This window comes from Streptomyces sp. NPDC126503, from assembly GCF_040302405.1.
In the GTDB taxonomy this organism is placed as follows: Bacteria; Actinomycetota; Actinomycetes; order Streptomycetales; family Streptomycetaceae; genus Streptomyces; species Streptomyces gulbargensis.
Window position 1 is genome coordinate 1 of sequence record NZ_JBEORS010000014.1, and the last position, 55,748, is coordinate 55,748.

Here is a 55,748-nt window from a genome sequence, read left to right on the forward strand (position 1 = left end):
CCGGTCCTCCGCGTCCACGGCGTCGACGTGGCCCTCGCGATCTGCGAGGACCTGTGGCAGGAGGGGGGCAGGGTCCCGGCGGCGCGCCCGCGACGGCGAGGGCGGCGGCCGCGAGCGCCAGGAGCGCCGCCGGAAGCACCCGCCCCCGGCGCGGCCCGGCCCGCCCCCCGCCACCGCGCCCGAACCGTGGCCGGCCCCGCCTCCCGCCCCGTACCCGCAGCGGCGCGAAGGCCGGCACCGCGCACGGCGGCGGAACGGACGACGACGAGACGAAGAAGGCGGAGGAGGACCGCGAGGGAGAGGAGGGAGATGAGGGCGGCGGGGGAGCCGAGGACGGCAAGGGCGCGAAGGGTGGGAGGGGAGGGAAGCCGGAGTGGCCGGGGGGAAGAAGCCCGGGCTCCACAGCACGTACGGACATCACGGGGCGCACCGCCTGTTCGGTCGGAGAAGTCGGGACGTGACCGACGCACCGCCCCACACGGGCGGTCCGTCGTCGCCCCTCACTCTCCTTGCCGTGTCCCGCCCCCGCTCCGGCCTGTGGACCGGCCCGCGCCTGTGGAAAACCCCTTCACCCGCACGGGTGAAGGGGGAGCACGCCGAGGGCCCCGTCGCAGGTCGCGACGGGGCCCTCGGCAGGACGGGATCGGCTCAGGCGGCCGAGGTGGAGCTGCTCGCACCGGACGACGACGTCGACGCGGCCGGCTTCGCGTCCGAGGAGGACGAGGCCGACGGGGTCGAGGACGCCGAGCCCGTGGAGGACTTCGACGCGCCGGACGCGGCCGGCGAGCTGCTGGACGAGGCACCACGGCTGTCGTTCCGGTAGAAGCCGGAACCCTTGAAGACGATGCCGACGGCCGAGAACACCTTCTTCAGGCGGCCCTGGCAGCTGGGGCATTCGGTCAGCGCGTCATCGGTGAACTTCTGCACCGCCTCGAGGCCCTCGCCGCACTCGGTGCACTGGTACTGGTAGGTCGGCACGTGTCTTCCTCCTGGCACTCACACTCATCGAGTGCTAACGACGATCCATAGTGACGTATTCCGCCGGTTCAGTCCACCGTCACCGGGACTCGGTGACCGACACCACGTGCCGCGACCCGGCTCGCCTCGCGCGGCCTGAGCCGCGAGCGGAGCGCCAGCAGCGTCACCAGGGCGAGCGCCGTGCCCGCCATCGGCACCAGGAAACCGGTGCTCGCGCCGTGGGCGTCGGCCAGGCGGCCGGCGACCGTGACGGCCGCGGCCTGGCCGAGCGCGACCGCGCCGGTGAGCCAGGTGAAGGCCTCCGTACGGGCCGACGCCGGGATCAGCGTCTCGACGATGGTGTAGCCGGTGATCAGGGCCGGGGCGATGCACAGGCCGACGACCAGGCCGAGCGCGCCCAGCAGCACCACGGAGTGCGCTGTCCACAGCAGGGATGCGGCGGCCGTGAGGCCCGCGTACCCCAGGATCAGGCGGCGGCGGGGGCCCGTCTTCCAGGCGAAGGCGCCCATGGCGATGCCGGCGAGCATGTTGCCCGCGGCGAAGACGCCGTACAGGACGCCGTTGGCGCCGGGGTTGCCGATCTCCTCGGTGAAGGCGGTGAGCGAGACCTGCATGCCGCCGAAGACCGAGCCGATGCCGAGGAAGGCGACGATCAGAACGCGGACGCCGGGGATGGACAGGGCCGAGCGGTGCGGCTCGTCGCCGTGCGCGGCCGCGGCGACCGCCCCGTGGGCGGGCTGGGTGGCGCGCTGGGCGGCGAAGAACAGACCGCCGACGAGGGTGAGGCCGGCCTCGGCGATCAGGCCCGCGGCCGGGTGGACGCCGGTGCACAGGGCGGTGGCGAGGACCGGACCGACGACGAAGGTGAACTCGTCCGTCACCGATTCGAAGGCGGCGGAGGTCTGCATGAGCGGCGTGCCGTCGAGCTTGGCAGCCCAGCGCGCCCGGACCATCGGACCGACCTGCGGCACCGAGGCACCGGCGGGGACGGCGGCCAGGAACAGCGCCCACAGCGGGGCGCCGCCCAGGGCGAGGGCGACGAGCAGGGAGACGGAGGCCGCGTGGACGAGGACGCCCGGGATCAGGACGGCGCGCTGGCCGAAGCGGTCGGCGAACTTGCCGCTCTGCGGCGCGAAGACCGCCATGGAGACGCCGGTGGCGGCGGCGACGGCACCCGCGCTGCCGTACGAGCCGGTGGTGTGCTGGACGAGCAGGACGATGCCGATGGTCAGCATCGCGAACGGCTGCCGGGCGGCGAAGCCGGGGATCAGGAAGGAGAGCGCACCGGGGGTGCGCAGCAGCTGCCCGTAGCCGGGCCGCTTCCCGGAGGAGTTGACCGTGGACGCCACGGTCCTTGCCTTTCTGCCGCCTGGTAGCGCGCCTGGCACGGTGGTGCCGATGTCGCCGAGAGCTGTCCTCTTGCGCGGAACTGCGGTAGATACCGGGCCGGCCCCACTGCGGGGAGGGGCGCCACGGCCGCCATACGGTCGCGCCAGCTCTGCGTCAGGCAGAGTTGGTTCGATCAGGTGTGCCTTCATGGTACAGGGAAGGAGCGTCTTCCCGCCTGCGAAACGCTCCCGCCCCTCTTCCCACGCCTGGTTTTCGTGCCCGAATCCGGGGATGTGCGCCGCTCCCGCCGTGGCGCACATCACGCGCGCCGGAAGGCCCGGCTACCGCGGGCCCCGGGCGTTCCGCTTGCCCTGCCCCGCCTGCGGCGGCTTTCCGCGTCCCGCCTTCGACGGCTTCCTCCGGCGGGTGCCCGGCAGGCGGAAGCGGGTCGGGGTGGTCGTGACCTCGGTCCTGCCGTCGCCGGTGCCGAGCCAGCCGGCCAGCTTGCCGCCCTGTCCGACCGCCCGCAGCCGCCGCTCGGTCGCGTCCCGCACCGGGTCGGTGGCGACCACGAGGAGTTCGTCGCCGTGCCGCAGGACGGTGGTCGGCCCCGGGACGAAGCTGGCCTCCTCCCGTACGACGAGGGTGACGGCGGCCCCGGGCGGGAGGCGCAGTTCGCCGACCTCCACGCCGTGCATGCGCGAGCCGTCCGGGATCGCGACGGAGAGCAGGTGTCCGCGCAGCCGCTCCAGCGGGGCGGACTCGACGCCCAGGTCGGAGGCCCCGGCGTTGTCGCCGAGCTTGAGGGCCTTGGCGAGCCACGGCAGGGTCGGTCCCTGGACGAGGGTGTAGACGACGACGAGGACGAAGACGATGTTGAAGATCCGTTCGCTGCCCTCGATCTGCGCCACCATCGGGATGGTGGCGAGGATGATGGGCACCGCGCCGCGCAGGCCGGCCCAGGACATCAGCGCCTGCTCCTGCCAGGGGATGCGGAAGGGCAGCAGGCTGACCAGCACCTCCATGGGCCGCGCGACCATCGTCAGGACGAGGCCGATGACGACGGCCGGCCAGAAGTCGTTGATCAGCTCGTGTGGGGTGACGAGCAGGCCGAGCAGCACGAACATGCCGATCTGGGCGATCCAGCCGAGCCCCTCCGCGAACCCCCGGTTGGCGGGCGCGTGCGGCAGCTTGGCGTTGCCGAGGACCATCGAGGCGAGGTAGACGGCGAGGAAGCCGGAGCCGTGGGCCAGGGCGCCGGCCGCGTAGGCGACGACGGCGATGGCCATGACGGCGATCGGGTAGAGGCCGGAGGCGGGCAGGGCGACGTGCCGGAGCCCGAAGGCGCCGAGGAAGCCGACGGCGAGGCCGACGGCGACGCCGATGGCCAGTTCGAGGGCGATGGTGCCGACGAGGACGTACCAGTGGTCGACCGGTCCGGCGGTGGAGAAGGCGACGACGAGGATGACGACCGGGGCGTCGTTGAAGCCGGACTCGGCCTCCAGGACGCCGGTGACCCGGGAGGGCAGGGGCACCTTGCGCAGCACGGAGAAGACGGCGGCGGCGTCGGTGGAGGAGACGACGGCGCCGATGATGAGCGCCTGGCGCCACTCCAGGCCGACGAGGTAGTGGGCGCCGGCGGCGGTGATGCCGACGCTGACGGCGACGCCGAGGGTGGAGAGGACGACCGCGGTGGGCAGGGCCGGCCGGATCTCCTTCCACTTCGTGCCGAGGCCGCCCTCGGCGAGGATCACGACGAGGGCCGCGTAGCCGATGACCTGCGTCAGCTCGGCGTTGTCGAAGGCGACGTTGCCGATGCCGTCCTGGCCCATCGCGATGCCGATCCCCAGGTACAGCAGGAGGCTGGGGAGCCCGCTGCGGGAGGAGATCCGTACGGCCGCTACGGCGATGAGCAGCACGAGGGAACAGATGAGCAGGAGTTCGTTGAGCTGGTGGACAGTCAGTGCCGTTCCTTCCCCTCGCGCGCCAGCCGGATCGTTCCTCCAGCGGCCGGTACTTCGTTACCTTACCTAATCTTTAACGTTTTCTTGACGCCGTCTTTGCCTGCCCTCGCTCATCCGTACGGTTCTCTTCCTGACACCGCGTCCGAGGCGCCCGGGGGCTGCGCCTAAGGTTGCTCCCGTACTCCAGGACCACCCTGCCCCTCGAAGGACAGCGATGCCCTCCAACACGACCGCGCCCCCCGCCAAGAAGAAAGGGCGGCGTGCCCGCCTGCTCCTCCTCGTCCTGGTCCTCGCGCTGGTCGCGGGCGTCGGGGCCGGCGGCTACTGGGGTGTGAGCACCGTCCGGGGCTCGTTCCCGCAGACGACGGGCGAGATCCGGCTCGACGCCCTGTCCGGCGACGTCGAGGTCAAGCGGGACGCCAACGGGGTCCCGCAGATCTACGCCGACAACGAGGCGGACCTCTTCCGCGCCCAGGGCTACGTCCAGGCGCAGGACCGCTTCTACGAGATGGACGTCCGCCGGCACATGACCGCGGGCCGCCTCTCCGAGATGTTCGGCGAGAGCCAGGTCGACACGGACGCGTTCCTGCGGACCCTCGGCTGGCGCCGGGTCGCGCAGGAGGAGTACGACAAGCGCCTCTCGCCGGAGACGAAGAAGTATCTCCAGGCGTACGCGGAGGGCGTCAACGCCTATCTCAAGGACCGGGACCCGGCCGACGTCTCCGTCGAGTACGCGGCGCTCTCCTTCTCCCACGACTACACGATCGAACCGTGGACCCCGGTCGACTCGGTGGCCTGGCTCAAGGCGATGGCCTGGGACCTGCGCGGCAACATGCAGGACGAGATCGACCGCTCGCTGCTCACCAGCCGGCTGTCCCCGGCCCAGATCAAGCAGCTGTACCCGGAGTACCCGTACGCCCTGCACCAGCCGATCGTCGACCGGGGCGCCGTCGACGAGTCGACGGGCGCCTTCGACCCGAAGTCCGGCTCCGGCGAGAACGGCGGGTCGGCCTCCGACGGCTCCTCCGAGGACTCCGGTACGGGTACGGGCACGGATTCCGGCATCGGTACGGGCACGGGCACGGGCTCCGACATCGGCACCGGTACGGGCTCCGGCTCCGACGCGCAGTCCGCGCTCGGCGCCCAGTCCCAGCTCGGCGCGCTCTCCGAGGTCCTCGACTCCGTCCCGGCCCTCCTCGGCCCGAACGGCAACGGCATCGGCTCGAACTCCTGGGTCGTCGCCGGGCGCTACACCACCTCCGGCAAGCCGCTCCTCGCCAACGACCCGCACCTCGCGCCCCAGCTCCCGTCCCTCTGGTACCAGATGGGCCTGCACTGCCGCTCCGTCTCGGCCACCTGCCGCTACGACGTCGCCGGCTACACCTTCTCCGGCATGCCCGGCGTGGTCATCGGCCACAACGACTCCATCGCCTGGGGCCTGACCAACCTCGGCGCCGACGTCACCGACCTCTACCTGGAGAAGATCGGCCCGAGCGGCTACCTCGTCGACGGCAAGGTCCGCCCCTTCACCACCCGCGAGGAGACGATCAGGATCGCGGGCGGCGGCAGCCGTACGATCACGGTCCGCTCCACCGGCAACGGACCGCTCGTCTCCGACCGTTCCACCGAGCTGGAGAAGGTCGGCCAGACGGCCCCCGTCGGCAACTCCGCCCCGGACCGCGCCACCGGCTACGGCGTCTCCCTCCGGTGGACCGCGCTGCAGCCCGGCCGCTCCATGGACGCCATCTTCGCGCTCAACCGGGCGAAGGACTTCCCCGAGTTCCGGGCCGCCGCCAAGTTCTTCGAGGTCCCCTCCCAGAACCTGATCTACGCCGACACCGAGGGCAACATCGGCTACCAGGCCCCGGGCCGGATCCCGCAGCGCGCCAAGGGCGACGGCACCCTCCCGGCGCCCGGCTGGGACTCCTCGTACCGCTGGAAGGGCTACATCCCCTTCGAGAAGCTGCCCTACGAGTTCAACCCGGACCGCGGCTACATCGTCACCGCCAACCAGGCCGTGATCGACCCGAAGGCCTATCCGGACCTGCTCACCAAGGACTGGGGCTACGGCGCGCGCAGCCAGCGGATCAACGACCTCATCGAGTCGAAGATCAAGGACGGCGGCAAGATCTCGCCGGACGACATGCGGACCATGCAGACCGACAACCGCAGCCAGATCGCGGCCCTGCTGAACCCGCTCCTGCTGAAGATCGACATCTCCGACCCGTACGTCCGCGAGGCGCAGAAGCTCCTGGAGGGCTGGGACTACACGCAGGAGCCGGACTCGGCCGCCGCCGCCTACTTCAACGCGGTCTGGCGCAACGTCCTCAAGCTGGCCTTCGGCAACAAGCTGCCCAGGGAGGTGCGCGCCGAGGGCGACTGCATCAACGTGATCCCGGCCGACGCCACCGGCCCGGTCGACGAGCAGCGCGAGCCGGTCCGCGAGTGCGGCGAGCGCGACGCGGACTCGGCCCAGCCGGACGGCGGCGACCGCTGGTACGAGGTGGTCCGCCCGCTCCTGAAGCAGGAGAAGAACGACTGGTGGAAGACGCCCGGCAGCCGGACCGACGCGGCCACCGAGACCCGTGACCAGCTGCTCGCCCGGGCCATGAAGGACGCCCGCTGGGAGCTGACCGCCAAGCTCGGCAAGGACGTCTCCACCTGGAGCTGGGGCCGGCTGCACCAGCTCACGCTGGAGAACCAGACCCTCGGCACCGCCGGACCCGGCGTCGTGCGCAAGCTCCTCAACCGCGGCCCGTGGAACCTGGGCGGCGGCGAGGCGGCGGTCGACGCCACCGGATGGAACGCGGCCGGCGGCTACGAGGTCGTCTGGGTGCCGTCGATGCGGATGGTCGTCAACGTCGGCGACTGGGACAAGTCCCGCTGGGTCAACCTGACCGGCGCCTCCGGGCACGCCTTCCACGACCACTACACCGACCAGACGGACACGTGGGCGAGGGGCGAGCTGTACGACTGGCCCTTCGGCAAGGAGGCGGTCGCCGCGGCGGCCAAGGACACGCTGACGCTGAAGCCGTAGGCGCGGCCGGGCGGTCCGGGCCGGGAACCACCGGCCCGGCCGGCCCGGGTCTCGGCCGGCGAGCAGTCAGGCCGCCGGGCCCGCCGGCCGGAAGCGCGTCACCCCTTCGGGGGTGACCACCGCGTGCACGGGGTGGTCGTGGGGTTCCTCCGGGACCCGGACGACCACCTCGTTCGCGTACAGGAGCACCACGAGGGCCGGGTCGGCGCCCGCCCGGGCCAGCCGCGCGAGGACCCGGTCGTACGAGCCGCCGCCCCGGCCGAGCCGCATGCCCCGCCCGTCCACGGCGAGCCCCGGCAGCAGCACGGCGTCGGCGGCGCACACCGCCTCGGGACCGAGCCGGGGGCCGACCGGTTCGAGCAGCCCGCGGCCCGCCTTCGCCAGCGCCCCGGGACCCTCGTACACCGCCCAGTCCAGGTCGTTGTCGGGCAGCAGGACCGGCAGCAGAACCCGGACCCCGCGCTCGCGCAGCGCGTCGAGCAGGGCGCGCGTGCCGGGTTCGCGGCCCACCGACACATAGGCGGCGACGGTGGACGCCCCGGCCAGCTCGGCCAGTTCGAGGCCGTGCTCGGCGAGCGCCGCCGCCGTCCGTCCGAGGGACTCGGGGGGCAGCGCGGCGCGCGCGTCGAGCAGGCGGCGGCGCAACTGGGTCTTCTCGGTCAACTCTGCGGTCATGTCGGCCTCACGTGAACTTCGCGAACCTCTCGTAACTGTCTTTATGTGGAGGAAGTTAATCGGATCCACATCTTCCCCTCATTCCCAACCGTTAAGGTGCACGGCATGACTCAGTCGCTCCCCAGCCTCGGCCGGATCAGCAAGGCTGTCATCCCGGCCGCCGGCCTCGGCACCCGCTTCCTCCCGGCGACCAAGGCGACGCCGAAGGAGATGCTGCCGGTCGTCGACAAGCCGGCGATCCAGTACGTCGTCGAGGAGGCCGTCGCGGCCGGCCTCACCGACGTGCTCATGATCACCGGCCGGAACAAGCGTCCCCTGGAGGACCACTTCGACCGCAACTACGAGCTGGAGGAGGCCCTCAGCCGCAAGGGGGACGACGAACGCCTCTCCAAGGTCCAGGAGTCCAGCGACCTCGCGACCATGCACTACGTGCGCCAGGGCGCCCCGCGCGGCCTCGGCCACGCGGTGCTGTGCGCGGCCCCGCACGTCGGCGACCAGCCGTTCGCGGTGCTCCTCGGCGACGACCTGATCGATCCGCGCGATCCGCTGCTCGCGCGGATGGTGGAGGTCCAGGAGCGGGAGGGCGGCAGTGTGATCGCCCTGATGGAGGTCGAGCCGGCGCAGATCCACCAGTACGGCTGCGCGGCGGTCGAGGCGACGGTCGACTCCGACGTGGTGAAGGTGACGGACCTGGTCGAGAAGCCCGAGCCGCACGAGGCACCCAGCAACTACGCCATCATCGGCCGGTACGTGCTCGACCCGGCCGTCTTCGGGATGCTGCGGGAGACCGAGCCGGGCCGGGGCGGCGAGATCCAGCTGACCGACGCCCTGCAGAAACTGGCCACCGACGAGAAGATCGGCGGTCCGGTCCACGGCGTCGTGTTCAAGGGCCGCCGGTACGACACCGGTGACCGGGGTGACTATCTGCGTGCCATTGTCAGACTCGCGTGCGAGCGTGAAGATCTGGGACCGGACTTCCGGGCCTGGCTCCGGAGATACGTCAGCGAGGAGATGTAGGACCTTGAGCAGCAGCACGGCACCCGCCCACGACCACGGGCACGATCACGGGCACGACGACGGGCAGGGTGCCGCCGACCCGTGCGCCGGCCCGGCGCGCGGGCTGTGGTCGGTGGACGAGCACCTGGCCGACATCCTCGCGACGGTCCGCCCGCTCGAACCGATCGAGCTCCAGCTGCTCGACGCCCAGGGCTGCGTCCTCGTCGAGGACGTGACGGTGCCGGCCGCGCTGCCGCCCTTCGACAACAGCTCCATGGACGGGTACGCGGTCCGGGTCGCCGACGTCGCGGGCGCCACCGAGGAGTTCCCCGCCGTCCTCACGGTGATCGGGGACGTCGCGGCCGGCGCGGGCGGGCTGCCCACCGTCGGCCCCGGCGAGGCCGCCCGCATCATGACCGGTGCCCCGCTGCCCCCCGGCGCCGAGGCCGTCGTCCCGGTCGAGTGGACCGACGGCGGTACGGGCGGGGGCGCGGCCGCCGGGATGCGCTCCGCGCGCACCGCGCCGGAGGGCGCGGGAGGCACGGTCCGGGTGCACCGTTCCGCCGAGGCCCGCGCCCATGTGCGCGCCGCCGGCAGCGACGTGAAGGCGGGGGAGCTCGCGCTCGCGGCCGGCACGGTCCTGGGGCCGCCGCAGATCGGGCTGCTCGCCGCCATCGGCCGGGGCACCGTGAAGGTCCGGCCGCGTCCCCGGGTGGTGGTCGTCTCCACCGGCAGCGAGCTGGTCCAGCCCGGCGAGGAGCTGGGCCCGGGGCAGATCCACGACTCCAACAGCTTCGCCCTCGCGGCGGCGGCGCGGGACGCCGGCGCCCTCGCCTACCGGGTGGGCGCGGTCACCGACGACGCCGACGCGCTGCGCGACATGATCGAGGACCAGCTGATCCGGGCCGACCTGATCGTCACCACGGGGGGCGTCAGCGTCGGGGCGTACGACGTGGTGAAGGAGGCGCTGTCCGCCGACGGCCAGGTCGACTTCCGGAAGCTGGCGATGCAGCCGGGCAAGCCGCAGGGCTTCGGCGCGATCGGCCCGGAGCAGGTGCCGCTCCTCGCGCTGCCGGGCAATCCGGTCTCCTCGTACGTCTCCTTCGAGCTCTTCGTGCGGCCCGCCATCCGGGCCCTGCGGGGTCTTGAGGACCTCCACCGGCCGCGCGTGCGGGCGGAGCTCACCGCCGACGGGCCGCTGACGTCGCCCGCCGGGCGCCGCCAGTTCCTCCGGGGAACGTACGACGCCGAGGCGGGGACCGTCACCCCCATGGGCGGCGCCGGCTCCCACCTGATCGCGGCGCTGGCACGGGCGGACGCCCTGATCGTCGTACCGGAGGAGTCGGAGTCGGTGGCACCGGGCGAGGAGCTGGACGTGGTCCTCCTCGGCTGAGAAGGGGGTGGTGGGGGTACGGTGTCGTCCCACACAGCGACCGGGAGTGTCACGGCCATGAGCACGCAGCAAGGACTCACCCACATCGACGAGGCGGGTGCGGCCCGCATGGTCGACGTCTCCGCGAAGGACGTCACGGCCCGCACCGCGCGGGCCAGCGGACGGGTCCTCGTCTCGCCACGCGTGATCGAGCTGCTGCGCGGCGAGGGCGTCCCGAAGGGCGACGCGCTCGCCACCGCCCGCATCGCCGGGATCATGGGGGCCAAGAAGACCCCCGACCTCATTCCGCTCTGCCACCCGCTGGCCCTCTCGGGCGTCACCCTGGACCTGCGTGTCGCCGACGACGCGGTGGAGATCCTGGCGACGGTCAGGACCACGGACCGTACGGGCGTCGAGATGGAGGCCCTGACGGCGGTGTCGGTGGCGGCCCTGACCGTCGTCGACATGGTGAAGGCGGTCGACAAGGGCGCGGTCATCTCCGACGTGCGGGTGGAGGAGAAGACCGGCGGCAAGTCGGGCGACTGGACGCGGACCGGGACGGAGGGCCGGGCGTGACCCGCGCGGGCCGGGTGACCGGCGCGCACGAGGAGCACGAGGAACCGGCCGCCCCCGGGGAGGCTCCGGCCGCCGCCTATCGGGCCCTGGTGGTGACGGCCTCCAACCGCGCCTCGGCGGGCGTCTACGAGGACAAGGGCGGTCCGCTGATCGCCGAGGGCCTGGCCCGGATGCGGTTCGCCGTGGACGGCCCCCGCGTCGTCCCCGACGGGGCCCCGGTCGAGGCGGCCCTGCGCGAGGGTGTCGCCGCCGGGTACGACGTGATCGTGACCACCGGCGGCACGGGCATCTCGCCCACCGACGCGACCCCCGAGGCCACCCGCCGGGTCCTGGAGCGGGAGATCCCCGGCATCCCGGAGGCCATCCGCGCGTACGGCCGCGAGAAGGTCCCCACGGCCGCGCTCTCCCGGGGCCTCGCCGGTGTCGCGGGCGGCACGCTGATCGTGAACCTGCCCGGTTCGACGGGCGGGGTACGGGACGGGCTCGCCGTCCTGGAGCCGCTGCTGCGGCACGCGGTGGACCAGATCCGGGGCGGCGACCATCCCAGACCGGAGGAAGCGGGCGCGACGTCATGATCCCGTCCTGGCCCGTGGTCCTGGTCGACGGCGACGTGCGCCTGCGCCCGATAAAGATGCGGGACCAGCGGGCCTGGCGCGAGGTGAACCGCCGTAACCGCGAGTGGCTGCGGCCCTGGGAGGCGACCGTACCGCCGCCCGCGCCGGGCGCCCCGGCCGGACGCCGGCCGACGTACCGTCAGATGGTGCGCCATCTGCGGTCGGAGGCGCACGCGGGCCGGATGCTCCCCTTCGTCATCGAGTACCAGGGGCGGCTCGTCGGGCAGTTGACGGTGGCCGGGATCACCTGGGGCTCGATGTGTTCGGGTCACGTGGGCTACTGGGTCGACCGCGAGGTCGCGGGGCGCGGGGTGATGCCGACGGCGGTGGCGCTCGCCGTCGACCACTGCTTCCGTTCGGTCGGGCTGCACCGGATGGAGGTCTGCATCCGTCCGGAGAACGGGCCTTCGCGACGGGTCGTGGAGAAGCTCGGATTTCGCGAGGAGGGTCTGCGTCCGCGCTATCTCCACATCGACGGGGCGTGGCGTGACCACCTGGTCTACGCGTTGACCGCCGAGGAAGTGCCGGAGGGGCTGGTGCGGCGCTGGCACCTGGCACGACGTCAGCATCCCGCACAATAAAATAAGTGTTCGAATTCCGTCGCCAGTTGAACACCAATCGATCTGAACAATCACAAAAAAGTTCAGTGATATCAGCCAGATCGTGCGACACACCGGGCCAATTGGCCGATGCCCGTCTCCGAACCCCTCTACGGTGTGAGACGTGAGCAGCAGCGGCCTCATCTACGCAGTCATCGTCGGGGCCTGGGCCGCCTACCTGGTGCCGATGTGGCTCCGCCGGCAGGACGAGCTGAACGAAGCCCGTCCGACGGAACGCTTCAGCACCGCCATCCGGCTGCTGTCCGGACGGGCGGGCATGGAGCGCCGGTACGCCAAGGAGCTCAGGGAGCGGGACCGGACGGCGGACGGAGCGGTGCCCGACGTGGACCCGGACGCGGTGACCGAGCATCTGAGCTCGGTCGACGTCCGGGCCTTTTCCGCGCCCGCGGCCAGGACCGAAGCGCGCCTGGAACTCCCGGAACCGGCCGGGCCCCCGGAGCCCGCCGAACCCGAACCGGCCCGCGCCCGGCCCGCCCGGTCCCGCCGCGGCGCCGCCGAACGCGCCCGCCGCGGCAGGGTCCTCGCCCGCCGCCGGCGCACCATCACGGTCCTCTTCGTCGCCTTCACCCTCGGCGCGATCGTCGCCGCGGTCGGCGGCGTCACCTTCCTGTGGGCGCCGGGCATCCCGGCGGTGCTGCTGAGCGCGTACATCGTGCACCTGCGCGTCCAGGAGCGCCGCCGCTTCGTGTACGTCATGGACCGGCGCCGCGCGGAGGCCGCCGCCGCCCGCCTCCGCGAGAGCCGCAGGCCCGCGCCCGACCCCGCCCCGGAGGCCGAGGCGGCCCCGGCCCCCTCCGTCTCCCCGCAGGAGGCGGACCGCCGCGCCCTGGTGGAGCAGACGGACCACGCCGAGTGGGTGGACCAGCAGCGCGAGCGCGGCCCCGCCCGCGGCGACAGCTGGGACCCCGTCCCGGTGCCGCTGCCCACGTACGTCACGGCCCCGGTCGCCCCACGCGCGTCGAGCGGCGTGGACATCACGGACCCGGAGACCTGGAGCGCGGCCCGCTCCTCCACCGCGGCAGACCCCACTCCGCCCCCCACCCCGGCCCCGGACCACCGCCCCGCCCCGCCCCGCCGCACCCGCGACCACGGCCGGACCCCCCTCTTCGACCAGTACGCGGACGACGACCGCCCCCGCGCCGCCAACGAGTGACCCCACCCGGCGGAGGCCCCGCGACGGCCCTCCGCTGACCTGCGGCGGAAGCGATTTTTGTTCTCGCCGAGGGGGATGCTAATGTTTCACACGTCGCAAGGGCCTGTGGCGCAGTCTGGTAGCGCACCTCGTTCGCATCGAGGGGGTCTGGGGTTCAAATCCCCACAGGTCCACAGACAGACGGAATCCCGTCCGATCACACGATCGGACGGGATTCCGTCGTTTGCGGACGCGGCCCCCGCCCCTACCGCCGAGAGCGAGCAAGGCCGGGAACTCCTCCCGCGATGTGATCCACGCGGCCGCCACCTGCATGGGGTGCGGGAAGTGAGGTCGGTATGAATCATGAGTCCTACTCCGCTCCCTGGCCCTTCCCGGTCGGGGTGAACCTCGCGCTGAACCCCCGTCACTTCTCCCAGGCCCCGCACGGTTGGGACGTGTCCGTGTCGGCGGTCGAGCTGGCCGGACTGGCGCAGGGGCCCGACGCCGTGAGGGCGCTCGGGGCCCGGCGGGGTTTCCTGGGGGAGACGCCCGCGAACCTGGAGCTCCGCAGGACGCTGGCGGAGCGGCCGGAGCATTTCGGCCGGATCCATCCGATCGTTCTCGGGGCCGACGAGGTGCACGTGCCGGGCCTCGACGCGGCCCGGGGCGGGGCGAGCGCCCTGCATGTGTACGGGGTCGAGTGCATCGACGGGTTCCAGCGGCTGTGCGCCGTCGCGGACGGGCTCGACCGGTGGGGGCCGGCGCACCTGGACCGGGCGACGGTGCGTCTGGAGATCCACTGCGGCCGGGCCCGCGATGTCGCGCGGGACCTGCACGACGCCGCGTACCGGCACGTCAACGTCCCTACGGCGCAGGACGGGCAGTCCGCTCGGGGTCGTACGGGCCGTCCAGGCCTACGAAGCGGCGCGGGCGGCACTGCGGCGGCTGCCCGCGCGGTCACGGGAGCGGGCCGGTCACCTGATCTCGTACGCCCCGGATCTGGTCGCCCGGGAAGCCTGTCGGAAGATCCTGCCCGTGGCCGGGCTGCACGACGAGCAGTCACGCTTCGACTGGCAGGGCAGGATCGAGCGCGACCTGCCCGCCGAGACCGAGCGGACGGCCGCGGACCTCGTCCGGCGGTACGAAACCGTCCACGCCCGCCTCGGGGGCAAGCATTACAAGGGCGAGGTGGAGCGGCTCGACGTCTGGAGGGCGATCCTGGGCGAGGGGTGATCCCTCAGGTCAGGGGCTTCGCGAAGCAGCGGCTGTTGGGGTAGTCGCGGTAGAGGCCGAACTTGGCGCAGGGTTCGTAGCCGCTGGAGGTGTAGAGGGCGATGGCCTCCGGCTGGGCCGTGCCCGTTTCGAGGACCATGCGGGTGCGGCCGGCGGCGCGGGCGTCGGCCTCCAGGGCGGCGAGGATGCGGCGGGCGAGGCCGAGGCCGCGGGCCTCGGGGACCACGTACATGCGCTTGAGTTCGGCGTCGCCGTCCGCGTAGCCCTCGTCGTTCTTGTTCTGGGTGCGCCAGCCGCCGGTGGCGACGGGGCGGTCCAGGGGGTCGTAGGCGAGCAGGTACAGACCGTGCGGGGGAGCGAACATCGAGGGGTCCAGCGGTGTGAGATCGCCCTCGTCGCCGTAGCGGGCGACGTACTCCAGCTGCACCGCGTCGTTGAGTTTGACGGCGTCGGGGTGGTCGAAGGGCAAGGGCTGGATGTTCATACGGTGCATCGTACATGTATGCATCGTCCGGCTGTCGGTATCCTCCCGGGATGCTCACCGTCACGTCCGTGAATGTCAATGGTCTCCGCGCCGCCGCCAAGAAGGGCTTCGCCGAGTGGCTGGCCGGCAGCTCCGCCGACGCCGTCTGCCTCCAGGAGGTCCGCGCCGAGGAGGCCCAGCTGCCCGCGGAGGTCCGGGCGCCCGAGGGCTGGTTCACCGCCCACGCTCCCGCCGCCGCCAAGGGCCGGGCCGGCGTCTCCCTCTACACGCGGCGCGAGCCCGACGCCGTACGCGTCGGCTTCGGCTCGAGCGAGTTCGACGGCAGCGGCCGGTACATCGAGGCCGACCTGCCCGGTGTCACCGTCGCCAGCCTCTACCTGCCGTCCGGCGAGGTCGACACCGAGCGCCAGGACGAGAAGTACCGCTTCATGGACGCCTTCCTGCCCTACCTCAAGGAACTGAAGGAACGGGCCGCCGCCGACGGGCGCGAGGTCGTCGTCTGCGGTGACTGGAACATCGCCCACCGCGAGGCCGACCTCAAGAACTGGCGGGCCAACCGCAAGAACGCCGGCTTCCTCCCCGAGGAGCGCGCCTGGCTGAGCCGCGTCCTCGACGAGGGCGACGGCGGCTACGTGGACGTCGTCCGCGCCCTCCACCCCGACCAGGAGGGCCCCTACAGCTGGTGGTCCTACCGCGGGCGCGCCTTCGACAACGACAGCGGCTGGCGGATCGACCTGATCGTCAGTTCCCCTCGCCTGGCCGAGCGCTGCGTGAAGGCGTACGTGGAGCGGGCGGCGAGCCATGCGGAGCGCTGGAGCGACCACGCGCCCGTGACTGCCGTGTTCGAGATGTAGGAACCGGCGGCGGAAAGCCCCGCCCGGCTGTCTTGCTCGCCGTCGCCGGACGGGGCCGCGTGGGGCGCTAAGCGCGTTTCACGCTGTCGGGCGGGACCAGCCACTCACGACCTCCGCCCTCGGGGCGTAAGAACGCCGTAGGGCGCTTTGGGCGCTCGCTCGGAAGCTGGGCGGGGTCCTCGTAGTCCGGGATCACGTCCCGCAGGATGCCGACCCGTCCCGTGCTGTCCTCCACGCGCTGCCCGATGTCCGCAGGGGTGACCATCAGTGCCCCTCGGGGTGGCGCCGCATGAAGACGTTGCAGTCGCTGACGGTCGTCCAGTCGCCCATGACGCGAGCACGGCCCCGTACGGCGGCCAGCTCAGCGCAACCCGCGCACCCCTCGGCGGGGTCCGGCTCCCGCTCCAGGTCCGGCGGCAGTTCGATCGGCGGGGTGCTGTAGCGCGTGGGCTCACTCATGGCGCGATCGTCCCGCCGGTCATCAGGACGGGGGAACCTCGTACGTTTCCCACTTTGGGACGTCCCTTCGCGTGTAGAACGTCCCTCGGGATGTCCGGCAGTCGAGGAGGCGCAAGTATGCAGAACGAGCGACTTCGAGCCGTCATGGAGGCCGGCGGTTGGACACACGCCGCGCTGGCCGACGTCACGGGCGTCGACCCCAAGTCCGTGGAACGGTGGGTCAACCTCGGGCGCACTCCGCGCAGGGCAACGGCACTGGCGGCAGCGGAAGCGCTCGGAGAAGACGTGCATGCCCTGTGGCCGGCGCTCCGGCAAGCGCGTGCGGCACGCGCCGTGAGCCCCGAACTCGTCGCCTTGTACGGACAACGGGCGGATCTTCCGGTGTCGGTCTTCGTAGATCTCTTCTCCCAGGCACGGCAGCGAATCGACGTGCTGGTGTACGCGGCCGTCTTCCTGCACGAGGCGTACCCCCGCCTCAACGACCTCCTGCGCGAACGGGCCGACGACGGATGCGCGGTCCGCATCGCGGTGGGTGACGCCGACGACCCCAATGTCCAGCAGCGCGGACGGGAAGAGAGATTCGGCTATGGAATCGAATCCCGCTGCCGACTCGCGCGCCTGCACTACCGGCCCCTCGCGGACATACCGGGCATCGAACTGCGCACCCACGGAACGACCCTCTACAACAGTCTGTACCGCGCCGACGATCAGATGCTCGTCAACGCACACGTGTGGGGTGTCAACGCCTACGGTGCGCCCGTGTGGCACCTCCGGCGCCACGGCGACGGGGGCCTGTTCGACACCTATGCGGGGAGCTTCGACGCCGTATGGGAAACGGCCCGTCCCGTGGCAGGCTGAGCGCCGTGGCGCGAACCGAGTACTTCGACGACCCGAACGCCCCCCGGCCGAACAGCCTGGTCGTGGCAGCCTCTGCCGTCGTCACCGACGGGGACGGCCGCGTACTTCTCCAGCGGCGCCGGGACAACGACTTGTGGGCGCTGCCGGGCGGAGCCATGGACATGGACGATTCCCTGCCTGGCGCGGCAGTGCGAGAGGTCAAGGAGGAGACGGGTCTGGACGTCGAAATCACGGGACTCGTCGGCACGTACACCGACCCCCGCCATGTCATCGCCTACAGCGACGGAGAGGTGCGTCGGCAATTCAACGTCTGCTTCAACGCCCGGGTTGTCGGCGGCGCCCTGGCCATCTCCGAGGAGAGCACGGAGCTCCGCTTCGTGGCGCCGGAAGAACTCGACTCGCTTCCCATGCACCACACGCAGCGGCTGCGCATCCGGCACTTCCTGGAGCACCGTGCAACCCCGTACCTGGGATAGAGCCACCGGTCGCGGTGGCGTTACTGCCCCAGCCGACTACGCGCACCGGCCAGCGGTGCATCAGGAGTAGAAGCCGTGGCCGTAGTCCTCCCGCCTCAGAGTGAAGTCGTCCGGACGATCACGACGAAGCTCCTCGTATCGCTGCGCGAAGATGTCGATCGCCTCGTGAAGCGTGCAGTCCGACGCTTCGCGAATCGCCATGAGCGCGGACATGACCCGCTGCACCAGGATGTCGCGGTCTACGGTCTCGGGCAGGTGTTCCATGGGGCCGCGAGCCTACCCGGCATGGATGACCGACTTCTGTGGCACAGGACAACGCCCACAGAAGCACCCTGATCAGCCACGCGATAGATTCCGCTCCCGCACGTGCTGGTCGATGGCGGAAGGGGGGCACCGCCCACCCCTTTCCGCGCAAGCGGACGTGGTTGCGGGTCTCGTCGCCCCACTCCCACGCGAGCAGACTGCGCGCTGCTCCCCGCTCGGCGGCGCGGGGCTGCGATGGCCGGGAGAACCGTCACTCCGTCATCGCTCTGCCGCTGGGAGCGGGAGCCGCGAGCGGTGCTCAGGCTGTCTGCCGCTGCTGTTCTCTCGGCCGGGGAAAGTCGATCGACAGGCGCTCCAGTGCGCGGCCCTTCATGTCCACCGGCCGCCCCCCGCGCTGGCCCTTCGCGCACTCCAGGCGGGTTCCGGTGTCGAGCAGCATGAACCGCCGTTCCCGGGCGTCGGCGATCCTCCAGTAGTCGGCGTAGGTCTTTCCCGTGGGAACCAGTTCCGTGCGTTCCTTCTGCACCGGAGTCGCTTCGAGCACTTCGGCGCGGCCCTCCAGCGCGTCCACTTGCTCCTGCCAGATGGCGAGACCGACACGTGATCGCCTGGAATCGCGAACGGCGTACAGCTCACGGAGCTCGGTGGTGATCTCCTCCAATTCGGGGCGGGGGTCATAGCCGGGGTACGTCACCTGCTCCAGCACGGGGAAGTCTCCCCACTCCCTCAGGAACTCCCGTTCCGCGTACTCCTCCACCCAGTCGGTCTTGATGGCTGCCGGAGCCTCACAGGGAAGTCCCTTGGTGCGGGCCCGGCATACGTAGACCGAGTAGCCGTGTGCGGGGACCCGGTACATGCGACCCTTGCAGGAGGCACAGTGCAGAACACCGAGCAGGAGCGCGCCGGTGTCCTTTCGGGTCCCGGCCGCCCCCTTGGGGCGCTCCCCGAGGGCCGTCTTGATCTCTTCGAACCGGTCTCGCGTCAGGATCGGGTCGGCGGTGATGCTCACCGGCAGGCCGTTGCGGTCCCGGACGACGGAGCCCGCGTAGGTCTGGTGGCCGAGGAGTGACGGGGACAGAAGGACACGCTTGACGGTCTGGCCGACCCACTTGCGTCCCTTCGGGGTCCGCCCCTGCCGGACGTCGTTCCAGTCGCGAGGCGTCAGGATGCCCTCGCTGTTCAGATGGAACGCGATGGCGTTCGGGGCGCTGCCGTCCAGCAGCATCCGGATCATCGTCTCGATGGCTTCGACGCGCTGCGGGTCCTGGGCCAGGGTCCATCCCTCGCCGGCTGGACGCTGCACGGGCATGTATCCGTACGGAGGGAGCCCTCCGGAGTACCGCCCCATGGCCCGAAGCGCCGCATTGGCGCTCGTGACGCGCTCCTTCATGGCCTGGCTCTCCATCTGTGCGGCAAAGGCCAGCAACATGATGATCAATTCGGACATGATCGAGGTCATGTCCAGTTCCAGAGAGCTGCCTCCCGGGCCCTCCGCGAAGACCAGCCGCTTGCCGTGACGCTTCGCCCAGCGCGTCAGCTCGGCCATGTCTCCCATGGAGCGGACGGCGCGGTCGAGCCGCCACCAGATGATGACGTCGAAGTCGTCGGGCCTGGCCAACCAGTTGCCCAGTTCCGGCCGTTCGAACGGGGTCGTCCTGGTGGCGGAGACGTCCAGGTCTTCCGCGTAGCCGACGACCTCAGCGCCGAGGCGTCTGGCCTCCGCCGCGCCGGCTTCCCGCTGGCGCTTGGGTGATGTCGATTCGTCGGTCCGGACGCTCAGACGTACCGCGACGAGTGCCCGCAGCCGTGGGTGATCGTTATCCGTAAGGGTCATGCGAGTCCCCCTCCCGGAGCAAACTGTATCTTCATTTCAATGGGTTGGCAGATCGACTACCAGATCGCCACCCCGGGGCTCGCCGCCAAGGCCGTGAAGGCGTACGTCGAGCGGGCCGCCACCCATGCCGAACGGTGGAGCGACCACGCGCCGGTCACCGCCGTCTACCAGCTCTGACCGGACCGGCGGGCCGCTACGGGTTGTCGCCCCGCAGCTGCCGGTCGAGGGCCATCGACAGTTCCGCCTCGACCACGCTCTTGGCGAGGGGGCGCAGGCGCTGCATGTCGCCGTCGCGGGCGTGGGCGCGGAGGAGTTCGGTGAAGAGGCCCGCGAGGGCCTCGGCGTGTTCGCGGACGCGGGCGCCCGCCTTGAGGACCTCGGCGAGCGGGACGCCCTCGCGGACGAGGGCGGCGGAGACGTCGAGCAGCCGGCGGCTGATGTGGATGAACTCCTCGCCGTCGGTGAGGACGTACCCGAGGTCGAGGGCGGCCGCCAGGTTCTCGGGCGTGACCTCGCCGGCGAAGTGGTCGGCGAGTTCCTCGGGGGTGAGGCGGACCGGTTCCTCCTCGGTGGGCGCCGGGAGGGCGAGGACCTCGCGGACGTTGCGCCCGCTCTCGAAGGCGGCGGTGAGGTCGGCGATGCCGTTGAGGGTGTGGCCGCGTTCCAGGAGGGCGGCGATGGTGCGCAGCCGGGCGAGGTGGTGGTCGTCGTACCAGGCGATGCGGCCCTCGCGGCGGGGTGGCGGGATGAGGCCGCGTTCCCGGTAGAAGCGCAGCGTGCGGACGGTGATGCCGGCCGCGGCGGCCAGCTCCTCCATGCGGTACTCGCGTACGGGGGTGCCCGTCGCGGTCTCCGCCGCCTCGCCCGGTCGGGTGCCTGATCCTTCTGCCACGGACGCCAGCCTATGTTGTACCGCCGGTAACTTTCCCGCGCCGGACCTCTACCGCTCGGTAGGGAGCTGCTCTACAGTCCCGACTGTGCCAGTGATTGCTGGCGGAATCTTGGCCGGGCGCACGGGAGGCGGCATGGCGAAGCACGAGCACGTACGGGTGGCGGTGATCGGATCGGGATTCGGCGGACTCGGGGCCGCCGTCCGGCTGCGCCGCGAGGGGATCACCGACTTCGTCGTCCTGGAGCGGGCCGACTCCGTGGGCGGCGCCTGGCGCGACAACAGCTACCCCGGCTGCGCCTGCGACGTCCCGTCCCACCTCTACTCCTTCTCCTTCGCGCCCAACCCCGACTGGCCCCGCACCTTCTCCGGCCAGCGGCACATCCGGGCCTACCTGGAGCACGTCGCCGACACCTTCGGGCTCCGTCCGCACATCCGCCTCAACCACGAGATGCTCCGCATGGAGTGGGACGCCGGGGCGCTGCGCTGGGAGATCGAGACCAGCGCCGGCCGACTCAGCGCCGATGTCGTCGTCTCCGCCGCCGGACCGCTCTCCGACCCGCAGATCCCCGACATCCCCGGGCTCGCCGACTTCCCCGGCAAGGTCTTCCACTCCGCCCGCTGGGACCACGACTACGACCTGAGCGGCAAGCGCGTCGCCATGATCGGCACCGGCGCCTCGGCCATCCAGATCGTGCCCGAGATCCAGCGCGAGGTCGGCCGGCTGACCCTCTTCCAGCGCACGCCCCCGTGGGTCATGCCGCGCATGGACCGCGCCATCAGCGGCCCCGAGCGCTGGCTGCACCGTACGCTGCCCGCCACGGCCACCCTGCGGCGCGGCATCCTCTGGGGCATCCGCGAACTCCAGGTCGGCGCCTTCACCAAGCACCCCGGCGAACTGGGTCTGGTGGAGAAGCTCGCCAAGGCCAACATCGCCCGCTCCATCAAGGACCCGGAGCTGCGCGCCAAGCTGACCCCCTCGTACCGCATCGGCTGCAAGCGGATCCTGCTCTCCAACACGTACTACCCGGCGCTCGCCCGGCCCAACGTCGACGTCGTCGCCTCCGGGCTGCGCGAGGTCCGCGGCTCGACCGTGGTGGCCGCCGACGGCACCGAGACCGAGGTCGACGCGATCATCTTCGGCACCGGCTTCCACGTCACCGACATCCCGATCGCCGAGCGCGTGATCGGCGCCGAGGGGCACAGCCTCGCCGAGTCCTGGAAGGACGGCGTGCAGGTGCTGCGCGGCGCCACCGCGAGCGGTTTCCCCAATCTCATGATGATCATCGGCCCCAACACGGGCCTCGGGAACTCCTCGATGATCCTCATGATCGAGTCCCAGCTGAACTACATGGCCGACTACCTGCGCCGGCTCCACGGCCTCGGCGGACGCGCCGCCCTCGCCGTCCGGCCCTCCGCCGTCGGCGCCTGGAACCGCAAGGTCCAGTCCCGCATGGAGCGGACCGTGTGGAAGTCCGGCGGCTGCAACAGCTGGTACCTCGACGCGAGCGGCCGCAACACCACCCTGTGGCCCGGCACGACCGCCGAGTTCCGCCGCGAGACCCGCCGGGTCGACCTCTCCGAGTACGAGGTGGTCCGCGCGCCCGAGCCCCTGAACCCGGCCGGGACCCCGGCCGCCCGCACGAAGGAGACGGCCAAGTGACGCTCCGCCGCATGCCGGTACCCCGCGAACTGACCGCCGTCTCCGCCGACGGGGCCCGGATCCACGTCGAGGTGTACGGCCCCGAGGGCGCCCCCGCCGTCGTCCTCGCCCACGGCTGGACCTGCTCCATCGCCTTCTGGGCGGAGCAGATACGCGCGCTCGCCACCGACCACCGGGTCATCGCCTACGACCAGCGCGGCCACGGCCGCTCGCCGCTGCCCGGGCCCACCGGGCAGGGTTACTCGACCACGTTCCTCGCCGACGACCTGGAGGCGGTGCTCGCCGCCACCCTCGGCCCCGGTGAACGGGCCGTCCTCGCCGGGCACTCCATGGGCGGCATGACCCTCATGGCCGCCGCCGGGCGGCCGGGCCTGCGGCAGCACGCCGCCGCCGTGCTGCTCTGCTCGACCGGGCCCTCGCGGCTGACCGCCGAGGCCACCGTCCTCCCCCTGCGGCCGGGCGGTCTGCGGACCCGGCTGACCAAGGCGGTGCTCGGCTCCAAGGCGCCGCTCGGACCGGTCACGCCCCTCTCGAAGAAGATCCTCAAGTACGCCACGATGGGCCCCGGTTCGGCGCCCGACCGGGTGGACACCTGCGCCCGGATCGTCCACGCCTGCCCGCGCCCCGCCCGGTACGGCTGGTCGCAGGTCCTGGGCGGCCTCGATCTCCGGGCCGGACTCGCGGACCTGCGGCTTCCGGTGGCGGTGCTCGTCGGCACCGCCGACCGGCTCACCCCGGCCGCCCACTCCCGGGCGATGGCGCAGGCGCTGCCGCACTGCACGGGCCTGGTCGAACTGGCCGGCGTGGGCCACATGACGCCGGTGGAGGCACCCGAGGCCGTCACCGCGCAGATCCGTGAACTGACCCTCACCTACCTGGGGGCGAAGGAGGAGGCAGAGGCATGAGCAGGGTGAGCCTGGAAGGACAGGTGGCGGTCGTCACCGGAGGTGCCCGCGGCGTCGGCGAGCTCCTCGCCCGCAAACTCTCCGCGCGCGGCGCGAAGATCGCGCTGGTCGGCCTGGAGCCGGAGCTGCTCAAGGAGGTGGCGGGGCGGCTGCACACCGAGGCCGACTGGTGGCACGCCGACGTCACCGACCACGAGTCCATGGCCCGGGTCGCGGCCGAGGTGAAGGAACGGTTCGGGAAGGTCGACATCGTCGTCGCCAACGCCGGTGTCGCGGCGGGCGGTCCGTTCGCCGACTCCGACCCGGTCGCCTGGCGCCGGGTGATCGAGGTCAATCTCATCGGCGGCGCCGTCACGGGCCGGGCCTTCCTGCCCGTCCTGATGGAGTCCCGCGGGTACTTCCTCCAGATCGCCTCGCTCGCCGCGATCACGCCGGCCCCGATGATGACGGCGTACTGCGCCTCCAAGTCGGGCGTGGAGGCCTTCGCGCACAGCCTGCGCGCCGAAGTGGCCTACAAGGGCGTGAAGGTGGGCGTCGGGTACCTCTCCTGGACCGACACGGACATGGTGCGGGGCGCCGACCAGGACGACGTGATGAAGGAGCTGCGGCAGCGGCTGCCGTGGCCGGCGAACCGCACGTACCCCCTCGGCCCCGCCGTGGACCGGATCGTGGCGGGCATCGAGCGGCGCTCGGCCCACGTGTACGCCCAGTGGTGGCTGCGCGGGATGCAGTCGGTGCGCGGTTACCTGCCGGGCCTGATCGCCACCGTCGGCCGCCGCGAGGTGGAGCGCTTCGAGCCACGGCTCGGCACCGTCTCCAAGGGCCTGGTCGGCGCGGGCGGCGCGGCCGACGAGGCGGCACGGGCGGAACGGGCCTGAGGGGAGGGGCCCGGCCCGCGGAGGCCCGGGCCCCTGTCCGTTACGTACCGTAATGCTCCGACATGCGAAGTGTGTTCGCCCGTGCGAGGCTGGTCGTGCCCCCGGGGCCAACGGGCCCCGTCCCCCCTCACACCCTTCTAGGAGTGAACTTTCATGGGCATGGACCAGTTCAAGGACAAGGCCGAGCAGCTCAAGGAGCAGGCCAAGCAGGCCGCGGGCAAGGCGAAGAACGAGGCGTCGGAGCGCGCCACCCAGGGCCGCGAGCGTGCGGCCCAGGGCCGTGAGCGCGCCGAGGAGCAGACGCGCCGCCCGCAGCAGGACGCCCAGCAGCGGAACCGGGGCTACGAGTCCTGACCCCGCCGCCGTACGGCGCCCGAGGAGTCTGACGCCGCTCGGCGTCGGCCGTCCTTGAGGAAGGCGCACCCGGGACGCCGGGTGCGCCTTTCGCGCGTGATCTTGGCGCATAAGTCGCGCGCGTCCCGGGCCGGTTCTCCGTACGGTGGCGCCCATGGCCGTACTTGAGCGACTGCGATCCGACCACGGGCCCGCCCTGCTCGCCTTCGAGCGGGAGAACCGGGCGTTCCTCACCCTCTCCGCCCCCGACCGGGGCGACGCGTACGTGGAGGAGTTCGACGCCCGGCACCGGGAGCTGCTGGCGGCGCAGGACGCCGGCGAGATCCACTTCCACGTGCTGGTCGCGGAGGGCGGGGAGATCCTCGGCCGGGTCGATCTGCTCGGCGTCGACCCGCGCGAGGGCACCGCCGAACTCGGCTTCCGGCTGGCCGGGAAGGCGACCGGCCGGGGCCTCGCCACCCGGGGCGTACGGGAGGTGTGCCGGCTCGCCGTCGAGGAGTACGGGCTGCGCCGGCTCACCGCTGCCGCGGCCCTCGCCAACGACGCCTCCCGCGCGGTCCTCACCCGCGTCGGCTTCGGGGCCGTCGGCAGCGTCGGCCTCGGGCCCGGCGAACCCGGCATCGCCTACGAGCTGGACCTCGGCGGCAGCTTCGGGCGCGAGCGGTCCGGCACGTCCTCGTAACCCGGGGGGCTCGCGGCCGGTGTCTTCTCCAGGAGCGCGAGCGCCACGTGCACGGCGTCGTCGAGCTGGGCGTGCCGGCCCTCGGCCCAGTCCAGGGGGGTGCGCAGGACCGCGAGGTCGGGTTCGACGCCGTGGTTCTCGACCGACCAGCCGTACTCGGGGAACCAGGCCGCGTTCATGGGGACGGTGATCTGCGTGCCGTCGCCGAGCCGGTGGCGGCCGGTCATGCCGACGACCCCGCCCCAGGTGCGCTGGCCCACCACGGGGCCGAGGCCGAGCAGTTTGAACGCGGCGGTGATCATGTCGCCGTCGGAGGAGGTGGCCTCGTCGGCGAGGGCGACGACGGGGCCGCGCGGCGCGTTCGAGGCGTAACTGACGGGCTGCGCGTTCCGGGTGAGGTCCCAGCCCAGGATCTTCCGGGTGAGCTGCTCGATCACCAGCTCGCTGATGTGGCCGCCCGCGTTGCCGCGCACGTCGACGATGAGGGCGGGCCGGGAGACCTCCATGCGCAGGTCGCGGTTGAACTGCGCCCAGCCGGAGCCGCCCATGTCGGGGATGTGCAGGTAGCCGCACCGGCCGCCGCTCAGCTCCCGGACCACCGCGCGGCGCTTCGTGACCCAGTCCTGGTAGCGCAGCGGGCGCTCGTCCACGAGCGGGACGACGGCGACGCGGCGGGCGCGCCCCTCGCCCTCGGCGGGCGTGAAGGTGAGCTCGACGGTGGTGCCGCCGGTGCCGGCGAGCAGCGGGTACGGCCCCGCCACCGGGTCCACGGGCCGGCCGTCGACATGGGTGAGGATCGCGCCGGGGCGGATGCCGGTGCCGGCCAGCGGCGAACGGGCCTTGGAGTCGGAGGAGTCGCCGGGCAGGATGCGCTTCACCGTCCAGCCGCCCTCACGGGGGACGAAGTTGGCGCCCAGCAGGCCCTGGGGGCGCTGGTAGTGCGGCGGGCCCTCGTTGCGGCGGGCGGGGGTGACGTAGGCGTGGGAGGTGCCGAGTTCGCCCATGACCTCGCGCAGCAGGTCGGCGAACTCGTCGGGGGAGGCGACCCGTTCCACCAGCGGACGGTACTGGTCCAGGATCGCCGACCAGTCGACCCCGCCCATGCCGGGCTCCCAGAAGTAGGCGCGGACGATCCGCCCCGCCTCGTCGAAGGCGCCCCGCCACTCGGCGCACGGGTCGACCTCGTGCAGGATGCGCCGCAGGTCCAGGTAGACGGTGGAGTCGCCGTCGCCGGGTTCCGTGGCGGGCACGGCCCGCAGTTCGCCCTCGTCCACGATCACCAGGCGGCTGCCGTCACCGCTGACGGCGAACCAGTCCAGATCCTTGGCGAGTTCGGTGCGGCGCGCCCGGGTCACGGAGAAGTGCTCCAGGGTGGGGCGGCCCGAGGTGTCGGCCGGGTTGGCGAAGGTTTCGCCGAGCGCGCCCGAGATGGGCCAGCGCAGCCAGACCAGGCCGCCGCCGCTGACCGGATGCAGGGCCGAGTACTTGGAGGCGGCCACCGGGAAGGGCGTGACCCGGTCGGCCAGGCCCTCGACCTCGACGGTGACCGTGCCGTCGCCGGTGTCCACCGCGTCGTCGGGGTCGAGCCCGCCGGCCGCCGGCCGCCCGTCGGGGAGCAGCGCGAAGGGGGAGGGCGTGGCGGAGGAGAGCGGTACGAGATAGGGGCGGCAGCCCAGCGGGAAGGACAGGTCGCCGGTGTGGACGTCGTACACCGGGTCGAAGCCCCGCCAGGAGAGGAAGGCCAGATAGCGGCCGTCCCGGGTGAAGACCGGGTTCTCGTCCTCGAAGCGGCCGTTGGTGACGTCGACGACGGTGGGGGCGCCGGGGCCGGTGATGCGGGCCATCTTGATGGAGCGCAGGGAGCGGCCGATGCCGGGGTGGGACCAGGTCAGCCAGGCGCCGTCGGGGGAGAAGGCGAGGTCGCGGACGGGGCCGTTGACGGACCGGATGAGCTCGGTGACGCGGGTGGGCGCCGCCTGCGCGGCCGGTGCCTCGTCCACGGCCGGGTCCACTTCCGTACCTTCGGCTCCTGCCGTACCTCCGGCCCCTTCCGCGGCTCGGGCCCCTTCCGTACCTCCGGCCCCTTCCTCCGAACCGTCCGTCCCCTCGCCGGTCAGGGGGTCCTCCCCGCCCACCGCGTCCTCACTGGTGTCGACCAGCAGCAGTCTGCCGTCGTGGGAGGCGACGGCGAGGCGGTCCCCGTCCGGGTCGGCGGCCATCTCCTCGACCCGGCCGAGCAGGCCCTGCGCGAGGCGGCGGGGCGGCCGGTCGCCGGTGGCGCGCGGCAGGTACGCCACCTCGATGGCGTCCTCGCCCTCGGCGTCGGTGACGTACGCGATCCGCCCGCCGCTGCCGAGCATCTCGGGCAACCGGACCCGCACCCCGGGGGTGTCGGTGAGCGCGCGGGCCGGGCCGTCGCGGTGGGTGAGCCAGTAGAGGCTGCCGCGCACGCCGACGGCGCTGGCCCGGCCGGTCTCGTCGACGGAGAGCGCGTCGACGTGGTGGGCGGCGGGCACCTGGTAGGCGCGGCGGCCCGCGCGCTGGCCGCCGAGCCGTACCTCCAGCTTGCGCGGGCGGGAGTCCGGGGTCAGCTCGTCCACGATCCACAGTTCGCCCGCGCACTGGTAGACGACCCGGCGGCCGTCGCTGGAGGCGTGCCGGGCGTAGAAGGCGTCGTGGTCGGTGTGGCGGCGCAGGTCGGTGCCGTCGGGCAGGCAGGAGTAGAGGTTGCCGATGCCCTCGTGGTCGGAGAGGAAGGCGATCCTGCCGCCGACGAACAGGGGCGCGTCGAGCTGGCCGCCGAGGTCGGCCAGGAGCCGTTCGCCGTGCAGCCAGAGCCGGCCGGTGGCGCCGCCCCGGTAGCGCTTCCAGGCGGCGGGCTCGTGGGGCGGCCGGCCGGTGAGGAGGAGGGTGCGGCGCTCGCCGCCGGCCTGGTCGGAGCAGGAGATGTCGCTGACCGGCCCCCAGGGCATGCGGCCACCGGGCGAGCCGTCGGTGGGCACGGTGTAGGCCCACGAGAAGTACGAGAAGGGCTGGCCGTGCGAGGAGACGGCGAGGATGTCGGAGCGGCCGTCCTTGTCCGGCGGCGTCCAGGAGCAGACCCGGGTGTCGGTGGAGCCCCAGTGCGTGAGCCGCCGGGCCGGTCCGCCGTCGACGGGCACGAGGTGGATCTCGGGGTCCAGGCTGCGCCAGCTCGTGTAGGCGACGTGACGGCCGTCGGGGGAGAAGCGCGGCGGGCCGACGCGGGTGCGGTCGACCGTGAGCCGCCAGGCCCGGCCGGGCCGTTCGCCCTCGGGCACGAGGGGGGCGAGCCACAGGTCGTCCTCGGCCGCGAAGCACAGCAGGTCGTCGTGGAGGTGCGGAAAACGGAGGTAGGCCACGTCGTCGCTCACCCCCTCATGCTTTCCGCGCGAGGGGGGCGCGGCAACTCGTACGCGTGTCCAGCCGCCGGACCCGTACGGGCGAGGGACGGTGCGGGGCCGGCCGCGTGTGGCCGAGAACACGTACGAAACGGTTTCGTTTCGCTGAGGGGGTGGGTAGGGTCGAGGTGTACGACACCGTTTCGATCGGACGGGAGACCGGTCATGGCACGCAGCAGGCTCACCCCCGAGCGTGAGTCCGAGCTGTACGAAGCCGTGCTCGACCTCCTCCGCGAGGTCGGCTACGACGCCCTCACCATGGACGCCGTCGCCGCCCGCACCCGTTCCAGCAAGGCCACCCTCTACCGCCAGTGGGGGAGCAAGCCGGAACTGGTCGCCCGGGCCCTGCGCCACAACAAGCCGGTCGATCTCGCCGAGATCGACACCGGCTCCCTGCGCGGGGACTTCCAGGCGCTCCTGGAGCGGACCGACGACTGCCAGATGGAGAAGGACTCCGCGCTGATGCGGGGTCTGGCCCATGCCGTCCACGACAATCCGGACCTGCACCAGGCCCTGCGCGAACTGCTCATCGCACCCGAGATGAACGGTCTCGCGGAAGTCCTCGGCCGGGCCGTCCGCAGGGGCGAGGTCGACGCCGGGAACCCGGCGCTCTCGCTCGTCCCGCACATGCTGATCGGCGCGTTCGTCGCCCGTCCGCTGATCGACGATCAGCCGGTCGACCACGCGTTCCTCAGCGCCTACGTCGACGCCGTCGTGCTCCCCTCACTCGGCGTCTGACACCCGCTGTCCCCACAGCGACCGCACCACCCCGCACCACCTGACGCGTACCGCTCACGCCGTCGGGCCGGCTCCCCATGCCCTGTCCCAATCACACCGGGAGTACGCACCCGTGGCCACCTTCCTCTACAAGCTGGGCCGCTCCGCCTTCCGGCGCCGACGGCTCGTCGCCCTCCTCTGGGTGGCGCTCCTGGCGATCGCCGGAGTCGGCGCCGCCACCGCGCCCGCCGCCACCTCCAGCTCCTTCTCCATACCCGGCACCGAGGCCCAGCGCGCCTTCGACCTGCTCGAAGAGCGCTTCCCGGGCGCCGGCGCCGACGGAGCCACCGCCCGCGTCGTCTTCAAGGCCCCCGGCGGCGGCAGGATGACCGACGCCGCGCACAAGGCCGTCGTCCAGGAGACCGTCGCCGCTCTGAAGTCCGGCTCGGACCAGATCGTCGCCGTCTCCGACCCGTACACCACGCAGGCCGTCTCCCGTGACGGCTCGACCGCCTACGTCTCCGTCACGTACAAGGTCAACGCGATGGAGCTGACCGACGCGACCCGGGACGCCCTCAAGGAGACCGGGCACAACGCGCAGGGGAAGGGGCTGACCGTCGAGATCGGTGGTGACGCGCTCCAGACCATGCCGGAACAGGGCGCGAGCGAGGCCGTCGGCGTGGTCATCGCCGGCATCGTGCTCGTCCTCACCTTCGGCTCGCTCGTGGCCGCCGGACTCCCGCTGCTGACCGCGATCATCGGCGTCGGCATCGGCGTCTCCGCGATCACGGCGCTCGCCAACGTCCTGGACCTGGGCAGCACCACCTCCACCCTCGCCACGATGATCGGCCTCGCCGTCGGCATCGACTACGCCCTCTTCATCGTCTCCCGCTACCGCGCGGAGCTCGCCGAGGGCCGGGACAAGGAGGAGGCCGTGGGCCGCGCGGTCGGCACGGCGGGCTCCGCCGTCGTCTTCGCCGGGCTCACCGTCGTCATCGCCCTCGTCGGCCTGGCCGTCGTCAACATCCCGATGCTGACGAAGATGGGCTTCGCCGCCGCCGGCACCGTGGTGATCGCCGTCCTCATCGCGCTCACCCTCATCCCGGCGCTGCTGGGCTTCGCCGGCGACAAGATCGTCAGCCGGAAGGAGCGCAAGGCGGCCAGGGCCGCCGAGCGTACGGAGGCGGGCAAGCAGGGTGCCGGTACGGCCGGGGCCCCGGCCAAGCCCAACGCCGGAACGCGGTGGGCCGGCTTCGTCGTCCGCCGTCCCCTGATGGTGCTGCTCGTCGGCGTCCTCGGTCTCGGTGCCATCGCCGTCCCCGCCGCCTCCCTGGAGATGGGCCTGCCGGACGACGGCGTCAAGCCGGTCTCCGCCACCGAGCGCCGGGCGTACGACCTGCTGTCCGACGGCTTCGGCCCCGGCTTCAACGGCCCCCTCCTCGTCGTCGTGGACGGCGACCGGGCCACCGCCGACCGGACCGTCTCCACGATCAAGGGCCTCGACGGCTGGGCCGCCGTCACCCCGGCCACCCCCAACAAGGCCGGCGACGCCGCCATGATCACCGTCGTCCCGAAGGACCGGCCCTCCTCGGCCGCCACCGAGACCCTCGTCCACGACATCCGGGACGCCACCGGCGACGAGGTCCTCGTCACCGGCGCCACCGCGATGAACATCGACTTCTCGCAGAAGATGAACGACGCCCTCGTGCCCTACCTGGCCCTGGTCGTCGGACTCGCCTTCGTCCTGCTCACCCTGGTCTTCCGCTCCGTCCTCGTCCCGCTCAAGGCGGCCCTCGGCTTCCTGCTCTCGGTCGTCGCGGCCCTCGGCGCGGTCGTCGCGGTCTTCCAGTGGGGCTGGCTGGGCAGCCTGTTCGGCGTCGAGCAGACCGGCCCGATCATGTCGATGATGCCGATCTTCATGGTGGGTGTCGTCTTCGGGCTCGCGATGGACTACGAGGTCTTCCTCGTCACCCGGATGCGCGAGGCGTACGTCCACGGGGAGCGGCCCGCCCAGGCCGTCGTGACCGGCTTCCGGCACAGCGCCCGGGTGGTCACGGCCGCCGCCGTGATCATGATCGCGGTCTTCGCCGGCTTCATCGGGATGTCCGACCAGATGGTCAAGATGATCGGCTTCGGCCTGGCCGTGGCCGTCCTCTTCGACGCCTTCGTGGTCCGCATGGCGATCGTCCCGGCCGTCCTGGCGCTCCTGGGCGCCAAGGCCTGGTGGCTGCCGAAGTGGCTCGACCGGGCGCTGCCCAACGTGGACGTGGAGGGCGAGGGCCTGGCCGCCGCCCGCGACGCCGCGGCCGGCACGCCGGAGCCCGACCTCGTGAAGGCGTGACCGGCAGGGCCCGGGCCTTCCTCCGAAGGCCCGCGCCCGCCCCCTCGAAACCCCGGGACGGCCCCTGAGCGGGGGGCGCGCCCCGGACCGCGCCGGAACCTGTGGGGACGGGGAACCGACGCGGCAGGACGCCGTCGGCGTGTCGTTCAGCGACGCGCCGGCGGCGTCCGTGCGTCGGGGTGAGGTGTGCCGGGGCGGTGCGCCCGTCCGGTGGTCAGCGCCGCGCCGACGGCGTCCGCGCGTCGGTGCGCCTGGCGCCGGCTCCGGTGCGGGCGCCGTCGGTGTCGGAGGCCTCGGTACGGGAGGCGCCCGCGGGAGCCGCTTCCGTACGGGTGGAGCCGGCGCCGCGCGGTTCGGGGCCCCGCCCGCCCGCGTACGTACGGCGCAGGAAACGGACCAGGGCCGCGGTGTCGAACTGGACGACCGCGACACCGTCCTCGCCGTGGAACTCCACGACCGTCTGCACCCGCCCGCACGGCCACACCGCGACATCGCCCTGGTGGGCGGGCACGCGCAGGCCGTGCTCCAGCAGGGCGCGCGGGAAGGCCCACTCCACCTCGCCGGGGAAGACGAAGCGCACGGTGGCGGGCGAGGAGCCGGGGTCGAAGCGGAGGGCGACGGGGACGGGACGGGAGAGGGGCGCGTCACTGACGATCCGCCCCCGGGCCCGGTCCTCGACCACGCGGCCGGCCGGCGGGAGGTGGTGCACGGCGGGGCCGCCTGCGGCGTGCCCCTCCGCGGAATCCGCGGGGTCCATCGGAGAGCTCCTCACGTTCGGTCCTCTTCGGCCTCTTCGGTCCCTCCCGTACGTGTCCTCCTTCCCGGAGTGCGCGCCGCGCATGCGCCGCCCCGGTGTCGCGCACGCCACGTCCGTGCCGTTCTGTGATCCCTACGCTCTTGCAAGTGCTTTGCAGGAGCGTTCATCATTCGGGGCGTGCATGTACCTGACGGATTCATCAACGCCCCCGTGTCGGCCGCCGCCGGTCTCGTCGCCGCCGGCGCCGTCGCCGTCAGCCTGCGCGGAGCCCGCCGCGAACTCGACCAGCGCACGGCCCCGCTCGCCGGTCTCGTCGCCGCCTTCGTCTTCGCCGTCCAGATGCTGAACTTCCCGGTCGCCGCCGGAACCAGCGGACACCTCCTCGGCGGGGCGCTCGCCGCGATCCTCGTCGGGCCCTGGACCGGCGTCTGCTGCATCGCCGTCGTCCTGCTCATGCAGGGGCTCCTCTTCGCCGACGGCGGTCTCACCGCCCTCGGCGTCAACATCACCGTCATGGGCGTCGTCACCGTCGTCGTGGCCTACGCCCTCTTCCGCGGTCTCGTCCTCGTCCTGCCGCGCACCCGCCGCTCGGTGACCGCGGCCGCCTTCGTCGCCGCGCTCGTCTCCGTACCGGCCTCCGCCGCCGCCTTCACCCTGCTCTACGCGATCGGCGGCACCACCGACGTACCGATCGGCACGGTCCTCACCGCCATGCTCGGCGTGCACGTCCTCATCGGCGTCGGCGAGGCCGCCATCACCATGCTCACCGTCGGCGCGGTCCTCGCCGTCCGCCCCGACCTCGTGTACGGCGCCCGCGGCCTGACCGCCCCGCTCAAGCTCCGCGTCGGCGGGGAACTCGTCGACGCCCGGCCCGCCGCCGGCACCGGCGCGGCGGCCGCGCCGGCGTCGTCCGGTTCGCCGAGGAAGCTGTGGATCGGCGGCGTCGTCACCGCCCTCGTCCTCGCCGGGTTCGTCTCCTTCTACGCCTCCGCCAGCCCCGACGGCCTGGAGAAGGTCGCCGCCGACCAAGGCATCGACGCCACGGCCGAGGAGCACGCCGCCGCCGGGTCCCCGCTCGCCGACTACGGCGTCGAGGGCGTCGAGGCCGAGCGCCTCTCGGGCGGCCTCGCCGGTGTCATCGGCGTGGGCGTCACGCTCGCCGCCGGCACCGGCGTCTTCTGGGCCGTACGCCGCCGCAAGACCCCCGCGGACGCCTGAGGTGGGCGCGGGGCACGCCCACCGGCTCCACCGGCCCGGCCGTTCGCCGGTCCACGAGCTGCCCCCGCACACCAAGCTCGTCGCCGTCCTCGGCTTCGTGGTCGTCGTGGTCTCCACGCCCCGCGAGGCCGTCTGGGCCTTCGCCCTGTACGCCCTGCTCCTCGCGGGCGTGGCGGCCGCGGCCCGCGTCCCGGCCGGCTTCCTGCTCAAGCGGCTGCTCATCGAGGTGCCGTTCGTCGCGTTCGCGCTGCTCATGCCGTTCGTGGTGCCCGGCGAGCGGACCGAGCTCCTCGGGATCTCCCTGAGCGTCCCCGGCCTGTGGGGCGCCTGGAACGTCCTCGCCAAGGGCACCCTCGGCGTGGCCGCCTCCGTGCTCCTCGCCACCACCACCGAACTGCGGGCCCTGCTCCTCGGCCTCCAGCGCCTCCGGATGCCGCCGCTGCTCGTCCAGATCGCCTCCTTCATGATCCGGTACGGGGACGTCGTCACCGACGAGATGCGCCGCATGTCCGTCGCCCGCCGCTCGCGCGGCTTCGAGGCCCGGGGCGTCCGCCACTGGGGCGTGCTCGCCCGCTCGGCGGGCGCCCTCTTCATCCGCTCGTACGAGCGGGGCGAACGGGTCCACCTCGCCATGGTCAGCCGGGGCTACACCGGCACCCTGCCCGTCCTCGACGAGACGCCCGCCACCCGGGCGCAGTGGGCGCGCGCCACCGCCCTGCCGCTCACCGCGCTGCTCATCTGCCTCCTCTGCCTCCCCGGACGGACCCCGTGACCCGCCCCACCCCCGCGCCCTCCCGGACGGACCCCGTGACCCGCACCGCCCCGCCCCCGCCCTCCCTCGAAGTGACCGGGCTCGCCTACGCCTACCCCGACGGCCACCAGGCCCTCTTCGGCGTGGACCTCACCGTCGGGCGCGGCGAACGGGTCGCCCTCCTCGGTCCCAACGGCGCCGGCAAGACCACCCTCGTCCTGCACCTCAACGGCATCCTCGACGCCGGCGCGGGCTCCGTCACCGTCGCCGGGCTGCCGGTCGGCAAGCGGCACATGGCCGAGATCCGCCGCCGGGTCGGCATCGTCTTCCAGGACCCCGACGACCAGCTGTTCATGCCGACCGTCCGCGAGGACGTCGCCTTCGGCCCGGCCGCCGCCGGGCTGCGCGGCGCCGCCCTCGACGCGGTCGTCAGGCGGGCGCTGGAACGGGTGGGCATGGCGGAGTTCGCCGACCGGCCCCCGCACCACCTGTCCTTCGGGCAGCGCCGCCGGGTCGCCGTCGCGACCGTCCTCGCCACGGAGCCGGAGATCCTCGTCCTCGACGAGCCGTCCTCGAACCTGGACCCGGCCTCCCGCCGCGAGCTCGCCGACGTGCTGCGCTCGCTGGACGTCACCGTCCTCATGGTCACCCACGACCTGCCGTACGCCCTGGAGCTCTGCCCGCGCTCGGTGATCCTCAGCGAGGGCGTGATCGCCGCCGACGGCCCGACCGGCGAGATCCTCGCCGACACGGAGCTGATGGCCCGGCACCGGCTGGAGCTGCCCTTCGGCTTCGTCCCCGGTTCCGTCGCCTGAGACCATGGGAGCCGTTCGTACGAGAGGAAGTGTGGGTCAGGTGGACGTCCAGGGCACGGTGGCGGCGGGCTGGGAGCCGGTCAGGGACGCGTTCCTGCGCAACTTCGAGGGGCGCGGCGAGCGCGGCGCGGCCGTCGCCGTCCACCACGACGGCGTGCCGGTGGTCGACCTGTGGGCGGGGACGCGGGACGCCCACGGCGAGGACGGGTCCGGCGGTGCCGCGCCCTGGACCGCGTCCACCGCGCAGGTCGTGCGCTCCGCCACGAAGGGCGTCTCCGCCGCCGTCCCCCTCCTCCTGCACCAGCGCGGCCTGCTCGACCTGGACGCCCCTGTCGCCACGTACTGGCCGGAGTTCAAGGCCGAGGGCAAGGACCGGGTGACCGTACGGCAGCTCCTCGCGCACCGCGCCGGCCTGCCCGTCCTCGACCGGACCCTCACCCTCGCCGAGGCCGCCGACCTGCCCACCGCCACCGCCGCCGTGGCCGCGCAGGCGCCCGTCTGGGAACCCGGCACCGCCCACGGCTACCACCCCCACACCTTCAGCTGGCTCCTTGGCGGCCTGGTCCACCGGGTCACGGGCCGCACCGCCGGCCGCTGGGTCGCCGACGAGATCGCCGGCCCGCTCGGCCTCGACCTGTGGATAGGCCTGCCCGAAGGCGAGACGCACCGCGTCGGCCGCCTCGGCCGCGTCGAGGAGATCGAACCCGCCGGCAGCGGCGCCCTCAAGCTCCGCCCCAAGCGCTCGGTCACCGCCGCGTACGAGGACCCGTCCTCCCTCACCCGCCGCGCCTTCGACGTCATCGACCCCCGCCCCGACGAGAACGACCCCGCCTACCGGGCCGCCGAACTGCCCGGCTCCTCGGGCGTCGCCACCGCCCGCGCGCTCTCCCGCTTCTACGCCGCCACCCTCGGCCCCGTCGACGGGGTACGCCTCTTCGCCCCGGCCACCCTCACCCTCGCCCGCACCGAGGAGTCGGCGGGCATCGACCGCACGCTCCTCGTCGGCACCCGTTTCGGCCTCGGCCACATGCTCCACGGCCCGGCCTCGCCCCTCCTCGGCCCCACCTCCTTCGGCCACCCCGGCCGGGGCGGCTCCCTCGGCTTCGCCGACGCCGAGTCGGGCATCGCCTTCGGCTACGTCACCAACGGCATGCGCCGGACGGTCACCGCCGACCCGCGCGCCCAGGCCCTGATCCGGGCCGTCCGCGACTGCCTCCCCGCCTGAGCCCGCGCCCTGAGCCGCCCGCCCGCCCCGCCCGGCGGGCCGGTCCTGGCGGCGGGCCGGGTTCGGTGCTGTGATCGCGGCATGGATCTCAGGACACGGTTCGAGGGGTACGGAGTCATGGTCACCGGCGCGGCCCGGGGCATCGGCGCGGCCGTCGCGCGGCGGCTCACCGCCGAGGGGGCGCGGGTGCTCGTCGCCGACGTGGACGAGGCGGGCGCGCGGGAGGTCGCAGGCGCCCTGACCGGGGCGCTGGCCGTCCGCTGCGACATCGCCGACCAGGCCTCGGTCGACGCGGCCGTCGCCCGCGCGGCGGAGGCCTTCGGCGGGCTCGACGTCCTCGTCAACAACGCCTTCGCCCCGGTCGAGCGGGACCGGGACCGCTTCGAGGACGAGCCCGACACCGGCTGGGAGCGGCAGCTGCACGTGACGCTGATGGGGGCCGTCCGGTGCGCCCGGGCCGCGCTGCCGCTGCTGGCGGCGGCCGGCGGGCGCGGGGCCGTCGTCACCGTGGGCTCCGTCAACGCCGAGATGGACTTCGGCGGCCACGCCTACAGCGCCGCCAAGGCCGCGCTCGGCTCCCTCACCCGCACCCTGGCGGGTGACGCGGCCCGCCGGGGGGTGCGCGTCAACCAGGTCAACCCGGGGACGATCGCCACGAGCAGCTGGGCGGGCCGCGAGGACGAACTCGCCGTCCTCGCCGAACGCGTCTATCCACTGGGCCGGGTCGGCACCCCCGAGGACGTGGCCGCCGCCGTCGCCTTCCTCGCCTCCCGCGACGCGGCCTGGATCACCGGGACGACCCTGCGGGTGGACGGCGGTGTGCTGGCGGTCAACACCCACTTCGGGGAGGTCCTCGGGCACTGAGCCCGGCCTCCCCGCACTTTTCCCGGCCGGAGGCGCAACCCCGGCGGGTGCCGCACGTCTGGAGGGGTGAAGGCGCCCTTCGGGAGGGCTCCGGAGTCCGGACTCCGGAGCCCCCGTCCACGTCCGTCACCGCATCGGGAGAACCCACCATGTCCAGCCACGCCAAGCGGAACCTCCGCCCCCGCCCCCGGGCCCTGGGCGTCCTCGCCGGGGCGGCGCTGCTCCTGGGCGGCGGTTTCGCCGCCCAGGCCGCCGCCGACTCCGCCCGCCCGCAGCCCGCACCGGTCGCCCCGGACCACCACCCCGCCGCTCCGGAGGCGGCGCCCGCACCCGCCCCGGCGGTGGAGGCCCCGGCCCCGGCGCCCGCGGTGGAGGCCCCGGCCCCGGCGCCCGCGCCCGCCGTGAAGCCCGCACCCGCTCCCGTACCGGCGCCTGCGCCCGCGAAGCCCGCGCCCGCTCCCGCGCCTGTCCCCGTACCGGCCCCCGTCCCCGCTCCCGTGGTGAAGCCCACCCCGGCGCCGGTCCCGCCGCAGGCCCCGGCCCCGGCTCCCGCTCCCGCCGAGGAAGCGCCGCGCGTGGTCGCGCCCGGCACCGGCACCGGCAAGTAGCAGCAGGAGAGCACCACCGCCAGGGGGCGGGCCGGGTCGCCGTCGCGGCTCGCCCGCCTCCCGCAACGGATCGAGGCCCATGCAGTACGCCCTTCCCGCAGCGCCGCCCCGCGGGTTCCGGCTGCTCGCCCGCCTGACCCGGCCCGAGGCCACGGAACGCCGCGAGTCCCCGGCGCGGGCCCGGCTGCGGGTGGTCGACGGCCCGCCGTACCCGGAGGAACCGCCGCCCACGCTCACCGAGCTGTACCGGGCGCGGCGCGTCGACCTGGTGCGCCTCGCGGTCTTCCTGGTGGACGACCCGCACACCGCCGAGGACGTCGTGCAGGACGCGTTCACCGCCGTGTGCCGGGCGTACGGCACCTCCCTGACGGGCCTTCAGGATCCCGGGGCGTACCTGCGCACCGCCGTCGTGAACGCCTCGCGCTCCGTCCTGCGCCGGCGCCGTACCGCCCGCGCCTACACCCCGCCCCACGAGGGCGCGGGCCCGCCGGTGGACGAGCGGCTGCTGCTGGCCGAGGAACACCGGCTCGTGCTCGACGCGCTGGCGGGCCTGACGCGCCGCCAGCGGGAGGTGCTGGTGCTGCGCTACTGGTCGGAGCTGTCCGAGGCGGAGATCGCGCGGACGCTGGGCCTCTCGCGCGGGACGGTGAAGTCGACGGCGAGCCGCGCGCTCGACGCGCTGGAGAAGAGACTGGGGGAGGTCCGATGACTCCGCGCACGACTCCGTACGAGGAGAAGCGCCGCGCCGCGACGGAGCAACGGCTGCGCGCCGCCCTGACCGCCCGCGCCGCCCTCGTGACCCCGCACGGCCTGCGCCCCGGGATGTCGCCGCACGGCCCGGCGCGCGGGGCCCGCCGCCGGCGCGCGTTCGCGTTCGCCGTCCTCGGCGCGGCGGCGGCGGTGGTGGCGGTCTGCCTGCTGGCCCTCCTCCCGGCCGACCGCCCGTCCCCGGTCCCCGCCCCCGTACGGCCGGCGGGCCCCCCGGCGGTCACCGAGCCGCCCCCGCCCCGCCCCGCCACCCCCACCCCCGTGGCACCGGAACCTCTGCCGGACACTCCGGCGGTCGAGCCCTCCTAGGAGTGCTCCCCCGCGAGCAGACGCCCGGTGAACCCGGCGTCGCGCAGCCGTCTGTACGCCGCCGCGACCGGGGCGGGGATCTCCTGCTCGATCATGAAGCCGCGCGCGGGGTAGACCATCAGCCGCTGCACGGCCCCGACCAGCATGTCCAGCACGAGCCGGGGGTCCCCGATCCCCGCCACGTACGCGTCGAGGCTCATCCCCGCAGACGCGCACACCACCTCGACCTCCGGCCAGAGCTTCCGCGCGGTCGCGTACGCCCGCCGCTCCTCGTACGGCTTGCTGATGAGCAGGACGGACGCCACCGGGACGCCGCGCGCGGCGAGCAGCTCCCGGGAGAACCGGATGTTCTCCCCGGTGTTCCGCGCCTCGGTCTCCACGAGCACCGCCTCCGCCGGCACCCCCATCTCCAGGGCCCGCTCCCGGTAGTGCTCGGCCTCGCCCCGGGGCATCCGCTCCCGGGTCGTCGGACTGTTCGCCCCGGTGAACACGACAAGCGGCACGAGCCCCCGCAGGTACAGCCCCGCAGCGACCTCGGCCACCCCGAGATCATGACTCCCGAGCCCCACGGCCACGGAACAGCGCCGGGGCGTGTGCCCCATCCGCTGGAAGTCCCAGAGCACTTGGGCGTCCGCCCGGTGGCCGGCGGAGTTCACGAGGCCTCCCGCCTACAGCCGCGAGGTCTTCAGCGCACCGACGAACGACGCCCACGCGTCCGCCTCGAAGAAGAGGCGCGGCCCGGCGGGTTCCTTGCTGTCGCGTACGGGAACGGCACCCGGGAGGCCGTCCCGGACCTCGACGCACTGCCCGTCGCCGCTGCTGTAACTACTGCTTCGCCAGGCCGGACCTGCGGAGTTGTGCTGCACGTCGGACACCTTCTCTCACTTGCGCTGCTGCAACCTTAGCCAGATGCTCCGCACTGTTCTGTGGGCCGAGCGCACCGCCGGGAGGTGCTCGAACATCGACTTGTAGCCCCTGGTCGCCAGCCTGGCCGCCGCGTGGGGTGTCGGGGACCGGGAGGGGCCCGGGAAGCTGGTGTGGGCGGAGGTGGCCGTGGGGAGGGAGCAGGGGTGAACCGGGCGACGGAAGCGACGTGTGGGGCCCCTCGGCGGGCGAGACTCTGGGCCCTGCGGCCCGACCGGTCGGGCAGCGGGACGATCACCGAGGCGGAGTGCACCACCTGTCTCGAAGGGTCCGGCGCGGCGGACGACGGACGGGGCCCCGCCCTGTGGTGCCTGGCGCACACGCAGGCGACGGGTCACACCGGCTTCCGTCGCGTCCGTACGGACTTCTTCCGCGCCACCTGCTGAGGGCCGCCCGCCCCGTCCCCATGCGGCTCCCTCGTTCAGGCGGACGGTTCCCGGACGTCCGCCAGGGTGGCGCCGGCGTGGGTGACCAGGGACTTCGGGTCCAGGGCGAAGACGGTGTGCGGGTTGCCCGCGGCCGCCCACACGAGGTCGTGGTCGAGGAGGCCGCGGTCGGCGATGACCCGGGTGCGGGTGCGGTGTCCGAAGGGCGGGACACCGCCGATGGCGTAGCCGGTGGTCTCGCGGACCACGCGCGCGTCGGCCCGGGTGACCTCGCCGGCCCCCAGCTCCTCACGGACCCGCTCCACGTCGACGCGCGAGGCACCGTCCATGAGGACGAGTACCGGCACGCCGTCGGCGGCGAAGATCAGTGACTTGACGATCTCGGAGACCTCGCAGCCGATCGCCTCGGCGGCCTGCTCGGCGGTCCGCGTCTCGTCCGGGAAGCGCCGGATCTCGACGTCGAGCCCCAGCTCCCGGAGGGCGGCGGCGAATTGGGGGTGGGCGGCGGAAAGGTCGTCTGTGGCCATGGCGGCACGCTAGCGGGGGCCGGCGGGGCGGTGCGACCGGGTTTCCTCCGCGTGCACGCGCACCGGTACGCCGCCGGGCGCACCGCGCACCGCCCCCCGCCCCCGGGCCGTCACCTTCCGGCCGTGGAGGCGGGGGCACCCGGAAACTCAGCCCGCCTTCAGGACCCGGGTCACCACCCGGCCCGCCGCGTCCGCGCCGTGACCGCCGGACTCGACGACGGCGCCGGCCGCCAGGTCGCCGGAGTAGCCGGTGAACCAGCTGTTGGACGTGCCCTGCCCGTCGACCTCGGCGGAACCGGTCTTCGCGCCCTTGGGTGACGGCACTCCCGCCATCGCCTCGGCGGCGGTGCCGCCCGGAGCGGTCGCCGCGCGCATCATCCGCTTCAGCCCGGAGGCGACCTCGGGGGCGAGCGGTCCGGTCGTGGCGAACTCCCGGTCCCCGACGCTCGCCGGGACCAGGTACGGCTGGAGGAAGCCGCCGTTCGCGACGGTGGCGGAGAGCGAGGCCACGTTCAGCGCGTTCATCGTGATCCTGCCCTGGCCGATGTACGAGGCGGCCGTCTCGACCCCGCTCGACTCGGGCACCGAGCCGTCCTCGGTGGAGACGCCCACCGACCAGGTGAGGCCGATGCCGAAGGAGTCGCGGGCGGTCTCACCGAGGGCGGTGTTGTGGATTCCCTTCGCCTTCAGGGGCGTGATGGCCTTGATGAAGGCGGTGTTGCAGGAGCGGCGGAACGATTCCGTGAGCGTGCCGCCCTTGATCTGGAACTTGTTGAGGTTCTGGATGGGGTAACCGTCCCAGGAAACGGTCGGCGGACACTCCACCACGGTGTCGGGGCCCGCGACGCCGTGCTTCATCATCATCGCCGCGGTGACGATCTTCATCGTGGAGCCGGGGGCCTGCTTGCCCTGGAAGGCGGTGTTGAAGCCCTGCGCGGGGCTGTTGGCGACGGCCCGTATCGCGCCCGTGGACGGCTCGATCGCGGTGACCGCCGCCTGGTCGTACGCCGCGACCGCCTTCTCGGCGGCGGCCTGGACACCCGCGTCGATGGTGGTCCTCAACAGCCCCGGCTCCCCCTTCGACAGGACGAGGAGGGTGGTGTCGGGCACGGACGAGCTGCCGGACTCGATGACGGTCTCGACACCGCCCTTGCCCCCGGCGGCCGCGCCGTACCGGCTGCGCAGCTGATCGATGACCGGTCCGAGCGAGGGGTACTTCTCCGCCGTCAGCTCCTTGCCGTTCCGGTCGACGGCCTTCACCGGGCCGGTCTTCGAGGAGCCGGTGCGCAGCGTGCCGCTCGCGGTGAGCTTCGGGTGCAGGACGGACGGCTGCCACTTCACCAGCGGCCGGCCGGTGCTGAGACCCCGTACCACCGTCAGCCGGGAGCTGTAGGTCAACGGCTTCGACAGGCCCTCGTACGTGACGGTCGCCCGCACTGTGAACGGCACCGTCGTCCCGGTCGCCGGCCCCGGCGTGATCTCGGCGGCCGAGACGGAGGCGTGGCTGCGGAAGCCGGCGAGCGCGGGCCCGGCGTTCACCGGGTCGTCGGTCAGCTGGGCCGCCCGCTCCGGCTCCCCGGCCGCCCAGGCGGCGAGGAAGTCCTTCGCGGCCGTCCCGACCTCGTCCGGCGTGACGGGCCCCGACTTCGGCGCCTCCCCGGCCCTGGTCCCCACGGACGTGCTGCCGCCCGTGATCCCGCTCCACAGGTTGTAGCCCCCGTAGCCGACCCCGCTCGCCACGACGACGAAGACACCCCCGACGATCGCGACCTTGGCTCCACTGCGCATGACTGCGCCTCCCCTCCCCAGGTGGACGAGAGAGTCAAACAGCCGTCCGATACGTGTGTCGAGCAACTTTCGGCGCCTGTGTCACAACCGGTACCTCACCCGCCCTTTTCGGCCACAGGGGCGCAGGTGTGGCCGGTCACCCGCCCGTGGCCCCGCCGGAGCGACCGCCCGCGCCCCCGCTCACCGGTCCGCGCCCCCCGCCTCCGCCCGCAGGCGCCGCACGTCCCGCACGAGCGCGTGCAGGGTGGCGGCGAGGATCACCGCTCCGGCGGCGACCCAGAGAACCGAGGCCCCGGAGCGGTACTCGCGCACGGCGACGACGAGCAGCATCACGGCGGGGAGAACGCTGAGAGCCGAGATCAGAGTGCTGACGCGGTGAGCCACCAGGCCATCATCACCGACCATCCAGCCCAGCGGGAGTCGTCCGAACGAATCCCCCTACACCCACGTGTCCAGCCACATCCGCGCCCGCCACTCGTCCAGCGGGATCGGCGTCGCCGTGTAGATCGGCCAGAAGTAGATGAAGTTCCAGACGATCAGCAGCACCAGGCAGCCGGCCGTCACCACGCCCATCGTGCGGCGGCGTTCGGAGGAGCCGCGGGGGCCGATGATCGCGCCGATGAGCATGGCCACCGCCAGGCACAGGAACGGCACGAAGACGACCGCGTAGAAGAGGAAGATCGTGCGCTCCTGGTAGTGGAGCCAGGGGAGCCAGCCGGTCGCGACCGCGCAGGCGATGGCGCCCGCGCGCCAGTCCCGGCGGAAGGCCCAGCGCCACAGGACGTACAGGAGGGCGAAGCAGGCGGCCCACCACAGGAGCGGGGTGCCGAGGGCCAGGATCTCCTGGGCGCACTTCTCCTTGGCGGTGGCCGGGCAGCCCGCGGTGCCGGGGGCCGGGGACTCGTAGAAGTAGGAGACGGGCCGGCCGAGCACGATCCACGACCACGGGTTCGACTCGTACGTGTGCGGCGAGGTCAGCTTCACGTGGAAGTCCCACACCGCGTACTCGTAGTGCCACAGGCTCCGCAGCCACTCCGGCAGCCAGCTCCAGAAGCCGCCACCGTCCAGCTTGTCCTGGTCGGCCGCCCACGTGCGGAAGTAGCCCTTGTCGGAGGCCAGCCAGCCCGACCAGGTCGCCAGGTAGGTGGCGAGCGCGACCGGCACCGTCGACACGAACGCCGGGACGGCGTCCCGCTTGAGCATCGACACGTAGGGGCGGACCGCGCCGGCCGTCCGCCGGCCGCCCACGTCCCACAGGACCGTCATCAGGCCGAACGCCGCCAGGAACGTCAGACCGTTCCACTTCGTCGCCGCGGCCAGGCCCAGCATCACGCCGGCCGCGATCCGCCACGGCCGCCACCCCAGGCGCAGTGTCTCCGCGATCTCCGCGTCCGGCCGCAGCACCCCCTCCTCGTCCTCGGGCAGTGCCCCGGCGAGCCGCCGCCGCGCCCGGTCCCGGTCCACGATCAGGCAGCCGAAGGCCGCGACCAGGAAGAACATCAGCACCTGGTCGAGGAGCGCGGTCCGGCTCATGACGAAGTGCAGGCCGTCGACGGCGAGCAGCAGACCCGCCAGGCAGCCCAGGAACGTCGAACGGAACAGGCGCCGGCCGATCCGGCAGATCAGCAGCACCGACAGGGTGCCGAGCAGCGCCACCATGAAGCGCCAGCCGAAGGGCTCGAAACCGAAGATCTTCTCGCCGATGCCGATGACCCACTTGCCCATCGGCGGGTGGACGACGTAGCCGGGGTCGGTCGGAATCGGTACGGACCCGGGGTCGACGAGGATCTTCTTGTCGACGTCCTTCGGCCAGGCACCCTCGTAACCCCGGTTGATCAGGGCCCAGGCGTCCTTGGCGTAGTACGTCTCGTCGAATATCACCGCGTGCGGCTTGCCCAGGTTCCAGAACCGCAGCACGCCGGCGATCGCCGCCACCAGCAGCGGACCGCCCCAGGCCGAGAGCCGCCACAGCCGCTCCGCCAGGGCCGGGCCGATCCCGCACAGCCGCCACAGCTTCTCCGAGGGCCGGGCGTACGGCGGGTCGAGCCGGTCCCGCAGGCCGATGGCGAGCGTGCCGGTGGCGGGCGGGCGGTAGCCGAAGCGCCGCAGCCTCTGCTGCCAGGAAGAGGGCTCTGCCACGGTCGGTGCCATGGGGTGCTGGCCCTCCAGGGCCTCGGGTGCGGTACTCGTCACCGCGCCATCGTAGGGAACGCTTCTGTGCGCGTCGCCTGTCCGGGCTGGGAGGATGACCCGTGTGACAGGAACGCTGGTACTCGCAGGGACCCCCATCGGTGACATCGCGGACGCCCCGCCGCGCCTCGCCGCCGAGCTGGAGAACGCGGACATCGTGGCCGCCGAGGACACCCGGCGGCTGCGCGGGCTGACCCGCGCGCTCGGCGTCCACACCAAGGGCCGGGTCGTCTCCTACTTCGAGGGCAACGAATCGGCCCGTACACCGGAACTGGTGGAGGCGCTCGCCGGCGGGGCCCGGGTGCTCCTGGTGACGGACGCGGGCATGCCGTCCGTCTCCGACCCCGGCTACCGGCTCGTCGCCGCCGCCGTCGAGCAGGACATCAAGGTGACGGCCGTCCCCGGCCCGTCCGCCGTGCTCACCGCGCTGGCCCTCTCCGGACTGCCCGTGGACCGCTTCTGCTTCGAGGGCTTCCTGCCGAGGAAGGCGGGCGAGCGGCTCGGCCGGCTGCGCGAGGTGGCCGGCGAGCGGCGGACCCTCGTCTACTTCGAGGCCCCCCACCGGCTCGACGACACCCTCGCCGCCATGGCGGAGGTCTTCGGCGCCGAGCGCAGGGCCGCGGTGTGCCGCGAGCTGACCAAGACGTACGAGGAGGTCAAGCGCGGATCGCTGGGCGAGCTGGCGGCCTGGGCGGCGGAGGGCGTACGCGGCGAGATCACCGTCGTCGTCGAGGGCGCCCCGGAGCCGGGCCCGGCCGAGCTGGACGCCGAGGAGCTGGTCCGCCGGGTGCGGGTCCGCGAGGAGGCGGGGGAGCGCCGCAAGGAGGCCATCGCGGCGGTGGCGGCGGAGGCGGGGATTCCCAAGCGCGAGGTGTTCGACGCGGTCGTCGCGGCGAAGAACGCGGGATGAGGAGCCCGGGGCGCCCCCGCCCCGGGACGGGGGCGCCCGCGTCCCCGTCCCCTTTCCCTCCCCCCGAGCCGTCGGGCCGGGAAAAGGGTGAAGGGTTAATCTGAAAGGCAAAGCCGAATCCGGCGCCGGGACTCTTCGCAGAGCGTTTCGGCAAGGGAAAGCCCAAGAGAATTCCATGGTTCTCCCCCCGCTGATGCGCTCCGGCCCGAAAAGGCGTCCACTGGACCCAGTGGAGAGGAGCTGGCATGACCGAGACCACCGGCACCGGCACATCCGTCGCCCACGAGGCGTACGCCTTCGCCTGCATGCGGTGCGGATACGGCTGGGAGCAGGCGTACGACATCGAGCACCACGTCGACGCGGCCGGCCAGGAATTCGTCGTCTACAAGGCAGGGGGAGAGCGGGTGCCGTCCCCGCTGTCCAGCCCCACCTGCATGAACTGCGGCGGGCACGTCGTCCGCATCATGCGCGCGGGGCAGGTCTCCTCGGTGCTCGACACGGTCGCCGCCACCGAGCGGCACCAGCAGGGCGCGCGGCCGGCGAAGCCCGTCTCGCCGGCGGGACCGATCGGGCAGGAGCTGACCGAGGAACACCCGGAGCGGCCCCCGGTGCCGCACCACTGGCACCTCGCCGACCTGCTGCACCCATTCCGCCACCGGGACAAGCAGCACCCTGGACCACGGACGGGCAGCACCCGGGCCGACTAGCCGCCGGGACGACCGCCCCGCACGGGCAGCACCCGGCCGGCCGGCCGGTACCCGGGACGAGCGACAGGCACCACCCCGGCCGCGCGGCCCTCGTACGATCGGGGCCATGAGTGCCAAGGACGCCCCGCCGCCGCTGCCCGAACCGCTCCTCGTGGAGGTCGCGGACTCGCACACCCATCTGGACATGCAGTCGGGGACCGTCGAGGAGGCCCTGACGAAGGCCGCCGCCGTCGGCGTCACGACCGTGGTGCAGGTCGGCTGCGACGTGAAGGGCTCGCAGTGGGCCGCCGAGACCGCCGCGGCCCACCCCCGGGTGCACGCGGCCGTCGCCCTCCACCCCAACGAGGCCCCGCGCATCGTGCTCGGCGACCCGGACGGCTGGTCCCGGCAGGGCGCGCGGGAGGCCGGCGGCGACGCGGCCCTGGACGACGCGCTCGCCGAGATCGACCGGCTCGCGGCCCTGCCGCACGTCCTGGGCGTCGGCGAGACCGGTCTGGACTTCTTCCGCACCGGGCCCGAGGGCATGGCCGCGCAGGAGCGTTCCTTCCGCGCCCACATCGAGATCGCCAAGCGGCACGGCAAGACCCTGGTCATCCACGACCGGGAGGCCCACGCCGACGTGCTGCGCGTCCTCGACGAGGAGGGCGCCCCCGAGCGGACCGTCTTCCACTGCTACTCCGGGGACGCCGACATGGCCCGCATCTGCGCGGCCAAGGGCTACTACATGTCCTTCGCCGGCAACGTGACCTTCAAGAACGCCCAGCCGCTGCGGGACGCCCTCGCCGTCGCCCCGCTGGAGCTGGTCCTGGTCGAGACCGACGCCCCCTTCCTCACCCCCGCGCCCTTCCGGGGCCGGCCCAACGCCCCGTACCTGATCCCGGTCACCGTCCGGGCGATGGCGCGGGTGCGGGGCATCGGGGAGAACGACCTCGCGGAGGCCGTCGCCGTGAACACCGCCCGCGCCTTCGACTACTGAGCCGTGATCCCGGGGGGACCCGTCACCGATCCATAACAGTTACGGTACGTGTCCGCGTCCTGCCGGGCGGTGACCGGCGGAGGGGGCTAGGGTCCCGGCCTCGTGAGCACTTCCCAGGGCAGTCACCGGGCCGGACGGCGCGGGGCCGGCGCGCCGGCCCTCCCCCTGCACGAGCAGCCGACGCAGGCCGCGCTGGTCCTCCCGACCGCTCCACCACCGCCCCCGCCACCGCCCCTGGCCCCCCGCCCGGCCGCGCCGACCCTCCCGGCGGTCGCCGTCCCGCCCGTCGTCCCGGAGCAGGGCACCCGCGCCGGTTCCCGCCGGGCCGCGCGGCGCCGGAAGGCCGGCGGGACGGGCGGCGAGGGGCTGCGGCGGCTCGTCCCGCAGGCGCTCGTCGTCGCCGTCCTCGCCGGTGGCACCAGCGCCTTCGTCGCCGACGACAAGGCGGTGCGGCTCTCCGTGGACGGCGTGCCGCGCACCTTCCACACCTTCGCCGACGACGTCTCCGAACTCCTCGCCGACGAAGGCGTCACCGTGGGCGACCACGACATCGTCGCCCCCGCGCCCGGCCACGCCCTCACCGACGGGGACGAGATCGCCGTCCGCTACGGCCGCCCGGTCACCCTCACCCTGGACGGCACCCGCCGCCAGGTGTGGACCACCGCGCGGACCGTCGAGGGGGCCCTGCGCCAGCTCGGCGTCCGGGCCGAGGGCGCCCACCTCTCCGTCTCCCGCTCGGCCCCCATCTCCCGGCGGGGCCTCGCCCTCGACGTCCGCACCGAACGCGCGGTCACCTTCCTCGCCGACGGACGCGAGCGGACCGTCCGCACCAACGCCGCCACCGTCCGCGAGGCCCTCGCCGAGGCCGGGATCACCCTCTCCGGCCAGGACACCACCTCCGTCCCGGCCGGCAGCTTCCCGCGCGACGGCCAGACGGTCACCGTGCTCCGCGTCACCGGCTCCCGGCAGGTCCGCGAGGAGGCGATCCCGTACGCCGTCGAGCGCGTCCGCGACGCGGAACTGTTCGCCGGTACGGAGGTCGTCGAACGCCAGGGCGTCCAGGGCGTCCGCCGCGTCACGTACAGCCTGAGGTCCGTCAACGGTGTCGCCCAGCGGCCCCGCAGGACCGGCGAGGAGATCGTCCGCGCGCCCGTCAGCCGCAAGGTCCGTGTCGGCACCCGGCCGCAGCCCCCTTCCGTCGCGGGCGCCGACGGCCTGAACTGGGCCGCGCTCGCCGCCTGCGAGTCCGGCGGACGCCCGGACGCCGTCGACCCCTCCGGCACCTATGGCGGGCTCTACCAGTTCGACCCCGCCACCTGGCGCTCCCTCGGCGGCGACGGCGTCGCGCAGGACGCGCCCGCCGCCGAGCAGACGTACCGGGCGAAGAAGCTGTACGTGCGGCGCGGCGCCGCCCCCTGGCCGCACTGCGGGCGCCGCCTCCACAGCTGACCGCCCGGGCCCGGCGCCCCGCCGTACCGGCCGGCCCGCCCCGGCCCGCCCCGGAAGCCGGACCCGGCTCGCGGAACCCCCGGCCCGGTCCGCCCGGCAGGCCGCCCCGGACGGTGAGCCGTAGGAGGCGCGCACCCGTGCCCCGTAGGCTGTACCGGTGAGCACCACCACCGGCCCCGACGGCCCCGACGCCCTCCTCGGCCCCGCCGACATCCGTGAACTGGCCGCCGCCCTCGGCGTGCGCCCCACGAAGCAGCGCGGCCAGAACTTCGTCATCGACGCCAACACCGTCCGGCGGATCGTCCGCACGGCGGAGGTCCGCCCCGACGACGTCGTCGTGGAGGTGGGCCCCGGCCTCGGCTCCCTCACCCTGGCCCTCCTGGAGGCCGCCGACCGGGTGACGGCCGTCGAGATCGACGACGTGCTCGCCGCCGCCCTGCCGGCCACGATCGCCGCCCGCATGCCGGAGCGGAAGGACCGCTTCGCGCTGGTCCACTCCGACGCCATGCACGTGCAGGAGCTGCCGGGCCCGGCGCCGACCGCGCTCGTCGCCAACCTGCCGTACAACGTGGCCGTCCCGGTCCTGCTCCACATGCTCGACCGCTTCCCGACCATCGAGCGGACCCTCGTCATGGTCCAGGCCGAGGTCGCCGACCGGCTCGCCGCCCGGCCCGGCAACAAGGTGTACGGCGTGCCGTCGGTGAAGGCGAACTGGTACGCCGAGGTGAAGCGCGCCGGTTCCATCGGCCGCAACGTCTTCTGGCCCGCGCCGAACGTGGACTCCGGGCTCGTCTCCCTCGTCCGCCGCGCCGAGCCCGTGGCCACCACCGCCTCCAAGGCGGAGGTGTTCGCGGTCGTCGACGCCGCTTTCGCGCAGCGCCGCAAGACCCTGCGGGCCGCCCTCGCCGGCTGGGCGGGCTCCCCGGCCGCCGCCGAGGAGGCCCTCGTCAAGGCCGGGATCTCGCCGCAGGCGCGGGGCGAGGCGCTGACGGTGGAGGAGTTCGCGCGGATCGCGGAGGCCAAGGCGTGAGCGCGCCCACGAGCGTGACCGTACGGGTCCCGGCCAAGGTCAACGTCCAGCTCGCGGTCGGCGCCGCCCGCCCGGACGGCTTCCACGACCTGGCCAACGTCTTCCTGGCCGTCTCCCTGTACGACGAAGTGACGGCCACCCGCGCCGCCGCGCTGACGATCACCTGCGAGGGCCCCGACGCCGACAAGGTGCCGCTCGACCGCACCAACCTGGCGGCGCGGGCCGCCGAACTCCTCGCCGCCCGGCACGGGATCGAGCCCGCCGTGCACCTGCACATCGCCAAGGACATCCCCGTCGCGGGCGGCATGGCGGGCGGCAGCGCCGACGGCGCGGGCGCGCTCCTCGCCTGCGACGCGCTCTGGGGCCTTGACACCCCGCGCGCCGAACTCCTGGAGATCTGCGCCGAACTCGGCTCGGACGTGCCGTTCAGCCTGGTCGGCGGGGCGGCCCTCGGTGTCGGACGCGGCGAGCGGCTGACCGGCCTGCCCGTAGGCGGCCCCTTCCACTGGGTGTTCGCCGTCGCCGACGGCGGGCTCTCCACCCCGGCGGTGTACGGCGAGTTCGACCGGCTCACCGAGGGCGTGGACGTCCCCGAGCCGGCCGCCTCCCCGGCCCTCCTGGAGGCCCTGGCGACCGGTGACACCACCGCCCTCGCGGAGGCCCTCGTCAACGACCTCCAGCCGGCGGCGCTCTCCCTGCGCCCCTCGCTCGCCGCGACCCTGGAGGCCGGCACCGGCGCGGGCGCCCTCGCGGCCCTCGTCTCCGGCTCGGGTCCGACGACCGCGTTCCTGGTGAAGGACGCGGACGCGGCGCGGACCGTGGCCGACGCCCTGATCGCCTCGGGCACCTGCCGCACGGCCCGCCCGGCCACCTCCCCGGCCCAGGGAGCGACGGTCCTGACGGCCTGACGGGGGCCCGGGCAGGCCCGTCGCGCTCCTCACCCCGTCTGAGTACCGTCCTGAGTATCCGCGCCCTGTCGCGGCCGGCCCGGCGGGCGGCACCGTACCCGCATGGGAAGCAGCCACCGTACGGGCGCGCGGGAGCTCGCCGCCGCCACGCCGGCCGGCCGGGACCGGTACGTCGACCTCCTGCGCGTCGCCTCGCTCGCCGTCGTGGTGCTCGGGCACTGGACGATGGCGGCCGTCACTCCCGACGGGCGGATCGACAACCTCCTCGCCGTCGTCCCCGGCCTCCAGATCGTCACCTGGGCCCTGCAGGTCATGCCCGTCTTCTTCTTCGTCGGAGGGTTCGCGCACGCCCTCGCCCACCGCTCCCGGCCCGGCTACGCCGACTTCCTCCGCGCCCGGCTGCGGAGGCTGCTGCGGCCCACGATGGTCTTCGTCGCCGTGTGGGGCACCGCCGCGCTGCTGATCCAGCTGGCGGGCCGGGGCGGCGGGACGGCCGGGGCGGTGCTGCGGCTGGTCCCGCAGCTGCTCTGGTTCATCGGGATCTATCTGGCGATGGTCGCCCTCACCCCGCCGCTGCTGCGCCTGCACGAGCGGTGGGGCGCGGGGGCGTGTGCCGCGCTGGTGGCCGGCGCGGTCGCGGTCGACGTGCTGCGCTTCGCGGCCGGGGTGCCGTACGTCGAGTTCCTCAACTTCGCCTTCGTGTGGCTGGCCGTCCACCAGCTGGGATTCCTGCGCGCCGACGGCATGATCCGCCGCCCGGCCCTCCTCGCCGGCGCCGGGCTCGCGGGCGCCGCCGCGCTCGTGGCGCTCGGCCCGTATCCGCTGTCGATGGTGGGGATGCCCGGCGAGGAGGTGTCCAACATGGCCCCGCCGACGCTGGCGCTGCTCTGCCACGGTCTGTGGCTGGTCGGCGCCGTCGAGCTGCTGCGGGGCCCGGGGAGCCGGCTCGCGGCCCGCGCGGGGGTGTGGCGGGTGGTCGTCGCGGCGAACGGGATCGCGATGACCGCGTTCCTGTGGCATCTGACGGCCATGCTCGGCGTGTACGGCGCGCTGTCCGCCCTCGGCCTGGAACCGCCGGCCCCCGCCTCGGCCGCCTGGTGGGCCTGGCTGCCGGTCCGGCTGCTCGCGGCGGTGGCGCTCACGGCCCTGCTGGTGGCGGTCTTCCGCCGCTTCGAGACCCCGGCCCCGTCCGCCCGCACCGGGGGGTCGGGTCCGCTGGCCGCGCTCGGCATCACCCTCGCCCTGCTGGGCGTCCTCGGCCTGTCGGCGGCGGGCTTCGCCGGTCTCCTGGAGGGCCACACCGCCACCCTGATCGCCGTGGACGTCTCGGCCCCGGCGGCGGTGGCCCTGGCCCTCGTGGGGTGGCTGCTGGTGGAGGGACCTACATCTCGTCGATCGCGGTGAGATCGATGTCGAGGGCGAACGGGACGGACAGCTTCAGCCGGTCGCGATGGACGCCGGTGCAGGTGTACGCCTTGGTGACGGGGTCCCGCTCGTAGACCCGTACGACCGCGTGGTCGTCCTCGCCCTCCATCTCCACGAGCCAGAAGTGCTGGATGCCGGCGGCGGCGTACTTGTGCGGCTTGGTGTCCCGGTCCCGGGACTCGGAGTCGGGTGAGACGACCTCGACGGCCAGCAGGACGTCCGCGACGGGGTAGGACGTCTGTGTACGGCTCCGGACCGCGTCCTTGCGGACCACCAGGACGTCCGGCTCCGGGCAGTTGCGGGCGTCGATGACCACGGCCATCTCACTGTCGACCCTCAGATCCGGGGGCACGCTCGCGCGGAGCCCCGACCGGAGCAGGAAGATCATCGCGCTGTGGAATCGGCGCTGCGGACTCACGAAAACCAGGCTCCCGTCGATCATCTCGGTGTGCGGCGGGAGGTCGGGCAGGGTGAGCAGGTCGTCCACGGTCCAACCGTCCTGCGGAGGCTGCGGCCATCGCTTCGCGCCGCCCTCGGTCTTCGGCCTGGTCGTCGGCTCGGCGGTCATGGTTCCTCCCATGAGCGGGATTCTTCTGCCTGGTGTCCACCGTAACGGCGGACCGTCGATCACGTCATCACAAAGAGTGACCGCCCACGCCACGGTCTACCCTGGACACCGATCGATCACCCCTTACAGGAGTCAACGTGGCCGTCAACCTGGTCAATGTCGAGAACGTCAGCAAGGTGTACGGCACCCGTGCGCTGCTCGACGGCGTGTCGCTCGGCGTCTCCGAAGGGGACCGGATCGGGGTGGTCGGACGCAACGGCGACGGCAAGACGACCCTCATCCGGATGCTGGCCAAGCTGGAGGACGCCGACACCGGCCGGATCACCCACAGTGGCGGGCTCCGGCTCGGGGTGCTCACGCAGCACGATTCGCTCGACCCGGCGGCGACCATCCGCCACGAGGTCATCGGTGTCATGGCCGACCACGAGTGGGCCGGCAGCGCCAAGATCCGCGACGTGCTCACCGGCCTGTTCGGCGGCCTGGACCTGCCGGGCTTCGAGAAGGGCCTGGACACGGTCATCGGGCCGCTGTCCGGTGGTGAGCGGCGCCGGATCGCGCTGGCCAAGCTGCTCATCGAGGACCAGGACCTGCTCGTCCTCGACGAGCCCACCAACCACCTGGACGTGGAGGGCATCGCCTGGCTCGCCCGCCACCTGCAGAACCGGCGCTCGGCCCTCGTCTGCGTCACCCACGACCGGTGGTTCCTCGACCAGGTCTGCACCCGCATGTGGGACGTGCAGCGCGGTGACGTGTACGAGTACGAGGGCGGCTACTCCGACTACGTCTTCGCGCGGGCGGAGCGGGAGCGGATCGCCGCCACGGAGGAGGTCAAGCGGCAGAACCTGGTCCGCAAGGAGCTGGCCTGGCTGCGGCGCGGCGCCCCGGCCCGTACCTCCAAGCCCCGGTTCCGCGTCGAGGCCGCGAACGCGCTCATCGAGGACGTGCCGCCGCCGCGCGACACCAGCGAGCTGATGAAGTTCGCGGGCGCCCGTCTGGGGAAGACCGTCTTCGACCTGGAGGACGTGACCGTCACGGCGGGGCCCAAGACGCTGCTCCAGCACCTCACCTGGCAGCTCGGCCCCGGCGACCGCGTCGGCCTCGTCGGCGTCAACGGCGCGGGGAAGACCTCACTCCTCCGGGCGCTCGCGGAGGCCGCCGCCACCCAGGGCGAGAAGCAGCCGCCGCAGGGCCGGATCGTCGTCGGCAAGACCGTCCGCCTCGCCTACCTCTCCCAGGACGTCACCGAACTCCCGGCGACCCTGCGGGTCCTGGAGGCCGTGCAGCAGATCCGCGACCGCGTCGACCTGGGCAAGGGCCGGGAGATGACGGCCGGCCAGCTGTGCGAGCAGTTCGGCTTCGGCAAGGAGAAGCAGTGGACGCCGGTCGGTGACCTGTCCGGCGGTGAGCGGCGCCGGCTCCAGTTGCTGCGCCTGCTGATGGACGAGCCGAACGTCCTCTTCCTCGACGAGCCCACCAACGACCTCGACATCGAGACCCTCACCCAGCTGGAGGACCTCCTCGACGGCTGGCCCGGCTCGATGGTCGTGATCTCGCACGACCGGTTCTTCCTGGAGCGGACCACGGACCGCACCTTCGCGCTGCTCGGCGACCGGGCGCTGCGGATGCTGCCGCGTGGCATCGACGAGTACCTGGAGCGGCGTCAGCGGATGATCGAGGCGGCCGTCCCGGCGCCCGCCGCGCCCGCCGCCCCGGCGAAGCAGGGGCCGTCGGCGGCCGACGCGCGCGCCGCGAAGAAGGAGCTGCAGAAGGTCGAGCGGCAGCTCGACAAGGTCTCCGAGAAGGAGGCCAAGCTGCACGCGCGGATCGCGGAGAACGCCACCGACTTCGAGCAGGTGGCGAAGCTCGACGCCGAACTCCGCGCGCTCGCGGGGGAGCGCGAGGAACTGGAGATGCGCTGGCTCGAACTGGCCGAGGACGCATAACGAGGGCATCACGGGCCGGTCCTCCCTTGGGCACAAGGGGCGGACCGGTCGCTTTTGCGCCACCGCGTGAGTGGTAGAAAGACAACCCGCTCACGTCAAGGGGGAAACGCTGATGACCCAGCCGCCCAGCAACCAGCCGCCGGGGGGCTTCGGAGCTCCTCAGGACCCGAACCAGGGCCCCCAGGGCCCCGGTGTCCCGCCGGTACCGCCGCAGGCCCCGCAGATGCCGCCGGTACCGCCGCAGACCCCGCCGGGTCCGCCGCCCGCCGCCCCGGGACCGTACGGTCAGCAGCCGCAGCCCGGTTACGGCTACCCGCAGCAGCCGCAGCCCGGCCCCTACGGGTACCCGCAGCAGCCCCAGCCGGGTCCGTACGGCCAGCCGGCCCCCGGCCCCTACGGCCAGCAGCCGGCCCCCGGCCCGTACGGTCAGCAGCCGGGCCCGTACGGCTATCCGCAGCAGCCGGGCCACCCGGGCGGACCGACGCCGCCGCCCGGCACCCCCGGCGGTGGCGGCCCGTTCAAGGGCAGGACCGGTCTGGTCGCGGCGATCGCCGCGGGTGCCGTGCTGGTCGCCGCGGTGACCACCTGGGCCGTGGTCGGCGGTGGTGACGACAAGGAACCGATCGCCCAGCCGACCGCGACGGCCTCCGGTTCCGCCTCCGGCTCGGCCGAGCCGAAGCCGAGCGAGTCGGTCGACCAGGGCGACGGCAGCGGCGACGGGACCGGCGGGAGCGACGACCTCAACGCCGACCGCAAGCCCGGCGAGGCCAAGGTCAACTGGCTGCTGAAGAACGACGTCGACCTGCCCCGCAACGGCGCCGACGTGCACGGCCCGTGGATCGTCGGCGACACCGTCGTCAAGGCGATGTACAAGGGCGTCGACGGTTACAGCCTCAAGGACGGCAGCCCCAAGTGGCACGTCGACCTGCCGTTCGAGCTGTGCGCGGTCCCCGCGGAGCCCTCCGCCAACGGGCTGATGGTCTTCGGGTACGCGGAGAGCGCCAAGGACGGCGCCAAGTGCACCCAGCTCCAGCAGATCGACCTGAAGACCGGCAAGGCCGGCTGGAAGAAGGCCGTCCCCAAGCCCAAGGGCCTCTTC

Annotated in this window: 54 protein-coding genes, 1 tRNA gene and 1 pseudogene (1 of these 56 running past the window's edge); 38 read left to right on the plus strand and 18 right to left on the minus strand. The window is 73.3% G+C overall.

The window, feature by feature from the left end:
* Positions 1-648: 648 nt before the first annotated feature.
* The 3 genes from ABTY40_RS19040 to ABTY40_RS19050 form a co-directional block, all read right to left on the minus strand.
* On the minus strand, positions 649-978 hold the full coding sequence (locus ABTY40_RS19040; protein WP_352060570.1) for an FmdB family zinc ribbon protein: 330 nt from the start codon (positions 976-978) through the stop codon (positions 649-651).
* 68 nt (positions 979-1,046) lie between these two features.
* Positions 1,047-2,327, minus strand: a complete 1,281-nt coding sequence (locus tag ABTY40_RS19045) for an MFS transporter (protein WP_352060571.1) — start codon at positions 2,325-2,327, stop codon at positions 1,047-1,049.
* A 321-nt stretch (positions 2,328-2,648) separates the two neighbouring features.
* The gene (locus tag ABTY40_RS19050; protein WP_352060572.1) at positions 2,649-4,226 is read right to left on the minus strand and encodes a potassium/proton antiporter; all 1,578 of its coding nucleotides are present in this window, start codon (positions 4,224-4,226) and stop codon (positions 2,649-2,651) included.
* A 259-nt stretch (positions 4,227-4,485) separates the two neighbouring features.
* Here ABTY40_RS19050 and ABTY40_RS19055 point away from each other — a divergent pair, with 259 nt between their 5' ends.
* On the plus strand, positions 4,486-7,308 hold the full coding sequence (locus ABTY40_RS19055) for a penicillin acylase family protein (RefSeq protein ID WP_352060573.1): 2,823 nt from the start codon (positions 4,486-4,488) through the stop codon (positions 7,306-7,308).
* Between the two features lie 66 nt (positions 7,309-7,374).
* Here the strand turns inward: ABTY40_RS19055 and ABTY40_RS19060 are convergent, their stop codons facing one another.
* Complete coding sequence (locus ABTY40_RS19060) at positions 7,375-7,983, minus strand: 5-formyltetrahydrofolate cyclo-ligase (RefSeq protein ID WP_352060574.1); 609 nt, start codon at positions 7,981-7,983, stop codon at positions 7,375-7,377.
* 105 nt (positions 7,984-8,088) lie between these two features.
* Between ABTY40_RS19060 and galU the strand changes: the two genes are divergently transcribed.
* The 8 genes from galU to ABTY40_RS19100 all read left to right on the plus strand — a co-directional run bounded on the left by galU (position 8,089) and on the right by ABTY40_RS19100 (position 14,526).
* Entirely contained in the window at positions 8,089-9,000 is a 912-nt protein-coding gene (gene galU, locus ABTY40_RS19065) for a UTP--glucose-1-phosphate uridylyltransferase GalU (protein WP_345285385.1), read from the plus strand.
* Positions 9,001-9,103: 103 nt separating this feature from the next.
* A complete protein-coding gene (glp, locus tag ABTY40_RS19070) occupies positions 9,104-10,372 on the plus strand; it encodes a molybdotransferase-like divisome protein Glp (RefSeq protein WP_352060697.1) in 1,269 nt (422 codons plus the stop codon).
* 57 nt (positions 10,373-10,429) lie between these two features.
* Positions 10,430-10,927, plus strand: a complete 498-nt coding sequence (moaC, locus tag ABTY40_RS19075) for a cyclic pyranopterin monophosphate synthase MoaC (protein ID WP_352060575.1) — start codon at positions 10,430-10,432, stop codon at positions 10,925-10,927.
* A gap of 14 nt (positions 10,928-10,941) precedes the next feature.
* Positions 10,942-11,502: a MogA/MoaB family molybdenum cofactor biosynthesis protein gene (locus tag ABTY40_RS19080; RefSeq protein WP_502990626.1), complete on the plus strand. Its 561-nt coding sequence runs from the start codon at positions 10,942-10,944 to the stop codon at positions 11,500-11,502.
* Positions 11,499-12,122 (plus strand): GNAT family N-acetyltransferase, encoded by a 624-nt coding sequence (locus ABTY40_RS19085; protein WP_352060576.1) that lies wholly within the window; start codon positions 11,499-11,501, stop codon positions 12,120-12,122. The genes ABTY40_RS19080 and ABTY40_RS19085 overlap by 4 nt, the downstream gene beginning before the upstream one ends.
* 142 nt (positions 12,123-12,264) lie before the next feature.
* Positions 12,265-13,314, plus strand: coding sequence for a divisome protein SepX/GlpR (gene sepX / locus ABTY40_RS19090; RefSeq protein WP_352060577.1), 1,050 nt, complete (start codon positions 12,265-12,267; stop codon positions 13,312-13,314).
* A gap of 99 nt (positions 13,315-13,413) precedes the next feature.
* A tRNA-Ala gene (locus tag ABTY40_RS19095) sits at positions 13,414-13,487 on the plus strand.
* Between the two features lie 841 nt (positions 13,488-14,328).
* Complete coding sequence (locus tag ABTY40_RS19100; RefSeq protein WP_352060578.1) at positions 14,329-14,526, plus strand: hypothetical protein; 198 nt, start codon at positions 14,329-14,331, stop codon at positions 14,524-14,526.
* 4 nt (positions 14,527-14,530) lie between these two features.
* Here the strand turns inward: ABTY40_RS19100 and ABTY40_RS19105 are convergent, their stop codons facing one another.
* A complete protein-coding gene (locus ABTY40_RS19105) occupies positions 14,531-15,010 on the minus strand; it encodes a GNAT family N-acetyltransferase (RefSeq protein ID WP_352060579.1) in 480 nt (159 codons plus the stop codon).
* A gap of 50 nt (positions 15,011-15,060) precedes the next feature.
* On the opposite strand from ABTY40_RS19105, the gene ABTY40_RS19110 reads away from it, so the two are divergent.
* Positions 15,061-15,864: an exodeoxyribonuclease III gene (locus ABTY40_RS19110; protein WP_352060580.1), complete on the plus strand. Its 804-nt coding sequence runs from the start codon at positions 15,061-15,063 to the stop codon at positions 15,862-15,864.
* 264 nt (positions 15,865-16,128) lie between these two features.
* Here ABTY40_RS19110 and ABTY40_RS19115 read toward each other — a convergent pair whose 3' ends face one another.
* Positions 16,129-16,323: a hypothetical protein gene (locus ABTY40_RS19115; protein WP_352060581.1), complete on the minus strand. Its 195-nt coding sequence runs from the start codon at positions 16,321-16,323 to the stop codon at positions 16,129-16,131.
* Between the two features lie 117 nt (positions 16,324-16,440).
* On the opposite strand from ABTY40_RS19115, the gene ABTY40_RS19120 reads away from it, so the two are divergent.
* Together ABTY40_RS19120 and ABTY40_RS19125 are read left to right on the plus strand one after the other, a co-directional pair.
* Positions 16,441-17,181 carry a helix-turn-helix domain-containing protein gene (locus tag ABTY40_RS19120; protein ID WP_352060582.1) on the plus strand — a complete coding sequence of 247 codons (741 nt, stop codon included), beginning with the start codon at positions 16,441-16,443 and terminating at the stop codon, positions 17,179-17,181.
* A 5-nt stretch (positions 17,182-17,186) separates the two neighbouring features.
* Positions 17,187-17,657, plus strand: a complete 471-nt coding sequence (locus ABTY40_RS19125) for an NUDIX hydrolase (RefSeq protein WP_352060583.1) — start codon at positions 17,187-17,189, stop codon at positions 17,655-17,657.
* Positions 17,658-17,717: 60 nt separating this feature from the next.
* Here ABTY40_RS19125 and ABTY40_RS19130 read toward each other — a convergent pair whose 3' ends face one another.
* On the minus strand, positions 17,718-17,921 hold the full coding sequence (locus tag ABTY40_RS19130; RefSeq protein WP_352060584.1) for a hypothetical protein: 204 nt from the start codon (positions 17,919-17,921) through the stop codon (positions 17,718-17,720).
* Positions 17,922-18,219: 298 nt separating this feature from the next.
* Complete coding sequence (locus tag ABTY40_RS19135; protein WP_352060585.1) at positions 18,220-19,755, minus strand: recombinase family protein; 1,536 nt, start codon at positions 19,753-19,755, stop codon at positions 18,220-18,222.
* A gap of 42 nt (positions 19,756-19,797) precedes the next feature.
* On the opposite strand from ABTY40_RS19135, the pseudogene ABTY40_RS19140 reads away from it, so the two are divergent.
* A pseudogene (locus tag ABTY40_RS19140) lies at positions 19,798-19,932 on the plus strand (exodeoxyribonuclease III); the annotation flags it as partial.
* Between the two features lie 16 nt (positions 19,933-19,948).
* Here the strand turns inward: ABTY40_RS19140 and ABTY40_RS19145 are convergent.
* Positions 19,949-20,572: a MerR family transcriptional regulator gene (locus ABTY40_RS19145; protein ID WP_352060698.1), complete on the minus strand. Its 624-nt coding sequence runs from the start codon at positions 20,570-20,572 to the stop codon at positions 19,949-19,951.
* Between the two features lie 208 nt (positions 20,573-20,780).
* Between ABTY40_RS19145 and ABTY40_RS19150 the strand changes: the two genes are divergently transcribed.
* The 5 genes from ABTY40_RS19150 to ABTY40_RS19170 all read left to right on the plus strand — a co-directional run bounded on the left by ABTY40_RS19150 (position 20,781) and on the right by ABTY40_RS19170 (position 25,126).
* Positions 20,781-22,307 (plus strand): flavin-containing monooxygenase, encoded by a 1,527-nt coding sequence (locus ABTY40_RS19150; protein WP_352060586.1) that lies wholly within the window; start codon positions 20,781-20,783, stop codon positions 22,305-22,307.
* Positions 22,308-22,318: 11 nt separating this feature from the next.
* Positions 22,319-23,212, plus strand: coding sequence for an alpha/beta fold hydrolase (locus ABTY40_RS19155; RefSeq protein WP_352060587.1), 894 nt, complete (start codon positions 22,319-22,321; stop codon positions 23,210-23,212).
* On the plus strand, positions 23,209-24,090 hold the full coding sequence (locus ABTY40_RS19160; RefSeq protein ID WP_352060588.1) for an SDR family oxidoreductase: 882 nt from the start codon (positions 23,209-23,211) through the stop codon (positions 24,088-24,090). The genes ABTY40_RS19155 and ABTY40_RS19160 overlap by 4 nt, the downstream gene beginning before the upstream one ends.
* Before the next feature lie 153 nt (positions 24,091-24,243).
* Positions 24,244-24,444, plus strand: a complete 201-nt coding sequence (locus ABTY40_RS19165; protein ID WP_352060589.1) for a hypothetical protein — start codon at positions 24,244-24,246, stop codon at positions 24,442-24,444.
* A 154-nt stretch (positions 24,445-24,598) separates the two neighbouring features.
* Positions 24,599-25,126 carry a GNAT family N-acetyltransferase gene (locus ABTY40_RS19170; protein WP_352060590.1) on the plus strand — a complete coding sequence of 176 codons (528 nt, stop codon included), beginning with the start codon at positions 24,599-24,601 and terminating at the stop codon, positions 25,124-25,126.
* Here ABTY40_RS19170 and ABTY40_RS19175 read toward each other — a convergent pair.
* The gene (locus tag ABTY40_RS19175; RefSeq protein WP_352060591.1) at positions 25,069-28,518 is read right to left on the minus strand and encodes a S41 family peptidase; all 3,450 of its coding nucleotides are present in this window, start codon (positions 28,516-28,518) and stop codon (positions 25,069-25,071) included. The genes ABTY40_RS19170 and ABTY40_RS19175 overlap by 58 nt on opposite strands.
* 192 nt (positions 28,519-28,710) lie before the next feature.
* On the opposite strand from ABTY40_RS19175, the gene ABTY40_RS19180 reads away from it, so the two are divergent.
* A complete protein-coding gene (locus ABTY40_RS19180) occupies positions 28,711-29,283 on the plus strand; it encodes a TetR/AcrR family transcriptional regulator (protein WP_352060592.1) in 573 nt (190 codons plus the stop codon).
* Positions 29,284-29,395: 112 nt separating this feature from the next.
* Positions 29,396-31,603, plus strand: a complete 2,208-nt coding sequence (locus tag ABTY40_RS19185; protein WP_352060593.1) for an MMPL family transporter — start codon at positions 29,396-29,398, stop codon at positions 31,601-31,603.
* 214 nt (positions 31,604-31,817) lie between these two features.
* Here ABTY40_RS19185 and ABTY40_RS19190 read toward each other — a convergent pair whose 3' ends face one another.
* Positions 31,818-32,360, minus strand: a complete 543-nt coding sequence (locus tag ABTY40_RS19190) for an SsgA family sporulation/cell division regulator (protein ID WP_352060594.1) — start codon at positions 32,358-32,360, stop codon at positions 31,818-31,820.
* 177 nt (positions 32,361-32,537) lie between these two features.
* Between ABTY40_RS19190 and ABTY40_RS19195 the strand changes: the two genes are divergently transcribed.
* From ABTY40_RS19195 to ABTY40_RS19230, 8 genes are all read left to right on the plus strand, one after another.
* The gene (locus ABTY40_RS19195) at positions 32,538-33,578 is read left to right on the plus strand and encodes an energy-coupling factor ABC transporter permease (protein ID WP_352060595.1); all 1,041 of its coding nucleotides are present in this window, start codon (positions 32,538-32,540) and stop codon (positions 33,576-33,578) included.
* Between the two features lies 1 nt (position 33,579).
* Positions 33,580-34,350: a cobalt ECF transporter T component CbiQ gene (cbiQ, locus tag ABTY40_RS19200; protein WP_352060596.1), complete on the plus strand. Its 771-nt coding sequence runs from the start codon at positions 33,580-33,582 to the stop codon at positions 34,348-34,350.
* Positions 34,351-34,385: 35 nt separating this feature from the next.
* Positions 34,386-35,144 (plus strand): energy-coupling factor ABC transporter ATP-binding protein, encoded by a 759-nt coding sequence (locus ABTY40_RS19205; protein ID WP_352060597.1) that lies wholly within the window; start codon positions 34,386-34,388, stop codon positions 35,142-35,144.
* A 4-nt stretch (positions 35,145-35,148) separates the two neighbouring features.
* Complete coding sequence (locus ABTY40_RS19210; RefSeq protein ID WP_502990620.1) at positions 35,149-36,369, plus strand: serine hydrolase domain-containing protein; 1,221 nt, start codon at positions 35,149-35,151, stop codon at positions 36,367-36,369.
* Positions 36,370-36,450: 81 nt separating this feature from the next.
* A complete protein-coding gene (locus ABTY40_RS19215; RefSeq protein ID WP_352060598.1) occupies positions 36,451-37,233 on the plus strand; it encodes an SDR family NAD(P)-dependent oxidoreductase in 783 nt (260 codons plus the stop codon).
* 149 nt (positions 37,234-37,382) lie between these two features.
* Positions 37,383-37,841, plus strand: a complete 459-nt coding sequence (locus ABTY40_RS19220) for a hypothetical protein (RefSeq protein WP_352060599.1) — start codon at positions 37,383-37,385, stop codon at positions 37,839-37,841.
* Positions 37,842-37,920: 79 nt separating this feature from the next.
* Positions 37,921-38,550 carry a sigma-70 family RNA polymerase sigma factor gene (locus tag ABTY40_RS19225; protein WP_352060600.1) on the plus strand — a complete coding sequence of 210 codons (630 nt, stop codon included), beginning with the start codon at positions 37,921-37,923 and terminating at the stop codon, positions 38,548-38,550.
* Positions 38,547-38,918, plus strand: a complete 372-nt coding sequence (locus ABTY40_RS19230; protein ID WP_352060601.1) for a hypothetical protein — start codon at positions 38,547-38,549, stop codon at positions 38,916-38,918. Before ABTY40_RS19225 ends, ABTY40_RS19230 begins: the two co-directional genes overlap by 4 nt.
* Here ABTY40_RS19230 and ABTY40_RS19235 read toward each other — a convergent pair.
* Positions 38,915-39,520 (minus strand): YdcF family protein, encoded by a 606-nt coding sequence (locus tag ABTY40_RS19235; protein WP_352060700.1) that lies wholly within the window; start codon positions 39,518-39,520, stop codon positions 38,915-38,917. The genes ABTY40_RS19230 and ABTY40_RS19235 overlap by 4 nt on opposite strands.
* Before the next feature lie 66 nt (positions 39,521-39,586).
* Positions 39,587-39,784 (minus strand): DUF397 domain-containing protein, encoded by a 198-nt coding sequence (locus ABTY40_RS19240; RefSeq protein WP_352060602.1) that lies wholly within the window; start codon positions 39,782-39,784, stop codon positions 39,587-39,589.
* 204 nt (positions 39,785-39,988) lie between these two features.
* On the opposite strand from ABTY40_RS19240, the gene ABTY40_RS30900 reads away from it, so the two are divergent.
* Positions 39,989-40,228 (plus strand): DUF7848 domain-containing protein, encoded by a 240-nt coding sequence (locus ABTY40_RS30900; RefSeq protein ID WP_502990621.1) that lies wholly within the window; start codon positions 39,989-39,991, stop codon positions 40,226-40,228.
* Positions 40,229-40,263: 35 nt separating this feature from the next.
* Here the strand turns inward: ABTY40_RS30900 and ABTY40_RS19245 are convergent, their stop codons facing one another.
* From ABTY40_RS19245 to ABTY40_RS19260, 4 genes are all read right to left on the minus strand, one after another.
* The gene (locus ABTY40_RS19245; RefSeq protein WP_352060603.1) at positions 40,264-40,755 is read right to left on the minus strand and encodes a YbaK/EbsC family protein; all 492 of its coding nucleotides are present in this window, start codon (positions 40,753-40,755) and stop codon (positions 40,264-40,266) included.
* 147 nt (positions 40,756-40,902) lie between these two features.
* Positions 40,903-42,543, minus strand: a complete 1,641-nt coding sequence (locus ABTY40_RS19250) for a penicillin-binding transpeptidase domain-containing protein (protein ID WP_352060604.1) — start codon at positions 42,541-42,543, stop codon at positions 40,903-40,905.
* Between the two features lie 180 nt (positions 42,544-42,723).
* Positions 42,724-42,927: a hypothetical protein gene (locus tag ABTY40_RS19255; RefSeq protein ID WP_352060605.1), complete on the minus strand. Its 204-nt coding sequence runs from the start codon at positions 42,925-42,927 to the stop codon at positions 42,724-42,726.
* A 54-nt stretch (positions 42,928-42,981) separates the two neighbouring features.
* Positions 42,982-44,736: a dolichyl-phosphate-mannose--protein mannosyltransferase gene (locus ABTY40_RS19260; RefSeq protein WP_352060606.1), complete on the minus strand. Its 1,755-nt coding sequence runs from the start codon at positions 44,734-44,736 to the stop codon at positions 42,982-42,984.
* Positions 44,737-44,788: 52 nt separating this feature from the next.
* Here ABTY40_RS19260 and rsmI point away from each other — a divergent pair, with 52 nt between their 5' ends.
* The 7 genes from rsmI to ABTY40_RS19295 all read left to right on the plus strand — a co-directional run bounded on the left by rsmI (position 44,789) and on the right by ABTY40_RS19295 (position 52,117).
* A complete protein-coding gene (gene rsmI, locus ABTY40_RS19265) occupies positions 44,789-45,643 on the plus strand; it encodes a 16S rRNA (cytidine(1402)-2'-O)-methyltransferase (RefSeq protein WP_352060607.1) in 855 nt (284 codons plus the stop codon).
* A 245-nt stretch (positions 45,644-45,888) separates the two neighbouring features.
* The gene (locus ABTY40_RS19270; protein WP_352060608.1) at positions 45,889-46,350 is read left to right on the plus strand and encodes a hypothetical protein; all 462 of its coding nucleotides are present in this window, start codon (positions 45,889-45,891) and stop codon (positions 46,348-46,350) included.
* Positions 46,351-46,456: 106 nt separating this feature from the next.
* Complete coding sequence (locus tag ABTY40_RS19275; protein ID WP_352060609.1) at positions 46,457-47,326, plus strand: TatD family hydrolase; 870 nt, start codon at positions 46,457-46,459, stop codon at positions 47,324-47,326.
* A 102-nt stretch (positions 47,327-47,428) separates the two neighbouring features.
* Positions 47,429-48,775: a resuscitation-promoting factor gene (locus ABTY40_RS19280; RefSeq protein WP_352060610.1), complete on the plus strand. Its 1,347-nt coding sequence runs from the start codon at positions 47,429-47,431 to the stop codon at positions 48,773-48,775.
* A 157-nt stretch (positions 48,776-48,932) separates the two neighbouring features.
* A complete protein-coding gene (gene rsmA, locus ABTY40_RS19285) occupies positions 48,933-49,805 on the plus strand; it encodes a 16S rRNA (adenine(1518)-N(6)/adenine(1519)-N(6))-dimethyltransferase RsmA (protein ID WP_352060611.1) in 873 nt (290 codons plus the stop codon).
* Positions 49,802-50,713: a 4-(cytidine 5'-diphospho)-2-C-methyl-D-erythritol kinase gene (locus tag ABTY40_RS19290; RefSeq protein ID WP_352060612.1), complete on the plus strand. Its 912-nt coding sequence runs from the start codon at positions 49,802-49,804 to the stop codon at positions 50,711-50,713. Before rsmA ends, ABTY40_RS19290 begins: the two co-directional genes overlap by 4 nt.
* 102 nt (positions 50,714-50,815) lie before the next feature.
* Positions 50,816-52,117, plus strand: a complete 1,302-nt coding sequence (locus tag ABTY40_RS19295; protein WP_352060613.1) for an acyltransferase family protein — start codon at positions 50,816-50,818, stop codon at positions 52,115-52,117.
* On the opposite strand, the gene ABTY40_RS19300 is transcribed toward ABTY40_RS19295, so the two are convergent.
* Positions 52,095-52,706, minus strand: coding sequence for a Uma2 family endonuclease (locus ABTY40_RS19300; protein WP_352060701.1), 612 nt, complete (start codon positions 52,704-52,706; stop codon positions 52,095-52,097). The two genes, ABTY40_RS19295 and ABTY40_RS19300, sit on opposite strands and share 23 nt — an antisense overlap.
* 137 nt (positions 52,707-52,843) lie before the next feature.
* On the opposite strand from ABTY40_RS19300, the gene ABTY40_RS19305 reads away from it, so the two are divergent.
* Positions 52,844-54,649, plus strand: coding sequence for an ABC-F family ATP-binding cassette domain-containing protein (locus ABTY40_RS19305; protein WP_352060614.1), 1,806 nt, complete (start codon positions 52,844-52,846; stop codon positions 54,647-54,649).
* A gap of 112 nt (positions 54,650-54,761) precedes the next feature.
* A protein-coding gene (locus tag ABTY40_RS19310) for an outer membrane protein assembly factor BamB family protein (protein WP_352060615.1) crosses the window boundary here: on the plus strand, positions 54,762-55,748 show its 5' portion. The gene runs 870 nt beyond the window's last position; 987 of the gene's 1,857 nt are visible here — the first part of the coding sequence; it begins with the start codon at positions 54,762-54,764; the stop codon falls past the right edge of the window.

Bases quoted from the DNA above. Each gene is read 5' to 3' on its own strand.
- ABTY40_RS19060 (WP_352060574.1), bottom strand. From the start codon at position 7,983: ATGACCGCAGAGTTGACCGAGAAGACCCAGTTGCGCCGCCGCCTGCTC.
- ABTY40_RS19120 (WP_352060582.1), top strand. From the start codon at position 16,441: ATGCAGAACGAGCGACTTCGAGCCGTCATGGAGGCCGGCGGTTGGACA.
- galU (WP_345285385.1), top strand. From the start codon at position 8,089: ATGACTCAGTCGCTCCCCAGCCTCGGCCGGATCAGCAAGGCTGTCATC.
- ABTY40_RS19300 (WP_352060701.1), bottom strand. From the start codon at position 52,706: ATGACCGCCGAGCCGACGACCAGGCCGAAGACCGAGGGCGGCGCGAAG.
- ABTY40_RS19055 (WP_352060573.1), top strand. From the start codon at position 4,486: ATGCCCTCCAACACGACCGCGCCCCCCGCCAAGAAGAAAGGGCGGCGT.
- moaC (WP_352060575.1), top strand. From the start codon at position 10,430: ATGAGCACGCAGCAAGGACTCACCCACATCGACGAGGCGGGTGCGGCC.
- rsmI (WP_352060607.1), top strand. From the start codon at position 44,789: ATGACCCGTGTGACAGGAACGCTGGTACTCGCAGGGACCCCCATCGGT.
- ABTY40_RS19170 (WP_352060590.1), top strand. From the start codon at position 24,599: ATGGCCGTACTTGAGCGACTGCGATCCGACCACGGGCCCGCCCTGCTC.
- ABTY40_RS19155 (WP_352060587.1), top strand. From the start codon at position 22,319: ATGCCGGTACCCCGCGAACTGACCGCCGTCTCCGCCGACGGGGCCCGG.
- ABTY40_RS19135 (WP_352060585.1), bottom strand. From the start codon at position 19,755: ATGACCCTTACGGATAACGATCACCCACGGCTGCGGGCACTCGTCGCG.
- ABTY40_RS19165 (WP_352060589.1), top strand. From the start codon at position 24,244: ATGGGCATGGACCAGTTCAAGGACAAGGCCGAGCAGCTCAAGGAGCAG.
- ABTY40_RS19235 (WP_352060700.1), bottom strand. From the start codon at position 39,520: ATGGGGCACACGCCCCGGCGCTGTTCCGTGGCCGTGGGGCTCGGGAGT.
- ABTY40_RS19110 (WP_352060580.1), top strand. From the start codon at position 15,061: ATGCTCACCGTCACGTCCGTGAATGTCAATGGTCTCCGCGCCGCCGCC.
- ABTY40_RS19220 (WP_352060599.1), top strand. From the start codon at position 37,383: ATGTCCAGCCACGCCAAGCGGAACCTCCGCCCCCGCCCCCGGGCCCTG.
- ABTY40_RS19275 (WP_352060609.1), top strand. From the start codon at position 46,457: ATGAGTGCCAAGGACGCCCCGCCGCCGCTGCCCGAACCGCTCCTCGTG.
- ABTY40_RS19295 (WP_352060613.1), top strand. From the start codon at position 50,816: ATGGGAAGCAGCCACCGTACGGGCGCGCGGGAGCTCGCCGCCGCCACG.
- ABTY40_RS19130 (WP_352060584.1), bottom strand. From the start codon at position 17,921: ATGGAACACCTGCCCGAGACCGTAGACCGCGACATCCTGGTGCAGCGG.
- ABTY40_RS19215 (WP_352060598.1), top strand. From the start codon at position 36,451: ATGGATCTCAGGACACGGTTCGAGGGGTACGGAGTCATGGTCACCGGC.
- ABTY40_RS19230 (WP_352060601.1), top strand. From the start codon at position 38,547: ATGACTCCGCGCACGACTCCGTACGAGGAGAAGCGCCGCGCCGCGACG.
- ABTY40_RS19145 (WP_352060698.1), bottom strand. From the start codon at position 20,572: ATGGAGGAGCTGGCCGCCGCGGCCGGCATCACCGTCCGCACGCTGCGC.
- ABTY40_RS19225 (WP_352060600.1), top strand. From the start codon at position 37,921: ATGCAGTACGCCCTTCCCGCAGCGCCGCCCCGCGGGTTCCGGCTGCTC.
- ABTY40_RS19245 (WP_352060603.1), bottom strand. From the start codon at position 40,755: ATGGCCACAGACGACCTTTCCGCCGCCCACCCCCAATTCGCCGCCGCC.
- ABTY40_RS19160 (WP_352060588.1), top strand. From the start codon at position 23,209: ATGAGCAGGGTGAGCCTGGAAGGACAGGTGGCGGTCGTCACCGGAGGT.
- ABTY40_RS19190 (WP_352060594.1), bottom strand. From the start codon at position 32,360: ATGGACCCCGCGGATTCCGCGGAGGGGCACGCCGCAGGCGGCCCCGCC.
- ABTY40_RS19270 (WP_352060608.1), top strand. From the start codon at position 45,889: ATGACCGAGACCACCGGCACCGGCACATCCGTCGCCCACGAGGCGTAC.
- ABTY40_RS19150 (WP_352060586.1), top strand. From the start codon at position 20,781: ATGGCGAAGCACGAGCACGTACGGGTGGCGGTGATCGGATCGGGATTC.
- ABTY40_RS19115 (WP_352060581.1), bottom strand. From the start codon at position 16,323: ATGAGTGAGCCCACGCGCTACAGCACCCCGCCGATCGAACTGCCGCCG.
- ABTY40_RS19250 (WP_352060604.1), bottom strand. From the start codon at position 42,543: ATGCGCAGTGGAGCCAAGGTCGCGATCGTCGGGGGTGTCTTCGTCGTC.
- ABTY40_RS19210 (WP_502990620.1), top strand. From the start codon at position 35,149: ATGGGAGCCGTTCGTACGAGAGGAAGTGTGGGTCAGGTGGACGTCCAG.
- ABTY40_RS19085 (WP_352060576.1), top strand. From the start codon at position 11,499: ATGATCCCGTCCTGGCCCGTGGTCCTGGTCGACGGCGACGTGCGCCTG.
- ABTY40_RS19105 (WP_352060579.1), bottom strand. From the start codon at position 15,010: ATGAACATCCAGCCCTTGCCCTTCGACCACCCCGACGCCGTCAAACTC.
- ABTY40_RS19180 (WP_352060592.1), top strand. From the start codon at position 28,711: ATGGCACGCAGCAGGCTCACCCCCGAGCGTGAGTCCGAGCTGTACGAA.